Annotated in this window: 44 protein-coding genes (1 of these 44 running past the window's edge); 25 read left to right on the top strand and 19 right to left on the bottom strand. The window is 73.6% G+C overall.

The annotated features are described in order from the left end of the window. Positions 1-246: the 5' end (the start) of a carboxylate--amine ligase gene (locus VKZ81_RS29775; protein ID WP_324245048.1), read on the bottom strand. It extends 942 nt beyond the left edge of the window; 246 of the gene's 1,188 nt are visible here — the first part of the coding sequence; the start codon lies at positions 244-246; the stop codon falls past the left edge of the window. 251 nt (positions 247-497) lie between these two features. Here VKZ81_RS29775 and VKZ81_RS29780 point away from each other — a divergent pair, with 251 nt between their 5' ends. The 5 genes from VKZ81_RS29780 (at position 498) to VKZ81_RS29800 (ending at position 5,230) form a co-directional block, all read left to right on the top strand. After that, positions 498-764, top strand: a complete 267-nt coding sequence (locus VKZ81_RS29780; RefSeq protein WP_324245049.1) for a hypothetical protein — start codon at positions 498-500, stop codon at positions 762-764. Then, positions 757-1,038: an SH3-like domain-containing protein gene (locus VKZ81_RS29785; RefSeq protein WP_324245050.1), complete on the top strand. Its 282-nt coding sequence runs from the start codon at positions 757-759 to the stop codon at positions 1,036-1,038. The genes VKZ81_RS29780 and VKZ81_RS29785 overlap by 8 nt, the downstream gene beginning before the upstream one ends. After that, positions 1,035-1,622 carry a nitrile hydratase subunit alpha gene (locus tag VKZ81_RS29790; RefSeq protein ID WP_324245051.1) on the top strand — a complete coding sequence of 196 codons (588 nt, stop codon included), beginning with the start codon at positions 1,035-1,037 and terminating at the stop codon, positions 1,620-1,622. The genes VKZ81_RS29785 and VKZ81_RS29790 overlap by 4 nt, the downstream gene beginning before the upstream one ends. 105 nt (positions 1,623-1,727) lie before the next feature. Next, complete coding sequence (locus VKZ81_RS29795) at positions 1,728-3,941, top strand: glycoside hydrolase domain-containing protein (protein ID WP_324245096.1); 2,214 nt, start codon at positions 1,728-1,730, stop codon at positions 3,939-3,941. Beyond that, on the top strand, positions 3,938-5,230 hold the full coding sequence (locus tag VKZ81_RS29800; RefSeq protein WP_324245052.1) for a glycosyltransferase: 1,293 nt from the start codon (positions 3,938-3,940) through the stop codon (positions 5,228-5,230). Before VKZ81_RS29795 ends, VKZ81_RS29800 begins: the two co-directional genes overlap by 4 nt. Positions 5,231-5,255: 25 nt before the next feature. Here VKZ81_RS29800 and VKZ81_RS29805 read toward each other — a convergent pair whose 3' ends face one another. Beyond that, positions 5,256-5,753, bottom strand: coding sequence for a MarR family transcriptional regulator (locus VKZ81_RS29805; protein WP_324245053.1), 498 nt, complete (start codon positions 5,751-5,753; stop codon positions 5,256-5,258). Between the two features lie 130 nt (positions 5,754-5,883). On the opposite strand from VKZ81_RS29805, the gene VKZ81_RS29810 reads away from it, so the two are divergent. Together VKZ81_RS29810 and VKZ81_RS29815 are read left to right on the top strand one after the other, a co-directional pair. Beyond that, a complete protein-coding gene (locus VKZ81_RS29810; protein ID WP_324245054.1) occupies positions 5,884-6,822 on the top strand; it encodes an NADP-dependent oxidoreductase in 939 nt (312 codons plus the stop codon). 9 nt (positions 6,823-6,831) lie between these two features. Further along, positions 6,832-7,785: an alpha/beta hydrolase gene (locus VKZ81_RS29815; protein WP_324245055.1), complete on the top strand. Its 954-nt coding sequence runs from the start codon at positions 6,832-6,834 to the stop codon at positions 7,783-7,785. 10 nt (positions 7,786-7,795) lie between these two features. Here VKZ81_RS29815 and VKZ81_RS29820 read toward each other — a convergent pair whose 3' ends face one another. From VKZ81_RS29820 to VKZ81_RS29845, 6 genes are all read right to left on the bottom strand, one after another. Continuing rightward, the gene (locus VKZ81_RS29820) at positions 7,796-8,113 is read right to left on the bottom strand and encodes a hypothetical protein (RefSeq protein ID WP_324245056.1); all 318 of its coding nucleotides are present in this window, start codon (positions 8,111-8,113) and stop codon (positions 7,796-7,798) included. 131 nt (positions 8,114-8,244) lie between these two features. Then, positions 8,245-9,012 (bottom strand): SGNH/GDSL hydrolase family protein, encoded by a 768-nt coding sequence (locus VKZ81_RS29825; protein WP_324245057.1) that lies wholly within the window; start codon positions 9,010-9,012, stop codon positions 8,245-8,247. Between the two features lie 145 nt (positions 9,013-9,157). After that, positions 9,158-10,459 (bottom strand): MFS transporter, encoded by a 1,302-nt coding sequence (locus VKZ81_RS29830; protein WP_324245058.1) that lies wholly within the window; start codon positions 10,457-10,459, stop codon positions 9,158-9,160. A gap of 3 nt (positions 10,460-10,462) precedes the next feature. Beyond that, positions 10,463-11,581: an NDMA-dependent alcohol dehydrogenase gene (locus tag VKZ81_RS29835; RefSeq protein WP_324245059.1), complete on the bottom strand. Its 1,119-nt coding sequence runs from the start codon at positions 11,579-11,581 to the stop codon at positions 10,463-10,465. 160 nt (positions 11,582-11,741) lie between these two features. Next, positions 11,742-11,924: a YegP family protein gene (locus VKZ81_RS29840; RefSeq protein ID WP_324245060.1), complete on the bottom strand. Its 183-nt coding sequence runs from the start codon at positions 11,922-11,924 to the stop codon at positions 11,742-11,744. 99 nt (positions 11,925-12,023) lie between these two features. After that, complete coding sequence (locus tag VKZ81_RS29845; protein WP_324245061.1) at positions 12,024-12,608, bottom strand: TetR/AcrR family transcriptional regulator; 585 nt, start codon at positions 12,606-12,608, stop codon at positions 12,024-12,026. 49 nt (positions 12,609-12,657) lie between these two features. Between VKZ81_RS29845 and VKZ81_RS29850 the strand changes: the two genes are divergently transcribed. Next, entirely contained in the window at positions 12,658-13,464 is an 807-nt protein-coding gene (locus VKZ81_RS29850) for a class I SAM-dependent methyltransferase (RefSeq protein WP_324245062.1), read from the top strand. On the opposite strand, the gene VKZ81_RS29855 is transcribed toward VKZ81_RS29850, so the two are convergent. The 7 genes from VKZ81_RS29855 to VKZ81_RS29885 form a co-directional block, all read right to left on the bottom strand. Further along, positions 13,430-14,242, bottom strand: a complete 813-nt coding sequence (locus VKZ81_RS29855; RefSeq protein ID WP_324245063.1) for an SDR family NAD(P)-dependent oxidoreductase — start codon at positions 14,240-14,242, stop codon at positions 13,430-13,432. The genes VKZ81_RS29850 and VKZ81_RS29855 overlap by 35 nt on opposite strands. An 18-nt stretch (positions 14,243-14,260) precedes the next feature. Next, positions 14,261-15,580 (bottom strand): ferredoxin reductase family protein, encoded by a 1,320-nt coding sequence (locus VKZ81_RS29860; protein ID WP_324245064.1) that lies wholly within the window; start codon positions 15,578-15,580, stop codon positions 14,261-14,263. A 105-nt stretch (positions 15,581-15,685) separates the two neighbouring features. Continuing rightward, positions 15,686-16,630, bottom strand: a complete 945-nt coding sequence (locus VKZ81_RS29865; RefSeq protein ID WP_324245065.1) for a helix-turn-helix transcriptional regulator — start codon at positions 16,628-16,630, stop codon at positions 15,686-15,688. A gap of 55 nt (positions 16,631-16,685) precedes the next feature. Next, a complete protein-coding gene (locus tag VKZ81_RS29870) occupies positions 16,686-18,449 on the bottom strand; it encodes a thiamine pyrophosphate-binding protein (RefSeq protein WP_324245066.1) in 1,764 nt (587 codons plus the stop codon). A gap of 4 nt (positions 18,450-18,453) precedes the next feature. After that, a complete protein-coding gene (locus tag VKZ81_RS29875; RefSeq protein ID WP_324245067.1) occupies positions 18,454-19,950 on the bottom strand; it encodes an aldehyde dehydrogenase family protein in 1,497 nt (498 codons plus the stop codon). Then, the gene (locus VKZ81_RS29880; RefSeq protein ID WP_324245068.1) at positions 19,947-21,680 is read right to left on the bottom strand and encodes a thiamine pyrophosphate-binding protein; all 1,734 of its coding nucleotides are present in this window, start codon (positions 21,678-21,680) and stop codon (positions 19,947-19,949) included. Before VKZ81_RS29880 ends, VKZ81_RS29875 begins: the two co-directional genes overlap by 4 nt. After that, the gene (locus VKZ81_RS29885; protein ID WP_324245069.1) at positions 21,681-22,658 is read right to left on the bottom strand and encodes a cupin domain-containing protein; all 978 of its coding nucleotides are present in this window, start codon (positions 22,656-22,658) and stop codon (positions 21,681-21,683) included. Between the two features lie 83 nt (positions 22,659-22,741). Between VKZ81_RS29885 and VKZ81_RS29890 the strand changes: the two genes are divergently transcribed. Both VKZ81_RS29890 and VKZ81_RS29895 read left to right on the top strand, forming a co-directional pair. Further along, complete coding sequence (locus VKZ81_RS29890; RefSeq protein WP_324245070.1) at positions 22,742-23,866, top strand: cupin domain-containing protein; 1,125 nt, start codon at positions 22,742-22,744, stop codon at positions 23,864-23,866. Then, a complete protein-coding gene (locus VKZ81_RS29895; protein WP_324245071.1) occupies positions 23,863-25,440 on the top strand; it encodes an ethanolamine ammonia-lyase reactivating factor EutA in 1,578 nt (525 codons plus the stop codon). Before VKZ81_RS29890 ends, VKZ81_RS29895 begins: the two co-directional genes overlap by 4 nt. Here VKZ81_RS29895 and VKZ81_RS29900 read toward each other — a convergent pair. Next, positions 25,437-26,201: a FadR/GntR family transcriptional regulator gene (locus tag VKZ81_RS29900; protein ID WP_324245072.1), complete on the bottom strand. Its 765-nt coding sequence runs from the start codon at positions 26,199-26,201 to the stop codon at positions 25,437-25,439. The two genes, VKZ81_RS29895 and VKZ81_RS29900, sit on opposite strands and share 4 nt — an antisense overlap. 134 nt (positions 26,202-26,335) lie before the next feature. Between VKZ81_RS29900 and VKZ81_RS29905 the strand changes: the two genes are divergently transcribed. The 5 genes from VKZ81_RS29905 to VKZ81_RS29925 are packed head-to-tail and all read left to right on the top strand — an operon-like array spanning position 26,336 to position 30,174. After that, complete coding sequence (locus VKZ81_RS29905; protein WP_324245073.1) at positions 26,336-26,659, top strand: 2Fe-2S iron-sulfur cluster-binding protein; 324 nt, start codon at positions 26,336-26,338, stop codon at positions 26,657-26,659. A 54-nt stretch (positions 26,660-26,713) separates the two neighbouring features. After that, entirely contained in the window at positions 26,714-28,000 is a 1,287-nt protein-coding gene (locus VKZ81_RS29910; protein ID WP_324245074.1) for an aromatic ring-hydroxylating dioxygenase subunit alpha, read from the top strand. Positions 28,001-28,004: 4 nt separating this feature from the next. After that, positions 28,005-28,508, top strand: coding sequence for a hypothetical protein (locus VKZ81_RS29915; RefSeq protein ID WP_324245075.1), 504 nt, complete (start codon positions 28,005-28,007; stop codon positions 28,506-28,508). After that, positions 28,505-29,320: a 3-methyl-2-oxobutanoate hydroxymethyltransferase gene (locus VKZ81_RS29920; protein WP_324245076.1), complete on the top strand. Its 816-nt coding sequence runs from the start codon at positions 28,505-28,507 to the stop codon at positions 29,318-29,320. Before VKZ81_RS29915 ends, VKZ81_RS29920 begins: the two co-directional genes overlap by 4 nt. A gap of 5 nt (positions 29,321-29,325) precedes the next feature. Beyond that, positions 29,326-30,174 (top strand): alpha/beta fold hydrolase, encoded by an 849-nt coding sequence (locus VKZ81_RS29925; protein WP_324245077.1) that lies wholly within the window; start codon positions 29,326-29,328, stop codon positions 30,172-30,174. Positions 30,175-30,206: 32 nt separating this feature from the next. Here VKZ81_RS29925 and VKZ81_RS29930 read toward each other — a convergent pair whose 3' ends face one another. Next, entirely contained in the window at positions 30,207-31,187 is a 981-nt protein-coding gene (locus VKZ81_RS29930; RefSeq protein ID WP_324245078.1) for an ABC transporter substrate-binding protein, read from the bottom strand. Between the two features lie 60 nt (positions 31,188-31,247). On the opposite strand from VKZ81_RS29930, the gene VKZ81_RS29935 reads away from it, so the two are divergent. Genes VKZ81_RS29935 through VKZ81_RS29950 form a run of 4 tightly spaced genes read left to right on the top strand, consistent with a single transcriptional unit; the run spans position 31,248 to position 35,039 of the window. Then, positions 31,248-32,354: a zinc-dependent alcohol dehydrogenase gene (locus tag VKZ81_RS29935; protein ID WP_324245079.1), complete on the top strand. Its 1,107-nt coding sequence runs from the start codon at positions 31,248-31,250 to the stop codon at positions 32,352-32,354. Further along, the gene (locus tag VKZ81_RS29940; protein ID WP_324245080.1) at positions 32,351-33,034 is read left to right on the top strand and encodes a 4-carboxy-4-hydroxy-2-oxoadipate aldolase/oxaloacetate decarboxylase; all 684 of its coding nucleotides are present in this window, start codon (positions 32,351-32,353) and stop codon (positions 33,032-33,034) included. Before VKZ81_RS29935 ends, VKZ81_RS29940 begins: the two co-directional genes overlap by 4 nt. Beyond that, complete coding sequence (locus VKZ81_RS29945) at positions 33,031-34,047, top strand: amidohydrolase family protein (protein WP_324245081.1); 1,017 nt, start codon at positions 33,031-33,033, stop codon at positions 34,045-34,047. Before VKZ81_RS29940 ends, VKZ81_RS29945 begins: the two co-directional genes overlap by 4 nt. A 2-nt stretch (positions 34,048-34,049) precedes the next feature. Next, complete coding sequence (locus tag VKZ81_RS29950; protein WP_324245082.1) at positions 34,050-35,039, top strand: ABC transporter substrate-binding protein; 990 nt, start codon at positions 34,050-34,052, stop codon at positions 35,037-35,039. A 17-nt stretch (positions 35,040-35,056) separates the two neighbouring features. Here VKZ81_RS29950 and VKZ81_RS29955 read toward each other — a convergent pair whose 3' ends face one another. Further along, positions 35,057-36,313: an NAD(P)/FAD-dependent oxidoreductase gene (locus VKZ81_RS29955; RefSeq protein ID WP_324245083.1), complete on the bottom strand. Its 1,257-nt coding sequence runs from the start codon at positions 36,311-36,313 to the stop codon at positions 35,057-35,059. A gap of 50 nt (positions 36,314-36,363) precedes the next feature. Next, positions 36,364-37,500, bottom strand: a complete 1,137-nt coding sequence (locus tag VKZ81_RS29960; protein ID WP_324245084.1) for an MFS transporter — start codon at positions 37,498-37,500, stop codon at positions 36,364-36,366. Between the two features lie 95 nt (positions 37,501-37,595). Between VKZ81_RS29960 and VKZ81_RS29965 the strand changes: the two genes are divergently transcribed. The 6 genes from VKZ81_RS29965 to VKZ81_RS29990 form a co-directional block, all read left to right on the top strand. Continuing rightward, positions 37,596-39,101 carry a tripartite tricarboxylate transporter permease gene (locus VKZ81_RS29965; protein ID WP_324245085.1) on the top strand — a complete coding sequence of 502 codons (1,506 nt, stop codon included), beginning with the start codon at positions 37,596-37,598 and terminating at the stop codon, positions 39,099-39,101. Further along, positions 39,098-39,637, top strand: coding sequence for a tripartite tricarboxylate transporter TctB family protein (locus tag VKZ81_RS29970; RefSeq protein ID WP_324245086.1), 540 nt, complete (start codon positions 39,098-39,100; stop codon positions 39,635-39,637). The genes VKZ81_RS29965 and VKZ81_RS29970 overlap by 4 nt, the downstream gene beginning before the upstream one ends. Positions 39,638-39,665: 28 nt before the next feature. Continuing rightward, positions 39,666-40,703: a tripartite tricarboxylate transporter substrate-binding protein gene (locus VKZ81_RS29975; protein WP_324245087.1), complete on the top strand. Its 1,038-nt coding sequence runs from the start codon at positions 39,666-39,668 to the stop codon at positions 40,701-40,703. A gap of 35 nt (positions 40,704-40,738) precedes the next feature. Then, positions 40,739-41,317 carry a cupin domain-containing protein gene (locus VKZ81_RS29980; protein WP_324245088.1) on the top strand — a complete coding sequence of 193 codons (579 nt, stop codon included), beginning with the start codon at positions 40,739-40,741 and terminating at the stop codon, positions 41,315-41,317. Then, the gene (locus tag VKZ81_RS29985) at positions 41,317-41,916 is read left to right on the top strand and encodes a cupin domain-containing protein (protein WP_324245089.1); all 600 of its coding nucleotides are present in this window, start codon (positions 41,317-41,319) and stop codon (positions 41,914-41,916) included. The genes VKZ81_RS29980 and VKZ81_RS29985 overlap by 1 nt, the downstream gene beginning before the upstream one ends. Positions 41,917-42,131: 215 nt before the next feature. Then, a partial coding sequence (locus tag VKZ81_RS29990) for a TCP-1/cpn60 chaperonin family protein (protein WP_324245090.1) occupies positions 42,132-42,355 on the top strand: 224 nt, incomplete at its 3' end.

A 42,355-nucleotide genomic window follows, 5' to 3' on the forward strand; every position in this document is an offset into this window, starting at 1 on the left:
CCACAACAGCACGGGCGGGGTGGCCTGCCGGTGGGCGAAGCGCACGAGCCGGTCGGCCAGCGCCGCGTCGTGCCGCTCGGCGGACAGCATCCAGTCCCACGTCAGCACGGTGCGCGCGCACCGCGACCACCGGGCCGGGTCGCCGGTCGGGGCGACCACGCCGACCGGGACACCGTCCATCGCGAGCGCCCGCACCACCTCGATGACGCGCGCGCCGAGCACCAGCGCGAGCGGCTTCCCGCTCACCCGCCGGGTCCTTCGAAGGCCGCCTCGCCGGTGACGCCGGACGCGCTCGAGGTGCACGGGTTCCACCGGCGCACCTTCTCCGCGGAGGCCGGACCGATCACGCCGACGCGCGGGGCGTGGCGCGTGATCGCCCGATCGGGCCACCCGCGCCGCTGCTCGCTTCAGGAAAGCCACATTCATGAACGTGGGCTTCGTGAATGTGGCTTTGCTGAAGTTCCGCGGCGGCCGCAACCGCCCGTAGGCTGCCCGGCATGGCGCGGGTGCACGACGTCGGCGGGCAGACCGGCTTCGGGCCGGTTCCCCCCGTCGAGGAGGACGAGCCGCCGTTCCACGCCGACTGGGAGGCGCGGGTCTACGCGCTCAACGTCGCGATGCTGCGGCGGGGGGTGTACAACCTCGACCAGTTCCGCGACGCCATCGAGCGGATGCCGCCCGCCGAGTACCTCGCGGCGTCGTACTACGAGCGCTGGCTGCACGCGGTCGAGACGCTCACCGCAGACAAGGCCGGCGATGGGTGAGCCGCGGTTCGCGGTCGGCGACCGCGTGCGCACGAGCACCGTCGACCCGCCCCACCACACGCGGCTGCCCCGCTACGCCAGGGGCCAGGTCGGCGAGGTGGTCGAGGTGCAGGGTTGCTGGCCGCTCGCCGACGACCGGGCGCGGGGGCTGTCCGACCCGCGGGTGGAGCCGGTGTACACCGTCCGCTTCCCGGCCGAGGCCCTGTGGGGGCCGCCGGGCGGGCACTGGGTGCAGGTCGAGCTGTGGGAGTCCTACCTGGAGGGGGCGACGTGAGCGGGCAGCACACCAACTCCGAGATCGCGGTCCGGGTGCGCAGGCTGGAGGAGCGGCTGATCGGTGCCGGGCTGACCAGCGACGACGAGCTCGACGCCATCATCGGGCAGGTCACGTCCGGCTCGCCCGCGAACGGGGCCCGCGTCGTCGCGCGCGCCTGGGTCGACCCGGGCTACCGCGAGCGGCTCCTCGCCGACGGCAACGCCGCGCTCGCCGAGCTCGGCTTCTCGATGAGCACCGGTCCGCAGCCGCAGCGGTTCACCGTCGTGGAGAACACCCCCACCCGGCACAACGTGCTGGTGTGCACCCTGTGCTCGTGCTACCCGATCGCTCTGCTCGGGCCCTCGCCGTCCTGGTACAAGAGCGAGGCCTACCGGGCGCGCGTCGTCCGCGAGCCGCGCGCGGTGCTCGCCGAGTTCGGGCTGGAGCTGCCCGCGGACACCGAGATCGTCGTGCACGACACGAGCGCCGAGAGCAGGCACATGGTGCTGCCCATGCGCCCGGCGGGTACGGAGGGGCTGAGCGAGGAGGAGCTGGCCCGGCTGGTCACCCGGGAAGGCCTGATCGGCACCGCCGCGGTGTGAGCGCGCGGGCCGCCGGCGGAGACCACGACGCGTAACGCCGGCGTAACCGCTCGGGGCAGGTCGCGCCTCTACAGTCTGGCCATTCTCGACATCGTTGACCCGTTCATCGGGACCGCCGCGACCAGCCTCCCACCCGCGAGCGGTCTCGCCGCCACGTGGTGGTGGCCGAAACCGCAGGTGGGCAACACCCACCCCGGGGCGACCTCGCCGCTGGGGATGGTCTCGGCCTGCGCCTACTCCGGCGCCTACCCCACCGGGTACGGCCGCTACGCCAAGAACACCGAGGGCGTGCCGGAGGAGATGTACCCGGCGCTGCAGGCGTCCGGCTTCACGCACTTCCAGCAGTCCGGCACCGGGGCGATCCGCAAGTACTACAACTACGTGCGCGTCACGCCGATGGTGCAGCCCCTCGACGACCTCGGCGAGGCGTGGGCCCTGCACGACGAGGCCGCGTCGCCCGGCTACTACGCCACCACCCTCGACACCGGCATCCACTGCGAGATCACGGTGGGGGAGAAGGTCGCGGTCCACCGCTACACGTTCCCGGAGAGCCGCAGCGCCCGCGTGGTGGTGGACCTGTCCTGCGGCGGCCTGGACATCGAGCTCGGCCGCACGGTCCCGCTGCGGGCCCACGTCGAGAGCACGGGGCGCGGCCGCGCGCAGGGCACCGTGGTGCTCGAGGGCGTGCCGCTGTCGGTGCACGTCGAGGTCCTGGGCCTCGGCTGGCGGCAGATGCTCTGGCACGACCGCCGCCTCATCGAGGGCGGCACCCGGCTCGACTTCGACAGCATCCGCCAGACCACGCTCCGCCCGTTCGGGCTGCTGTTCATGGGCCCGGTCCGCGCGGGCGACGTCGTGGAGGTGCGGCTGGGCTTCTCGCTGCGCGGCTGCGACCAGGCCCGCGAGAACCTCGGACGCGAGTGCGGCGGCCCCGAGCCGGCCTTCGACGTGGTCCGGGCCCGCACCGCGGACCGCTGGGCCGAGCACATCGGCCGGGTCCGGGTGGAGGGCGGGACGCCCGCGCGGCGGCAGGTGCTGGCCACGGCGCTCTACCACTCGCTGATCAAGCCGTGCTTCGCCGACGACGAGAGCCCGTTCTGGCCGGCGCCGGGGCCCTACGTGTTCGACATCTGCACGATGTGGGACCTCTACAAGACCCAGATCCCGCTGCTGATGACGATCGCGCCGGCGCGGGCGACCGACCTCCTGGAGTCGCTGATCCGGGTCTGCGAGGAGGAGGGCAACTTCCCGATCGGCTACCGGATGGCCCGCGGGGCGGACCGCTTCTTCCGGCAGGCCAGCGCGCTCGCCCACACGGCGCTCGCCGACGCGCACACCCTGGGCCTGCCCGGCATCGACTGGAGCTGGGCGCTCGTGCACATGGTCGACGACCTGCGCCGCCTCTACGGGGAGGACTTCTTCGAGCACGGCATCGTGCACCCGATCACGCACACGCTCGACCTCGCCCACGGCCACCACTGCACGGCCGCGGTGGCGCGGGCGCTGGGCGACAAGCGCCTCGCCGACGAGCTCGAGACGCGCAGCCGCTGGTGGATCAACGCCTTCGACCCCTCGACCGGCCTGCTGCGCGACTCGGAGTTCTACGAGGGCGGCAAGTGGAACTACTCGTTCCGGCTCGTGCACGACATGCGGACGCGGATCGCGCTCGCCGGCGGCGACGCCGCGTTCATCGCCATGCTCGACGCCTTCTTCGGCTTCGGCGCCGAGCCCGTGCAGCAGCCCGGCCGGCGCCCCACCACGGAGGAGATGGCCGCCGGGTACGCGCTCAACCGGTTCGAGGGCCTCAACAACGAGCCCGACGTGGAAGCGCCGTGGGCCTACCACTACGCCGGGCGCCCCGACCGCACCGCCGAGGTCGTGCACGCCGCCCTGACCTGGCAGTTCGGCACCGGGCCCGGTGGCCTGCCCGGCAACGACGACTCGGGCGGCCTCAGCTCCTGGTACGTGTGGGCCTCGCTCGGGCTCTTCCCGATCGCGGGGCAGGGCCTGTTCCTGGTCGACGCCCCCGCGTTCGAGCGGGCCGCCGTGCAGGTGAGCGGTGGCGAGTTCGTGATCGAGACCACCGGTCACCGCGAGCAGCCGATCGGCGCCGACGGCATCGAGGAGACCCCACCCGTGCAGTACGTGCGGTCGGCGCGGCTGAACGGGCGGCCCCTCGAGGCCACCCACCTCGCCGCGGCGGACGTGCACGCCGGGGGCGTGCTGCACCTGGAGCTCGGGCCGGAGCCGTCGTCGTGGGGGAGAGCGGCCCGTCCCCCGTCCTCGTCCGACACCCGAGCGGGAGGTGGCCGACCATGACCCAGCGCCGACTCGTCATCGTGGTGCGCGCCGATCCGGTGATCTGCGGGCACTCCGGCGAGGCCCGCAACCTGGCGGAGGCCGCGCTGCACCGCGGCTTCACCGACGTCCGGCTGCTGACGTGGCCGATCCCCGCGCTGCAGGCCGCGGGCCTGCCGCTCAAGCCGCTCGAGCGGCTGCAGCCCTACTCGGCGGGCATCACGGTGGAGCGCCCGGGGCCGGTCGGGGACTACCGCGTACCGGACGGGCGCTACCTCGCCGGCCTCACCGGGCGGCTGGTCGAGCTGCTCGCCGAGCCGGTCCCGACCACCTGCCTGTCGATGTACCTGTCGCCGCACGCGAACGTCGTGGTCGACGCCGTGGCCGCCGCCCGCGCGGCCGGGTTCCCCGCGGACGTGCGCACGATGGCGAAGGCGGTGGGCTCCGACGTCACGAACGTGATCCGCTCCTGCCTGCGGGACGGGCGGTTCGGCGCGGCCGCGGTGGTGCTGACCACCTACCTCGCGCACGACGAGGTGCTCGCGGTGTCGGAGTACACCCGCGACCAGGTCGTCCTCGCCGCGGAGGCGGTCGACGCCCGCTGCGGCACGCGGTTCGCCGCGGCGTGCCGCGACCGCGTCACGATCAGCTACCCGCCGATCGACACCTCCGCCTACCGGGACCTCGACCCGGCGGCGGTGGACGCCGCGCTGGCCCGGCGCGGGCTCGAGCGCGACGGCTACGTGCTGTTCCTGTCCCGTGTGACCCGGGCGAAGGGCATCCACGACCTGGTGGCCGCCTACGCGGCGTCCCGGGCGAGGGAGCGGGTGCGGCTCGTCGTCGCGGGCACCGGACCGGCGCTGCCGGAGATCCGCGCGCTCGCCGCGGGCGACGACCGCGTCGTCTTCCTCGCCGACGTCGACGACGACGAGAAGCCGCTGCTCATGCGCGGCTGCGCCACCTACGCGCTCCCCACCCGGCCCGAGCCCGACTTCGTGGAGACCTTCGGCATCGCGCTCACCGAGAAGCTGCTCACCGGGGGCGGTCCGGTGATCACCACGCTGACCGGCGGTACCGGCGAGGCGGTCGGCGACACCGCCGTGATCGTCGAGGCGGGCGACGTCGAGGGCCTGCGGGCCGCGCTGGACCGGGTGGTGCTGGAGATGCCCGAGCACGAGCGGCGCGGCATGGAGCTGCGCGGGCGCGACCACGCCATGGCCTTCGACCGCTTCCGGGTCTTCGACCACCTCTTTCGCGCCCCCAGGCACGTCACGCTCGTGGACGGGTCCCCCGCCGCGCACGCCGGCTGAACCGGACCCGCGCTGAGCGCGCCGCTCACGACGAGCGGGCGGCCCGCCCCTTGCGCGCGGCGGCGGAGCGGGGCGGCAGCGCCCGCATGTGGTCGCGGACCCGGACCATGATGTCGCCGAGGTGCTCCAGGTCGTCCTCGGAGAGGGGATCGAACAGCATGCTGCGCACGACCTGGACGTGACCGGGGAGGATCCGGAAGAACAGCTCCCGGCCCGCATCGGTGATCTCGACGAGGGTGGCGCGCTCGTCGTCGGGGCTGGGGGAGCGGGTGATCAGCCCGGCCTTCTCCAGCAGGCCGGCCTGGTAGGTGAGCCCGCTGCGGCTGTAGACGACGCCGTCGGCCAGCTGGGTCATCGTCAGGGGGCCGTCCGCGTCGGCGAGGCGGGCCAACAGCTGGAACTGCACGTAGCTGAGCCCGCCCTCGGCCCGCAGGTGCTGCTCGACGTGGTGCTGGAGCAGGCTCGCCGCCTCCGAGAGCGCGAAGTAGGCCCCCAGCTGCCGGGGATCGAGACCCTCGCCCACATCCCCATCATCCACTACGTCCAATTGCTTCGACATCGAAGCACTGTGGCGGGCATCACATTTGCTTCGAACTCGAAGCAGGCTACCGTCGGTTGTGCTTCGAACTCGAAACAACGAGTTAGGGGGAACCATGACCGGAACGATGAAGGCGGTCCGCTACCACTCCTTCGGCGGCAGCGACGTGCTGGTGCACGAGGAGGTGGACCGCCCGGTCCCGGGCCGGGGGCAGGTGGTGCTGCGGGTCGCGGGCACCGGGTTCAACATGCTCGACGTCGCGCTGCGCGCGCGGATCCTCGAGCTCCCGCTGGCCCTCCCGCACGTCCCGAACGTCGACGTCGCGGGTGTCATCACCGAGCTCGGCGACGACGTGACCGGCTGGAGGGTCGGGGACGCGGTGATCGCGTTCCTGCCGCCGACCGAACCCGGGGCGGCCGCCGAGTACGTCGCCGCCCCCGCCGCGCTGCTCGCCGCCGCACCGCGCACCGTCGACCTGGCCGACGCCGCCGCCCTGCCCGTGGCCGGCCTGACCGCCCGGCAGGCGCTGTTCGACGACGCCGGCCTCGAACCGGGGCAGCGGGTCCTGATCAACGGCGCGGGCGGCGGCGTGGGCGGGTACGCCGTCCAGCTCGCCAAGCGCGCGGGCGCCACCGTCACCGCCACCGCGAGCCCGCGCAGCCGCGACCGCGTCCGCTCCTTCGGTGCGGACCACGTCGTCGACCACACGACCACACCGCTCGTCGAAGCGGTGGCCGGGCAGCGGTTCGACGTGGCGCTCCAGCTGGTCCGCAGCAGCCCGGAGGAGACCGCCCGGCTCGCCGACCTCGTCGCCGACGGCGGGGTGCTCGCGAGCGCCACCACCCCCGGCCCGGAGCGGGTCGGGCGCGGTGTGCGGACCGTGCAGGTGATGGTGCGCAGCGATCCCACCCGGCTCACCGAGCTGGTCGACCTCGTCGACGCCGGCGAGCTCGAGATCACCGTCACCCAGCGCCGGCCGCTCGCCGACCTGGCCGCCGTGCACGACGCCGCGGTCGCCGGGCAGCTGTCCGGCAAGACCGTCCTGATCCCCTGAGGAGGACCCGTGCCCCTCACCCTCGATCCCGAGGTGGCCGAGGCGTTCGCCCCGTTCGTTCCGCCGCCGGGCAGCACGCCCCCGCCCGCCGGGGACGTCGCCGCCCGGCGGGCGGTGCTGGAGCCGGTGTTCCGGCACGGCGACACCGCGCAGCCGTTCCCGGACGGCGTCACGGCCGCCGACCACGAGCTCGCCACCGGCGACGGCGCGACCATCCGGGCCCGCTGGTACACCCGCGCGGACGCCCCCGGTGTGCCCGGCCCAGCGGTGGTGTACGCGCACGGCGGCGGCATGATCGCGGGCGACGTCGACCTGTTCCACGGGACGGCGGCCCGCTACGTCGCGGCGAGCGGGACGCCGATCCTGTCGGTCGACTACCGGCTCGCCCCGGAGCACCCGCACCCGACGCCGGTCGAGGACGTTTACACCGCCCTGGTGTGGCTGCACGAGCACGCCGCCGAGCTGGGCGTCGACCCGGCGCGGATCGGGGTGTTCGGCGACAGCGCGGGTGGCGGGCTCGCCGCGGCGGTGGCGATCCTCGCCCGCGACCGCGGCGGGCCCGCGATCGCCCAGCAGATCCTCGTCATGCCGATGCTCGACGACCGCACCGTCACCCCGGACCCGCAGCTCGCCCCGTTCGCGGTCTGGACGTGGGATGACAACCGCACCGGCTGGGGCGCGCTGCTCGGACCCGCTGCGGGCGGCGCGGACGTGCCCGCCCACGCCGCGCCGGCGCGCGTCGCCGACCCGGCCGGGCTCCCGCCCGCCTACATCGAGGTGGGCCAGCTCGACATCTTCCGCGACGAGGACCTCACCTACGCGATGCGCCTCGCGCGGGCCGGGGTGCCGGTGGAGTTCCACCTGCACCCGGGGGTGCCGCACGAGTTCGACTTCATCGCGTTCGGCTCGGCGGCCGCCCGCCGGGCGCTCGCCGACCGGGTCCGGGTCCTCGCCTCGCTGTGACCGTGCGCGGTCAGCGCCGCGCCGACGGCTCCCACACCTCGCGCACGTCGAGGTCGGAGAACTTCGGCGGCTCGTCGCAGAGCTCGCCGAGGCGCGAGGCGAACTCGGCGGTCTCGGGCCGGCTCGAGTTCTCCATCGCCGCCTCGTAGGAGGCGAACTCCACGATGTTGTAGTAGACGCCGGGCCGGTTGCGGTCGGCGGTGATCGTGCTCCGCAGGGGGCTGGACGGGCGGCCGTCGTCGAGGCGGGCGCGGATCTCCTTCCCGAGCGCCTCGACCTCGTCCATGCGGGACGTGTGCATCTCGATGATCTGGATGAACCCGGCCATCGTCGACTCCTCACCCGGCACCGCCGCTATCGGCGGAGGGCGGCCGAACCTACGCCCGGGCCCGGGTGCCGGCCAGCTCCCGAACGGGTGGACTACCGCAGGTCGACCGGTGGTGACTCGGCCCGGTGGGTTCACCCCGATGCCCGCTCGGGGGCGGGCACCGGGATCCACGTCGCGTGCTTCGCGACCCGGCCGTCACCCGACGAGCGGCCCCGCAGCCTGCGGGCGAGCCAGGGCAGCACGTGCTCGCGGTAGTAGCGGGCCTCGGCGAGCAGGCCGCGGGCCGCGGCGGAGTCGTGGCCGGCGGCCCGGGCGGCCGGGCCCTCGCCCAGCGCGGCGAGCACGAGCTGCGCCACGCGCTCGTGCCCCGCCGCGTTCAGGTGCAGCCGGTCCGCCGACCAGTACCCGGGGCGGCGGATCTCGGCGTCGTGGAAGACGTCGACGAAGTCCACCCCGTGCGCGGCGGCCAGCGCGGCGACCCCTTCGGTCAGCCGGGCGGCGCGGCGGTGGATGGTCCGGCCGAACGGGAGCCGGTCCGACGGGTCGGCGCCGCTGATCAGCACGAGCCGCACGCCCGCCTCGGCGCACCGGCGGACCGCCCGCTCGGTGAGGGCGACCAGCCCAGCCACGTCGCACCCGGGGCGGAGCATGTCGTTGCCGCCGCCGTTGAGCGTGATCAGCGTGGGGGCGGGATCCAGCGCCAGGGCCGCCTCGAGCTGCTCGGTGACGATGGGTGCGAGCAGCCGCCCGCGCACGGCGAGGTTGGCGTAGTGCACCTGGCCGCCCCGGCCGGCCGCGAAGCCCGCCGCGACCCGGTCGGCCCACCCGCGGACCGCCCCGTCGGGGAGCTCGTCGCCGACCCCCTCGGTGAAGCTGTCGCCGATCGCCGCGTACCGCACCGCACCTCCTCGCGTCCCGACCGCCTGCCAGTTGACCACGGCGGGCGGCGGGGCTCGACCGCGGGCCCCGCCGATCGGGTCGGCGCCATCACGTCGGCGCCGTCGGGTCGGCGCCATCAAAGTCGGCGCCATCGGGTCGGCACCGTCAGGTGAGCGCCTCTCGGTGCGTCTCCCGGGCCGCGAGCACCGCGGTGAGCGAGACCGCCGAGATCGCCGCGTAGTAGCCGACGACCGCCCACACCGAGCCCGCCGCCGCGGACACCGTCGCGGCGATCAGCGGGAAGAGCCCGCCGATCACCCCGCCGACCTGGCGGCTCACGGCGAGCCCCGAGAACCGGCGGGCGGCGCCGCGGAACAGCTCGGCGAAGAAGCTGGCCTCCGTCGCGAAGATCATCGTCTGGATCACCGCGGGCGGGATCGCCATGGCCGTCACGATGAGCGCCGCGTTGCCGCTCGCGAGCATCGGGAAGAAGGCGAACGCGGTGTAGAGCGCGCCGACGACCAGCGACGCGGAGATCAGCAGGCGGCGGCCGACGACGTCGGACAGGCGCCCGAAGAGCGGGTTCATCGCGATGCCGACGATGTTGCCGATGAGCACCCCGTTCAGCATCACCGAGGTCGGGATCCCCAGCTCGCCAGAGCCGTGGACCAGCGCGTAGACGGTGAAGAGCTGCAGCATGCTCGTCTCGGTGATCACGCACAGGAACACCGTGAGGCACGCCTTGGGCTCCTCGCGCAGCGCCACGAGCAGCGGCGCCTTCGGCGGCGCCTCGGCGACGGCCCTGGTGAACACCGGCGACTCGTCGATCCGGGTGCGCACGTACACCCCGACCAGGACGAGCACGGCGCTGAGCAGGAACGGCACCCGCCAGCCCCAGGCCAGCGCCTGCTCGGTGGGCATGCTCGCCACCAGGGCGGCCGCGAGCGAGGCCAGCACCGATCCCAGCGCGCCGCCGATCTGGATCGTGCCCGCGTAGCCGCCGCGCTTGCCGTGTGGCGCGCTCTCGGCCGCCATGATCGTCGCGCCGACCGTCTCGCCGCCGAGCGCGAAGCCCTGGACGCACCGCAGCAGCGTGAGCAGGATCGGCGCGGCCACCCCGATCACCGCGTACGTGGGCAGCAGGCCGATCCCGGTGGTGGCGGCGCCCATCAGCACCAGCGTGACGAACATGATCGGCTTGCGGCCGATGCGGTCGCCGAAGTGGCCGAACACGAACCCGCCGAGCGGGCGCGCGACGTAGCCGACGGCGAACGTCGCGAGCACGGCGATCGTGCCCACCACCGGGTCGGCGTCCGGGTAGAACAGCTGGTTGAACACCACGGGGGCGATGAGCCCGAACAGCAGGAAGTCGAAGTACTCGATCGTGGTGCCGATGGTCCCCGAGAGCAGGACCCGGCGCCGCTGGACGCGGACCCGCGCGTCGTCGGCGGTGGTGCGGACGGGCACGGCTCAGTCCTCGTGCACGACGATCCCGCGGATGAGCTTGCCGTCGTCGAGGTCCTGGTAGCCCTGGTTGATCTCGTCGAGGGAGTACCTGCGCGTGATCAGCCCGTCGAGGTCGAGCCTGCCCTCGCGGTACAGGTCGAGCAGGCGCGGGATGTCGAGCAGCGGGTTGCACATGCCGAAGACGTGGCCCTGCACACGCCGCTGGTAGCCGACGAGCAGCCCGTTGGCCGCGAGCTGCACCTGCGTGTCGCTGCTGCGGCCGACCGAGGTGATCGTGACCTGGCCGCCCTTGCCGACGATCGCGGCCGCCTGCGAGACAACGTCCGAGGTCAGCACGCCGACGGTGCAGATGGCGTGGTCGGCGAGCTGGCCGCGGGTGGCCTGCACGACGAACTCGTGCGCCTCGGCCGCGTCGGCGAAGGCGTGGGTGGCGCCGAACTCGAGGGCCTTCTCGCGCTTGAACGCGACCGGGTCCACGGCGACGACGTGCCTCGCGCCCGCGAAGCGCGCGCCCTGCACGGCGTTCGACCCCACGCCGCCGATCCCGAAGATCACGACGGTGTCGCCCGCCCGCACGCCCGCCGCGTAGACCGCCGACCCCCAGCCGGTCGGCACCCCGCAGCCGGTGAGCGCGGCGACCTCGAACGGGATGTCGTGGTCGATCGGCACGCAGGACGCCTGTGAGACCACGGCGCGCTGCGAGAACGTGCCGAGCATGCAGAACCCGCCGAGGTCGGCGCCCCGGTCGTCGTGGAACCGGAACGTGCCGTCGGCGAGCATCCCGGTGACCATCTGGGCGCCCTGGTCGCAGAGGTTCTGCCGCCCGGAGGAGCAGTAGCGGCACGTGCCGCAGGCGGGGATGAACGAGCACACGACGTGATCGCCGGGCTTCACCCGCGTCACGTTCGGCCCGACCGCCTCGACGACGCCCGCGCCTTCGTGCCCGCCGACGATGGGCAGCCGGCACGGGGAGTCGCCGGTGCGCAGGTGCTCGTCGGAGTGGCACATGCCGGACACCGCGAACTTGATCCGCACCTCGCCCTCGCGCGGATCGTCGAGTTCGAGGTCGACCAGCTCCCAGGGTTTCCCGGTCTCCCGGATGACCGCTGCCTTCGTGCGCATGGCGCTCCCGTCGTCGTCGACCGGACGAGGTCACCGGGAACGCTAGGGATCACGCACGGTGCTGGGCGATCGACGCATGGCGGCGCGGCGGTACGTCATGCGTCGCAGGAAGGGCCGGGCGGGACCCGTTCCCGCCCGGCCCACCGTCACGACGAGCGGGTCAGGAGTCGACCTCGACGATCTGCGCGCCCTCGGCGGCGCGCTGCACCGACTCGCAGCCCTTGAGCGCCGACGCCTTCGTCTCGTACGCCTCACCGGTGGCGACGACCTGGCCGTTGGACGCCTTCAGTCGGAACCGGTACTTGCCCGCCCGGTCCTTGTACACCTCGAACTTGCCCGCCATGCCTGGTCCCCTTCACTTTCCGTGACGCTGGCGACGCGGAAGGTAGTAGAGGCGGCGGCGGGTCCCCGGCGACGCGCCGCACCCGGACGGGGGATGGGTCTAAGCCTGCGGCGTGACGCCTGCGAGGGCGGTCGCGACGACCCGGTGCACCTCCTGCTCCGCGGGCGGGTGGTCGGCGCCCGCGAACAGCATGTGCGCGCTGCCGACCAGGGTCAGCGCGAGCGCGTCGACGTCGGCGCCCGCCGCGAGGCGGCCGAGCTCGCGCTCCGCCGCGAGGTAGCCGGCGATCATGCTCGTGGCCTGCGCGAGCAGCGGGATGCCGGTCAGCCCGGCCGCGCGCAGCCGGGCGCGCAGGCCGTCGCGGGCGGTGACGAGCCCGACGATCCCGACGGCGACCGGCCCGAACACGCGGGTCAGCGCGGCGGTGACGTTGCCGGTGACGGTGCCGGTGCCCGCCGAGGCGGGCAGGGGGTCGGCGTCGAGCCTGCGGATGCGGTCGATCACCAGCTCGGTGAGGAAGGCGTCGAAGTCGGCGAAGTGCCGGTGCAGCACCCCCTTGGCGACCCCGGCCTCGTCGGTGACCGCCCGGCTGGTCAGCGCGTTCGGCCCGGCGCGCAGCAGGATGCGCTCCGCGGCCGCGAACAGCTGCTCGCGCGGGTCGCGCAGGGCAACCCCGGTCGGCATTCGACCTCCTGTCGTCCACGAGTGGGCGCGTGCCCACTAGTGTGGGCGCATGCCCACTGTTCATGAGGACCCCCACCGCGCCCGCGACGTCGCGGAGTCGTTCGGCGTGGACCCCGAACGTTACGACCGGGCCCGCCCGCGCTACCCGGACGCCCTGGTCGAACGGGTCGTCGCCGCGAGCCCGGGCGGGCTCGTCCTCGACGTCGGCTGCGGCACCGGCATCGCCGCCCGGCGGTTCCAGGCCGCGGGCTGCACGGTGCTGGGCGTCGACCCGGACCCGCGGATGGCGGACCGGGCGCGCGGGCAGGGCCTCGCCGTGGACGTCGCGACGTTCGAGGAGTGGGACCCGGCCGGGCGCACGTTCGACGCGGTGGTGTCCGGGATGACGTGGCACTGGGTGGAACCGGTCGCCGGCGCGCGCAAGGCCGCGCAGGTGCTGCGGCCCGGGGGGCGGATCGCGCTGTTCTGGTACGTGCTGCAGCCGCCGCCCGACCTGGCCGAGGCGTTCACTGCCGTGTACCGACGCCTGTTGCCGGGCACGCCGCTCGCGAACGGGCCGTTCCCCGGCGTCGACGCCTATTCGGCGAACCTCACCAGGGCAGCCGACGGGATGGCCGAGGCGGGCGGCTTCGGCGAGCCGGAGCGGTGGCGGTTCGACTGGGACCGGGCCTACGACCGCGACGGCTGGCTGGAGTTCGTGCCCACGGCGGGCGGGTTCCACCTGATCCCCGCGGACACCCGGGAGGAGCTGCTCGCCGGGCTCGGCGCCGCCGTCGACGCGGCGGGCGGTGGCTTCACGATGCACCTCACCGCGATCGCGGTCAGCGCGGTGCGCGCCCCAGCGCCTCCGCGATGAGCCGGTCCGACAGCTCGCGCAGCCGCCTGCGCGCGTCGGGGTCGCCGGCCTGGGGATGCGGGTCGGCCGGATCGGGGCGGTTGCTGTCGAAGTAGCGGCCCGTGGTGGTGGCGAGGCCCTCGTCGAGGATGAGGCGCAGCGTCGCCCTGCCGCCTTCCTCCAGCGTGCTGAGCGGGGCGCCGAAGCCCTCCCGCACCATCGTCGTCGGCATGAGCGTGGCCGGGTGCAGCGCGTTGACGGTGACGCCGGTGCCGCGCAGCTCCTCGGCCAGGTCGATGGCGGCCATGATCTGCGCGAGCTTGCTCTGCCGGTAGGCGCGCATGCCGGAGTAGGACCGCTCGAGCAGCGGGTCGGAGAAGTCGATCGGCTCCTGCCCGATCGAGGCGACGTTGACCACGCGCGCGGGCGCCGACGCGACGAGCTTCGGCACCAGCCGCTGCGCCAGGTGGTAGCCGGCCAGGTGGTTCACGGCGAACCGCAGCTCGATGCCGTCGGCGCTCACCTCCCGCCGGCGCGGGTCGGCGCCCGCGCCCACGCCCGCGTTGTTGACCAGCACGGCGAGCCGGTCGACCCGCTCGAGCACCTCGTCGGCGAGCCGGTCCACCTGCCGCAGCTCCGCGAGGTCCGCCTGCACGGTGTCGACACCCAGCTCGTCGCGCAGGGCGCGCAGCCGCTCCGGGTTGCGTCCGTGGGCGAGCACCCGGTGCCCGGCCTTCGCGAGCTCGGTGGTCACGTACCGGCCGAGCCCGTCGGTCGCGCCGGTCACGAGGATCGTCATGGCAGAAGAGATTAGTGATCAGGCGAGGCTGAACCGTTCGGCGTGCACCTGGCGGCGGGGGACGCCGAGCGCGCGGAGGCTGTCGAGCACCGCGTCGGTCATCGCGGGCGGGCCGCAGACGTAGACGTCCCGGTCGGCGATGTCCGGCACGAGCGCCCGCAGGTTCTCGGGCGCGAACGGGCGGAACGGCGGATCGCCCGCCCCCGTCCGCCCGGCCAGCAGGTGCAGCTGCGCGCCGCGCTCGTCCGCGAGCTTCGAAAGCTCACCCAGCAGCACGGCGTCGTCGGTGTCGCGCACCCGGTAGAGGACGACGGTGGGCCCGCTCGCCTCCTCCAGCATCGCGCGGATCGGGGTGATGCCCACGCCGCCCGCGATGTGGACCGCGGCCGGCCGCGTGCGCTGCACCGCGGTGAACGCGCCGTAGGGGCCCTCGAGGAATGCGGGCGTGCCGACCGGCAGCCGCCGCAACCCGGCGCTGGTCGTGCCGACGGCCTTCGCGGTGAGCCGCAGCGTGCGCCCGTCGGGCGCGGCGGACAGCGAGAACGGGTTGGCCTGCCACCAGCCGTTGTGGGCGGGGAAGCGCCAGATGAAGAACTGCCCGGCCCGCGCGCCGAGCCGGTCGAGGTCGCGCCCGGTGACGTGCACGGACACCACGTCGTCCGATTCCGGGACGACCGCGGCCACCCGGAACCGGTGCCGGGCGTTGCGCCAGATCGGCAGCGCGATCCGGCCGCCGACGAACGCGAGCAGCACCAGCGCCCACACCGTCCACCAGTAGGCGCGGGCGGCGGGCGAGGAGGCGAACGTGGTGCCCTCCAGCCCCTGGTGGACCAGCGCGAGCAGCACGGCGAGGTAGAGGCCGACGTGGAGGGCGTGCCAGGTCTCGTAGCTCATGCGCCTGCGCAGCCGCCGCAGCGAGGTCGCGGAGATCACGAGGATGATCGCGGCGGCGCACATCCCGAGCAGCGACGCGACCACCCCGGCGAGGCTCGCGAACGTCGCGAGCACGGGCATCGAGTAGAGCGTCGCGTAGCCGAGCACCACCAGCACCCCGTGGGTGAGCACGGTCCAGGCGAGCGTGAAGCCGATGACGCGGTGCCAGCGGGTGAGCCGGTCCATGCCGATCCGCCGGTCGAGGAACGGCAGCCGGGCCACCAGCACCAGCTGCAGCATCATGAGCGACGCCGCGTGCAGCGCGAAGAACTTCGCGGCGGTCAGCACGGCGTTCTTGCCCTCGCCCGCGGTGGCGAACAGCGCCTCGACGACCGCGAGGTGGACCAGGAACCCGCCGGCGAGCACGGCCTGCGCCACCACCGCGGGCGGGAGAGCCGTCTGCACGCCCGGGCTCCGAACCGCCACGGCACACCCCCATACCCTCGAACAACGAAGACCGTATTCCCCGGGCCGATGTCGCGCGGCGGCGGTCGGGCGTTCCAGCCCGCGCTAGCCCTGCCCGGCGAGCCAGCGGCCGACCTGCTGGAGGTGGGCCAGCACCTCCGGCGGGCCCTCGAGCTCGGCCCCCGGCCCGAGCGCCACGACGTCGCGCGCGAGGTGGTGCAGCGAGTCGGCCCCGAGCACGACGGTGCAGGACGCCGCGTCGACCGGCTGGATCCGGGCGAGGATCGACATCGGCAGCCGGGCCCGCACCTCTTCGGCGGGCGCCGGGACCCTGGCGCGCACCGAGTAGCGGTAGGGCGCGGAGGCGATCGCCTCCCGCACCTGCTCGACCGGGTCGCCCGCGGGCAACTCGCGGGGCGTGAACGGCAGGCGCACCGACTCGGGGCGGTCGATGCGGTCGACCCGGAACGTCCGCCAGTCCCCGGCCCGGGTGTCGAACGCGATCAGGTACCACAGGCCGTACGTCGTCACCACGCGGTGCGGCTCCACCCGCCGTTCGGTGACCGACCCGTCGCGGCGGCGGTAGTCGAACCGGACGATCTCCCGGTCCCGCACGGCCCCCGCCAGCACGGCGAGCACCCCCGGGTCGATCCGGGCGGCCCGGTGGTCGGGCACCGACACCACCGACGCGTCGACGGCCGCGACCCGCCTGCGCAGCCGCGCCGGCATCACCTGGGTGAGCTTCGCCAGCGCGCGGCCGGCCGTCTCGCCGTCGGCGACGGTGCCGAGCAGGCTCGTCGCGATCGCGACCGCCTCGTCGTCGTCCAGCAACAGCGGCGGCAGGTCCTCACCGGAGGTGAGCCGGTAGCCGCCCGCGGTGCCCGTGGTGCTCTCGACCGGGTAGCCGAGCTCGCGCAGCCGGCCCACGTCGCGCCGCACCGTCCGGTCGGTGACCCCGAGCCGTTCGGCGAGCTCCGTGCCCGCCCACTCCCGCCTGTTCTGCAGCAGGCTGAGCAGGCGCAGCAGGCGGGCCGGGGTGGACAGGGTCACGCCGGATCTCTACGGCACCGCCGCCCGGGCGGCAACCCGGGCGGCGGGCTCGCGGCTACTTCGGCTGGCAGACCACGTCCACCAGCGCGGGGGAGCCCGTCTCCAGCACGTGCGCCGCGGCCCGCCGCACCGCCTCCTCCACCGCCCCCGGGTCGGTGATCGGCCCCTCGGCGTGCCAGCCGAACCCGGTCGCCACGGCCGCGAAGTCGGGGGCCGGGTCGTCGATGGCCATGCCGATGTGGGCGCGCTCGGCGGGGGTGCCGCGCTGTGCGGCGAGCTTCTCCTGGTGCTCCCAGTCGTTGTAGTAGGCCCGGTTGTTGAACATCACCACCAGCAGGGGCAGCCGATAGCGGCTCGCCACCCACAGGGCGCCGACGTCGAACATCAGGTCGCCGTCGGGCTGCAGGTCCACGACGAGCCGCCCCGTCCCCTTGTGGGCGAGCGCGACCCCCAGCGAGATGCCGATCTGCGTGGCGGTGCCCAGCTGCTTCCCGGGGTGGCGGTGCGGGGCGTCGAAGTCCCACAGCCGCAGCGCCCACTCCGCGGCGGTGCCCGCGGTGAGCACCCAGTCGTGGTCGCGCACGACGTTCCAGACCGCCGCCGCGAGCTGCGCGGTGGCCACGGGCGTCTCCCCGGCGACGGCGGCGGCGTGCTGCGCCCAGCCCGCCCACACCTCGTCGTGCACCTCGGTGAGCCTGCGGGTCCAGGCCGCGCGCTCGGCGGCGCGCTCCGGGGTGTCGTGTGCCAGCAGGGTGCGGCACTCCTCGACGAGCAGCGGCAGCGCCACCGCGGTGTCGGCGACGACCGCGTGGGCGGCCGGGATCTGCTGGGCGTAGTCCTCGCTCCACGACGAGGTGCCGATGTCGCCGAAGCCGATCGAGAGCACCCGGCAGCCCGGCGCCAGCCGGGAGACGTTGCGCCGCGCCAGCCGGTCGGTGCGGTGGGTCGGCTTCACCATGTCCTTGACGTCGACGAACAACACGCAATCGGCCTCGTCGATCGCGTCGGTGTCGCTCACGCACAACGGGTGGCGGGTCGGGAAGTTGAGCCGCCAGTGCGTGTCGATCGCCCCGATGCCGACCAGCTCGGCGAGGTCGACGAGGTGCCCGAACGACGCGGGGTCGCGCCCCGGGTAGGCCAGCACCATCACCGGGCGCTTCGCCGCGCACAGCTCCCGGGCCAGCGCGCGCAGCGCGGCCGGGTCCGGCGCGACCGGGGCAGGCGCCGCGGCCAGCGCGGCGACCTCGTCCACCGGCACCGGCTCGTCGACCGGGTCCTCCTGCAGGCCCGCGTCGAGCGCGACGTAGGTCGGGCCTGCGGGCGGGGTGGTCGCGATCCGGTAGGCGCGGGCGAGCACGCCGGGCACCGCCTCGATCGAGCGCGGCTCGTGGTCCCACTTCGTGTACTCGCGCACCGCCTGGCCCTGCACGTTGGCCGAGTGGATCCAGTCGATGTAGGGCCTGCGCCGCTCGTGGTCGGCCGGGCCGGACCCGCCGAGGACGAGCACGGGGGTGCGGTCGGCGTAGGCGTAGTAGACGCCCATCGTGCCCTGCAGCAGCCCGACGAGGTCGTGCAGGACCACGCCCATCGCGCGCCCGGACGCCTTCGCGTAGCCGTGGGCCAGCGCGACGGCGATCTTCTCGTGCGGGCACTCGATGATCTGCATCTCGTCGCCCGCGTAGTTGACGAGCGAGTCGTGCAGGCCGCGGTAGGACGAGCCCGGGTTGAGCGCGATGTAGGGCAGGTCGAGCCGGCGCAGCGCGTCGACCATGACGTCGGAGCCCCAGACGGGTTTGTCGTAGGGAGCGTGGTTGGGCATGGCGTCAGCTCCAGTCGGGGTCGGCGGCCGGCAGCGTGATGGTGATCGTCTTCTCGCGCGTGTAGGACAGGAGCTCCTGGTGCGAGTTCTCCTTGCCCAGGCCGCTGTGCTTCCAGCCGCCGAAGGGGGAGCCGGGCGGGCGGCGCCCGGTGCCGTTGACGTACACGTAGCCGGCCTGCAGCTCGCCCGCGAGCCGGTGCGCCACCCGCAGGTCGCGGGTGTAGACGTTGGCGGTGAGCCCGTAGTCGGTGTCGTTGGCCCGCCGCACGGCGTCGTCGAGGTCGGTGAACCCCATGACGGCCATGACCGGCCCGAACACCTCCTCGCGGGCGATCGGCATGTCGTCGGTGACGTCGGTGAACACCGTGGGCTCGACGAAGTAGCCGCGCTCGGGCCCCGGCGGGCGGGACCCGCCGACGGCGACCGTCGCCCCGGAGGCCTTCGCGCGCTCGATGTGGTCGAGCACGCGCGCGTGGTGCTCGGCGAACGCGACCGGGCCGACGTCGTTGGCCTCGTCGCACGGGTCGCCGACGCGCAGCGCCCGCACCCGCTCCAGCAGCGCCTCGGTGAACTCCGCCCTGATCCGCTCGTGCACGTACAGCCGCGAGGTCGACCCGCAGGACTGCCCGTTGCTGCGGGCGATGTTCATGCTGGCGACGGCGTCGCGGGCGGCGGTGCGCGGGTCCACGTCGGGGCAGACGATCAGCGGGTTCTTGCCGCCGAGCTCGAGGGTGACGTGGGCGAGGTTGCGCGCCGCGGTGGTGAGGATCCGCCTGCCGGTCGGCACCGAGCCGGTGAACGCCACCCGTTGCACGCCGGGGTGCCCGACGAGCGCCTCGCCCAGCTCGGTCCCGGTGCCGGTCAGGACGGTCAGCACGCCCGGCGGGAGCACGGCCTCGGCGATCTCGGCGAGCGCGATCGCCGACAGCGACGTCTGCTCGCCGGGCTTCACGATCACCGCGTTGCCGGCGGCGAGCGCGGCGGCCGCCTTGCCGCAGGCGAACTTGAACGGGTGGTTGAACGGCACGATCCGCACGACCACCCCGTAGGGCTCACGCCGGGTGAACGAGACGGTCTCGGCACCGGTGGGGGTGCTCTCGCCGTGCGTCTGGCCGGCGAGGCCGGCGTAGTAGTGCAGCTCGCGGACCGTCGAGTCGATGTCGCCGCGCATGCCCGCGATCGGGTTGCCGCTGTCGAGGGTGTCCAGCACGGCGAGCCGGTCGGCGACCTCGGCGACGGCGGCGGCGAGGTCGCGCAGCAGCGCCGCCCGCTTCGTCCAGCCCAGCGCCCGCCACGGCCCCGAGGCCTCCTGCGCGGTCCGCACGGCGAGGTCGGCGTCGGCGGCCCCGGCGGCGGGCACGGTGCCGAGCAGCTCCTCGGTGGTCGGGTCGATGCAGTCCATCCGGGCGCCGGACGTGGCCTCGCGCCACCGCCCGCCGATCGACATCAGCGCGTGCACCGGTGGGGCGCCGCGCGCCACACGGCCCAGCACCCGGCTCATGCCGGCTCCGTCCGCACGTGGACCACGGCGAGCCGGCCCTCCTGCGCCGCGGCGAGCGCCTTGGTGAACGCGCCCGCGAGCTCGTCGGGCTCGGTGACGGTGCCCGCCGTCCAGCAGCCGTAGGAGGCGGCGAGGGCGTCGATGTCGACGGCGGGGTCGGCGATCCGCATGCCGATCCAGCTGTTGTCGACCGGCCGCCCGCGCTCGCGGGCCACGGCCGCCTGGTGCGGCTCGTCGTTGTAGAACGAGCCGTTGTCGTTGACGACGAGCAGCCCGGGGATCCGGTGGTGCACGGCCGTCCAGAGCGCACCGGCGGCCATCAGCAGGTCTCCGTCGCCGATGATCCCGACGCCGAGCAGGCCCCGGTCGCGGGCGGCGAGCGCCCCGCCGACGAAGGCGCCCGGTCCGTAGCCGACGCCACCGCCCCCGGAGTGCCCGAGGTAGCTGCCCGCGCCGGGCAGCTCCCACACGCCCTCCGGCCAGCTGCGGGTGTTGCGCAGGCACAGCAGGTGACCGGTGTCGCGCACGGCCGACCAGAGCTCGGCCACCAGCCGCGCGGGGCTGATCGGCCGGGCGTCGAGGCGTCGGGTCCGCGTGGCCGCGGCCCGCTGCGCGCGGACCCGCTCCACCACCCGCTCGCGCCGCTCCGCGGCGTCCGGTGCCCGCTCCCGCAGCGCGGCGAGCAGCTGGCGCGCCCCGGTCAGCGGGTCGGCGAGCAGCTGCGCCGCCCGCGGGAACGGGGTGGCGAACGCGTTGCTCCACGACCGCTGTCCCAGGTGCCCGGTGGAGACGTCCACGATGGACGGAAACGCCGTCGGCGCGCTCGCCCGCTCCCGGCCGCGGCGGCGCAGCCGGCCCGGTACGTCCGGGACCCCGATCGCGAGGACGACGTCGGCGTCGGCGAGCCAGCTCGCGTCGCCGGTGCCGTTCTGCGGGTGGGTGGTGGGGAAGGAGACCGAGTTGCGGTCCTCGACGTAGGCCGCCCCGAGCAGCTCCACCAGCTCGACCAGCACCGGCGTGGCGGCGGGGTCGTGGTCCATCGCCCCGGCGGTGACGACGGGGCGCTGCGCGGCGAGCAGCACCTCGACGGCCCGATCGACGCAGGCCTCGTCGGCCGCCGGGGGAGGGGCCGGCGCGAAGCCGGCCAGATCGGGGAGCGGCACGGGTGCGGTGAGCGCGGCCTCCTGCACGCCCGCGTCCAGCGAGACGTAGGCGGGCCCGCGCGGGACGCTGGCGGCCCGCTGGTGGGCGGTCAGCACGTCCGCGACGGCGGCGGCGGGGGTGGCGGGCTCGGCGTCCCACACGACGAAGTCGCGCACGAGCTCGGCCTGGGTGGTGGCCGAGTGCACCCAGTCGATCGGGCGGCGCAGCGCCGGGTCGGCCGGGCCGCTGCCGCCGAGGACGAGCAGCGGGACGCGGTCGCAGAACGCGTCGTAGACGGCCATCGAGGCGTGCATGAGCCCGACGAGGTCGTGCACGAGCGCGACGCCCACCTGGCCGGAGCCCTTGGCGTAACCGTGGGCGAGGGAGACCGCGATCTCCTCGTGCAGGCACAGCAGCAGCTGCGGGTCGTGGTTGCCGCCGTGGTTGACCAGCGAGTCGTGCAGCCCGCGGAACGACGAGCCGGGGTTGAGCGGCACGTACCGGGTGCCGAGCGCCCGCAGCAGGTCCACGACGAGGTCGCTGCCGTAACGGGCGGGGCCTGCCACGACCCCGGACGGGCGCTCCATTCAGAACACCTTGACGTTGTCGTAGCCCAGGTGCTTGAAGAGGCGGTTCTGGAAGCTCAACAGGTGCAGCGGCGTGCCGTCCGCGGCGAAGTGCTGGGCCACCGTGTTCGGCGGGACGTAGAGGATGTCGCCCTGGCCGAACTCGTGGCGGCTCGGCTCGAGCGCGATGTGGGCGTAGTACCGGTCGGCGATCTCGGCCTGCACCTCCCAGTGCAGCGAGTAGCCGTCGCCGGAGAGCGCGTAGAGGACCTCGTCGGCCATCTTCCAGTAGCGCGGCGTGGACCCGCCCGCCTCGATCGCCCACTCGAAGGCGTCCACGCTGAACAGCCGCGCGTGATCGGTGCGAGGGCTCGTCATCACCCGGACCCGGCCCAGCTCGGTGTCCTCCCACACCGTGTCCTCGACGCTGATCACCTTGCGGCGTTCCAGCACGCCGGGGGTCCAGATCTGCGACCAGTCCTCGCGCGGGCCGAACTCGTCGGGCCGGTCGATGTCGCCGCCCCGCCCCTGCTGCAGCAGCCCGAGGAACATCCAGCTGCTCTTGGCCTTGACGACGAGGGCGAGCGCCTTCTCGTCGTAGGGGTTGAAGTGCTGGTGCACCGAGTCGGTGTGGACGAAGACGAAGTCGCCGACCTTCCAGTCGTAGCGGTGGCCGTCGTGGATCTCGTAGCCGGCGCCCTCGAGGATGTAGAAGGCGGCCTCGTTCTGGTGGCCGTGGCCCCGGTTGCTGCCGTGCCCGTCGATCTCGACGAAGTGCACCTGCAGCGACTGGGTGAGGAACTCCTCGTCGCCCGGCCCGATCCGCCACCACGTGCGGGACTTCTTGGTCGTGCTGTTGTGCGCCACGGCGTCGCCGTGGTCGGTGACGAACGTGGCGTCCCTGACCCGGGGGTGGGACAGCTGACGGCGGCGGAACGCCTCGAGCTCGTACTTGTCGGACTCCAGACCGCGCACGAACACGCGACCGTCTTCACCCACGGTGACCTCCTCGGCGCCGCTGCGACGGCCTTAAGGTCTAGTGGTTAGACCAATAGCTGTCAAGCTTGCTACTGTGCCGGGCCATGGCCAAGGACGCGCTCGTCAACGAGGACTTCGCCGCGAAGTTCGCCACCGAGAAGGACTCCCCGTACACGCGGTGGGTGGCGGCCGAGGGGCTCGACATCATCGCCGCCCACCACATCCCGGACCTGCGCACCGTCGAGCTCAAGCCGTGGGCGCGCCGCGGCGGGCGCGGCGTGTTCATCAACCACGAGGCGACCCGCACCTCGAACGACTGCTACGTGTGCGAGATCCCCCCGGGCGGGGAGCTGGCGCCCCAGCGGCAGCTCTACGAGGAGATGATCCTCGTCCTCGACGGGCACGGGTCCACGCGCGTGTGGAACGACGCGGGCGCCGAGGTCACCTTCGAGTGGGGCCCCGGCTCGCTGTTCGCGATCCCGCTCAACACCCACCACCAGCACTTCAACGGCTCCGGGCAGCGGCCGGCCCGCTACGTCGCCTCCACGAACCTCCCGCCCGTGCTCAACCTCTACGACGACGTCGACTTCGTCTTCGGCACGGCGCACGACTTCCCGAAGCGGTTCGCGGGCGAGCCCGACTACTTCGCGCCCAAGGGCGAGCAGAAGGGCCTGCTGCTCGACACCAACTTCGTCGCCGACGCGGTCAACCTGCCGCTCGTCGAGGCCGAGGAACGCGGCGCGGGCGGCGGGCACATCCGCTTCGCCATGGCCAGGGGGTCGATGAACAGCCACATCTCGCAGTTCCCGACCGCCACCTACAAGAAGGCGCACCGGCACGGCCCGGGCGCCCACGTGATCGTCCTGTCCGGCCGGGGCTACAGCCTGATGTGGCCGGAGGGGGAGGAGCCGCGCCGTTACGACTGGGGCCCCGGCACGCTGATCGTTCCGCCGAACATGTGGTTCCACCAGCACTTCAACAGCGGCACCGAGCCCGCCCGCTACCTCGCCTTCAAACACGAGGTGGTGTCCGTGCGCAACGCGCAGGGCGTGCCGAAGGCCTGGATCAGCAGGCGCATCGGCGGCGACCAGATCGACTACGCCGACGAGTCGCCGGAGGTCCGCGAGATGTTCCGCAAGGCCCTCGCCGAGCACGGCATGGAGCCGCAGATGGACGCCTTCTACGAGGCCGAGCTCGCCACCCTGCCGCCGAAGGCCGCCTCGGTGTGAGCGACCACCACCATCACCACGGGCACGGGCACCACGGCCACGGGCACCACCACCTCAACGACGACCACCACCACGACGGCCACCACCACGACGAGCCCCTCGGTCCGATCGAGGACAACCCGATCTGGCAGCAGGACAACGTCACGCTGGCGAGCGTCGGGATGGACATCGGCTCCTCGGGCACCCAGGTGGTGTTCTCCCGGCTGCACCTGCGCCGGATCGGCGAGGAGCTGACCAGCCGCTACGTGGTGGTCCGGCGGGAGACCACCTACCGGTCCCCGGTGGTGCTCACGCCGTACGCGGCCGCCGACCCGGGGCTGATCGACGCCGAGGCGCTCGGCACCATCATCGACACCGCCTACGCCGAGGCCCGCGTCCACCCCGACGACGTCGACACCGGCGTCGTGATCCTCACCGGCGAGGCCCTGCGGCGGCGCAACGCCGAGGCGATCGCCGCGGTGCTGGCCGACCGGGGTGGCTCGCTGGTCACGGCGACCGCGGGCCACCACATGGAGGCGATGCTCGCCGGCTACGGCTCCGGGGCGGCGCAGGCGTCCCACGACGCGGGCAGCCGCATCCTCCTGGTCGACGTCGGCGGCGGGACCACCAAGCTCGCCCTGCTGGACGCCGGGCGCGTCGCCGCCACCGCCGCCGTGCACGTCGGCGGCCGGCTGCAGGTCGTCGACGACGCCGGCACGATCGTGCGGCTCGACCCGGCGGGCCGCGCGCACGCCGCCCGCGCCGGCTACCGCTTCGAGGTCGGCGACCGCGTCGCGCCCGCCGACCTGGAGCGGGTTGCCCAGGGCATGGCCGACGTGGTCGTCGCGGCCGTCACCGGAGGCGCCGAGGCGGAGCCGTTCCTGCTGACCGAGCCGCTGGGCGAGCTCGGCCGCATCGACGGCGTCATGTTCTCCGGTGGCGTGGCCGAGTACGTCTACGGCCGCGAGCAGCGGCGCTTCGGCGACCTCGGCCAGCCGCTCGGTGCGGCGCTGCGCCGGCGGGTCGACGCGGGGGCGCTGCCGGGCGGGCTGCTGCCCCCGGGCGAGTGCATCCGCGCGACGGCGCTCGGGGCGAGCGAGCACAGCGTCCAGCTCAGCGGCAACACCTGCTGGATCTCCGACGCGGACGCGCTGCTGCCGCGGCGCAACCTGCAGGTGGCGCGCCCGGCCTACGAGCTGGGGGAGGCCGTGGACGACGCCGCGATCGCCGCGGCCGTCCGCCGCCACCTCGCCAAGCTCGGCGCCGACGGCACGGACGCAACCGACGACGGCGCCGACGTCGCACTGGCGATGTCCTGGTCGGGGCCGCCGCGCTACCAGCGCGTCCTCGCCTTCGCCCGCGGCATCCGCGACGGCCTCGCCGACCGGATCGCCCGCGGGAGGCCCGTCTACGTCGTGCTCGACGGCGACGTGGCCATGACGCTCGGCAGGCTGCTGTGCGAGGAGCTGGAGGTGACCGCGGACATCCTCGTCGTCGACGGGCTGGCGCTGCGCGACTTCGACTACGTCGACATCGGCCGGGTCCGGCATCCGTCGAACACGGTGCCGGTGACGATCAAGTCGCTGCTGTTCTAGCCCTCGTGGCTCGCGACCCGCTCGGCCGTGCGGGTGAGGTGGACGCGCATGAGCTCGGTGGCGCGATCCACGTCGCGCGCCGCGACCGCGTCGACGAGCGCGCGGTGCTCCTCCACGCCGAGCTCTCCGTGGCTCGGCGCGGTGGAGCGGGCCTCCTGCAGCGAGCGGATCATCGGGTCGTGCAGCGACTCGGCGAGCAGCGCGATCGCGCGGTTGTGGGTGCTGCGGGCGAACCTCGAGTGCCACTCCGCCGACAGCGCCAGCGGGTAGTCGCCTGCCTCGGCGGCCGCGGTGGCGCGGTCGCAGATCTCGTAGAGCGCCGCGATGTCGTCGGCGGTGGCGCGCTCGCACACCAGCGGCACGAGGCCGAGCTCGAAGATCATCCGCGCCTCGGTGACCTCCACGGCCGACAGGCTCGACAGCGAGATGAGGTCGGCGATGCCCTCGCCGACCATGCGGCTGCTCGGCGCGGTGACGAACGCGCCGCCGCGGGCGCCGACGCGGATGTCGACGAGACCGGTGGCCTCCAGCACCCGGAGGGCCTCACGCACGGTGACGCGGCTGACGCCGAACCGCTCGCACAGCTCCCGCTCGCTCGGGAGTCGATCACCCGCTGTGAGCTGTCCGGAGCGGATCAGCAGGCGGATCTGGTCGACGATGACCTCGGAGATGCGGCCGACGCTGACCTTGCTGAGCAGGTCACCCTTGTTCGGCGCGGCGCCGCCATCCGTCGCTGGGGCAGTGGTTCCGGGCCTCGTCACTCACGCATTGTATGCCCTCACCGATCGTCTCCTGCGGCGGTGCCGCCCGTGCCGTGATCACGAATCGTGGTGCTGGCCCTCCTCACCTCGCCATGGTCTAATGGACAGACCAAGCGCGAGAGGAAGTCGCAACGGTGCCGAAGGTGATCTACGTCGGCGACGACGGGGCGGAGTACGCCGTCGACGCCGTCGTCGGCGAGTCCGTGATGGCGGCCGCGGTCAAGAACGGGGTGCCCGGGATCGTCGGCGAGTGCGGGGGCAACGCGTCCTGCGCCACCTGCCACGTCTGGGTGCGCGAGGAGTTCGGGCCCGCCGTCGGGTCGCCGGGCGACATGGAGGAGGACCTCCTCGACCTCGCGGTCTCCGAGCGGCGCGACGGGAGCCGGCTGTCCTGCCAGATCCCCGTCTCGCCCGAGCTCGATGGGCTGACGGTCGACGTGCCGCCTGTTCAACCCTGACGGTATGGGGTAGGTATAACGGTTAGTCCACGCTTCCGAAGGGGGAGTCGTTCCGTGCTTCGCCAGGACATCAACGAGCTTCTGACCCGCACCGGCCCGGGCACGCCGATGGGGGAGCTGTTCCGGCAGTACTGGATACCGGCCTGCCTCGCCGAGGAGCTCCCGGAGGACGACTGCCCCCCGATCCGGCTCAAGCTGCTGTCGGAGCGGCTCATCGCGTTCCGCGACAGCTACGGCCGCTACGGCCTGATCGACGAGTTCTGCGCCCACCGCGGCGCCTCGCTGTGGTTCGGCCGCAACGAGGAGGGCGGCCTGCGCTGCCCCTACCACGGCTGGAAGTACGACGTCACCGGCCAGTGCGTCGAGGTCCCCTCGGAGGCGGACAACTCGAGCTTCTGCCAGAACGTCAAGCTCACCGCGTACCCGCTGGTCAAGATCGGCGACATCCTCTGGACCTACATGGGGGATCCGGCCGGCAAGCCGCCGCTGCCGGAGTTCGAGTTCGCGCTGGTGCCCCCGGAGCAGACCTACACCTCCAAGCGCCTGCAGCAGTGCAACTGGCTGCAGGCCTTCGAGGGCGGCATCGACTCCAGCCACGTCACGTTCCTGCACTCCGGCGGGCTGAAGAACGACCCGCTGTTCAAGGGCGCGAAGGGCAACGAGTACAACCAGAAGGACACCAAGCCGTTCTTCGAGGTCGTCGACTCCGACGGCGGGCTCTACGTCGGGGCCCGGCGCAACGCCGAGGACGGCAAGTACTACTGGCGGATCACGCCGTGGGTGATGCCGTCGTTCACGATGGTGCCCCCGCGTGGCGACCACCCGATCCACGGGCACTTCTGGATCCCGATCGACGACGAGAACTGCTGGGTCTACAGCTTCGACTACCACCCGGTCCGCGCGCTCACCGCGGCCGAGCGGCAGGCGATGATCGAGGGCAACGGCGTGCACAGCGAGAACATCCCGGGCACGTACCGACCGGTCGCCAACCGCGACAACGACTACCTGATGGACCGGGAGAAGCAACGCACCGGCGAGTACTACTCGGGCGTGAAGGGCATCGCGATCCAGGACGCGTCGCTGCAGGAGAGCATGGGCCCGATCGCCGACCGCACGAAGGAGCGGCTCGTGCCCGCCGACGCGGGCATCATCAAGGCCCGGCAGAAGCTGCGCAAGGCCGCGATCGCGCTGCGCGACCACGGCACCACGCCACCCGGCGTGGACCCGGCGCACCACCGCGTGCGGTCGGCGGCCGTCGTCCTGCCCCACGCCGAGGCGTTCCTCGAGGCCGTGAAGGACGACGTGCGCGTCAAGCCCGGCGAGCCGATCGCGTCGGTGTAGGCGGATGGCTCCCCGGACCTTCGTCGACCCCAGCCTGCCGAGCAGCTGCGCCCGCGCCGCGACGGCCGCCGAGGCCCGCTACCGCATCCAGCGCCCGGTGGCGCCCGCGCGGGCCCCGCGGGTCGTCGGCCTCGACGACGGCGCGGTCGGGATCGTGCGCCGCGTCGCCGGGCTGGACTGGGCCAACGCCCGCTTCTACGCCTGGCGGGACGCGGGCCTGCTGCAGGGCGTGGACGGCGGGTCGGCCACCCTCGACGACGAGCTCGCCTCGGCCGACGTCGTCGTCATGATCGCGACCAGCGACGGCGGCGCGGACGCCGCTCACACGATCGGCGAGGCCTGCTTCCAGCGCGGCATCATGACCGCCGGGCTGGTCGTCGCGGGCGACGGCGGCGCCGGTGACGGCGCGGACCGGGCGGTCGCCGCGCTGCGCCCGCACGCCCGTGTGCTGCTGCCGGGCGCCGACGAGAGCGACGTCGTCGAGCTGCTGCGGGCCCTGCGGGCATGAGCAGCCGGACGACGCTGCGCGACCTGCAGCGCATGAAGGACGAGGGCCGCAAGATCGTCGGGGTCGTGGCGTGGGACCACCAGATGGCCAAGGTCGCCGACCGGGCGGGCGTGGAGATCGTGTCGGTCGGCGACACGGTCGGGGTGAACCTCTGGGGCCACGCCAACCCGTTCGAGATCACGATGGACGAGATGCTCGTCGTGGCCAGGGCGGTGCGCCGCGGGGTGTCGCGGGCGCTGGTGAGCGCCGACCTCCCGTTCGGCCCGGTCCAGGAGGGCCCGGCCGAGGCGGTGCGCGCGGCCATCCGGTTCGTCAAGCAGGCCGGGGTCGACATGGTCAAGGTCGACGGCGCCGCCGACCACCTGGAGGCGGTCACGGCGATCACCAAGGCCGGCATCCCGGTGTTCGCGCAGTTCGGCATCACGCCGCAGACCGCGCTGCGCTACGGCGTGGAGTACTCGGCCACCCCGTCCGCGTCCGACCAGGTGCCGCCGGAGCTGACCGACGAGATGGTCGACACCGCGCGGCGGCTCGAGGCGGCGGGCGCGGTGCTGCTCAACTTCACCAACTCCGGGCCGGTCGCGGGCGCCGCGGTCGCCAAGGCCGCGGCGGTGCCGGTGCTCGGCGGGTTCGGCGGCGGGCCGTGGCTCGACGGGCGGATGCGCATGGCGCACGCCGCCATCGGCTACGCGGCCTCGGCGATCGACGACCCGCCCGACACCTACGCCAACGTCGCCTGGATCGCCTTCGACGCGCTCACGCGCTACGCCGACGACGTCCGCGGCGGCAGGCAGCTGCCCGGTGGGAGGTGACCGGGGTGCCCACCGCGATCGCCGACGGCATCCCCACCCGCTACGAGGTGGTCGGGTCCGGCCCGCCGCTGCTGATGTTCTCCCCGGGCGGGTTCGACTCGACGTTGGAGAGCTGGCGGACCGTCGGGATCTACCGCCGCCTCGACCTGCTCGAGCAGCTGGCGGCCCGCTACACGTGCATCACGTTCGACCGCCGCGAGTCCGGCCGCTCCGGCGGCCGGGTCGAGCGGCTCACCTGGGCCCGCTACGTCGCGCAGGCGGTCGGGCTCCTCGACCACCTCGGCGTCGAGCGCGCCCACCTCATGGGCGGCTGCGTCGGCTGCTCGACGGCCGCCGCGATGGCGGTGGCCCACCCCGAGCGCGTGCGCTCGATGGTGCTGTACTCCCCGGCGGGCGGGGTGAAGTACCGGATGAAGCAGCTGGACCGCTTCGCCCGGCACCTCGCGTTCGTGCAGGCCGAGGGCCTGGCCGGGGTGGTCGCGCTCGCGCGGGCGACCGAGGCGGGGTTCGCGGCCGACCCGCGGGTGGGGCCCTGGAACAGCGTGATCCGCGCCGACCCGGCCTTCGCCGAGGCCTACGCGGCCCGCGACCCCGACCGTTACGCGCTCGTCGTGAACGGCACGGCCCGGCTGATGTTCGACCGCGACACCGTGCCGGGCGTGGAACCGGAGGACCTGCTCTGCCTCGACACCCCCGCGCTGATCGTCCCGGGAGAGGACGACTCGCACGCGCCGTCCGCGGCCCGCTACCTGCAGGAGTGCCTGCCCGCGGCCGAGTACTGGGACGCCCCGGTGGCCGAACAGACGCGGGAGACCGCGCCCGCCCGGATCCTGGAGTTCCTCGACGGGCGCTGACGCGTGGGCCCCGGCCTGCTCCGCCCGGTCCGCTACCCGACGAGGTCGAGCGTGTCCCCGGCGAACACGTCCTCCAGCTCCACCGGGCGGGAGAGGATCTTCTGGTCGACCGCGGTGCGGACCAGCCGCTCGAGCACCTCCCGGTTCGGCTCGATCCCGTAGGGGAGCGGGTCGGCGCCCGTCAGCTCGTGCACCTGCTGGTGGAGCCGGTCGACGGCCGTCGGCGACGCGATGCCCCCGTTGGTCAGCCGGTCGAGGTAGACCTGCTTCGCGCGCACGAAGGCGTCGAAGAGGTCGCGGGCGAGGTCGGGGTGGGCGCGCAGCACGTCGTCGCGGACGACCACGAGGTGGTTGATCGGGTAGAGGCCGCGCTCCCGCAGCGCGGTGAGGGCGGTGCCGGTCGGGTCCGGGATCAGCGGCGTGACGTCCGGCGCCTGGATGGGCGCGCCGAGCACGGCGGCGAGCTTCCCGCTGCGCAGCAGCTCCTCGAGGCTGCGCGGCGGCTTGACCGGCACCACGTTGGCCGGGGGCCGGTACTGCGCGACGTGCTCGTCGCCGGAGAGCACCCACGTGACCCGGTCGAGGTCGACGCCGTACTCCTCCTGCAGGATCGCCCGCGCCCACACCCCGGTGGTGACCGTGTAGCCGCGGTCGACGCCGACCCGGCGGCCCTCGAGGTCCTTCGGATGGCGGATGCCGCCCGCGGCGGCCACCTGGATCACGCCGTGGTGCAGCCCGCGCGCGATGAAGATCGGCAGCGCGGTGAACTCGACGCCGTGCTCCTTCGCGACCAGGTAGGTGGTCAGGGCCATCTCGCTGACGTCGTAGGCCAGCTCGCGCACCATCCGGCGGAAGGCCGAGACGAGGACCGGCACCTCTTCGAACTCGAGCCGGAACCCGCGCGGGGTCACCTCACCGCTCTTCAACGCCTCGTTGGCTCCCTGCGTACGGGTGACGGTCCGCAGCACGGGCCGCCCGGGCTCCTGCATCCTCGTTCCCCCCTGGTCGCTCACCGACGCCTATGGTATTACCAATAGACCTTAGATGGGGAGGCGGGGTCGATGGTCGATCACGTGCTCGCAGCGGTCCGGACCGGCCCGGGCGTCACCGAGCTCCGCGAGTTCCCGATGCCCGACATCGACGAGGACAGCGCTCTCCTCGAGGTCGAGGTGGCGGGGATCTGCGGCACCGACGTGAAAATGTACGCGAAGCCACCGACGCCCGCCCCTGTGATCATGGGGCACGAGAACGTCGGTGTCATCTCGAAGGCGGGGCGCCGGTTCGCCGAGCGCAAGGGCGTCGGCGAGGGTGACCGGGTCTTCGTCGAGCACTACGTGGGGTGCTTCCACTGCGAGTGGTGCCACGCGGGGGAGTACCGCCACTGCGAGCTCACCGACTGGCGCACCAACCCCGACGCGCGCCGCTACGGCTACACCTCGTCGGACCACCCGGGCCGGCTGTGGGGCGGCTTCTCGCAGTACATGTACCTGCCGTGGAACGCGGTGGTCCACAAGGTCCCCGACGGGGTGTCGGCCGAGCTCGCGGGGCTGGTGACGCCGCTGTCGAACGGCATCGAGTGGGCGCTGAACGCCGGGAGGGTGGGCTACGCGTCGACCGTGCTCATCCAGGGGCCGGGGCAACAGGGGCTCTCCCAGGTGGTCGCGTCCAAGCAGGCCGGCGCGTCGCTGATCATCGTGACGGGGACGACACGGGATGCGGCCCGGCTCGACCTCGCCAAGGGGCTAGGTGCGGACGCCGTGATCGACGTCGAGCGCGAGGACCCGCTGGAGCGGGTGGTGGAGCTGACCGGCGGGCGGGGCGTCGACACGGTGCTCGACTGCACCGCGGGGGCGGGGACGGCCCCGGTGCTGCTCGGCATCGACGCCCTCAAGCGCCGCGAGGGGATCATGGTGACCCAGGGCGAGCTCGCGGCGTTCCCGGACTTCCCGCTCAAGAAGCTGACCGAGAAGTCGATCACGCTCGCCAGCGCGCGCGGGCACGGCTACCGCGCGGTCGAGCTGGCGCTCGAGCAGCTCGCGTCCGGCCGCTTCCCCCTCGAGCGGCTCGCCACCCACAGCTTCGGCCTCCACCAGGTCGACCACGCGATCCGCGCGCTGGCCGGCGAGACGGGGGAGGATGCGATCCACATCTCACTGCTGCCGTGGAAGGGAACCGCGTGAGCGTCGTCGTCCGCAACCCGCCCCGCACCGAACGCGAGCTGGTCGAGCAGCTCGGCCGGTTCGGGGTGTCCACGATCCACGAGGCGCAGGGCCGCACCCACCTGCTCGACCCGGCGCTGCGCCCGATCTGGGCCGGTGCCCGCGCCGCCGGTACCGCCGTGACCGTGAGCGTCCCGCCAGGGGACAACTGGATGATCCACGTCGCCGTCGAGCAGTGCGCCGAGGGCGACCTGCTGGTCGTCGCCCCGACGACGCCGTCGTCGGCCGGGTACTTCGGCGAGCTGCTCGCCACCGCGCTGGCCTACCGCGGGGTGCGCGGCCTGGTGATCGACGCGGGCTGCCGCGACGTCGCCGAGCTGCGGGAGATGGGCTTCCCCGTGTGGTCCCGGCACGTGTCGGCGTTCGGCACGGTCAAGGAGACGCTCGGTGACGTCAACGTCGGGCTGGTGTGCGCGGGGCAGTGGATCGAGCCGGGCGACGTGGTCGTCGCCGACGACGACGGGGTGGTGGTCGTGCCCCGGGCGGAGGCCGCCGCCGTCGTCGAGGCGTGCCGGGCCCGGGAGGAGAAGGAGGCCCGCGCGCGGGAGCGCTACGCCAAGGGCGAGCTCAGCCTGGATGTGAACGCGATGCGCGACGCCCTCGCCGCCAAGGGCCTCACCTACGTGGACGCCGACCGATGATCATCGACTGCCACGGCCACTACACGACCGTCCCCGCCGCCCAGCAGGAGTTCCGCAACGCCCAGCTCGCCGCGCTGGACGATCCGTCGCTGCCCGCGCCCGCCCCGGCGAAGATCAGCGACGACGAGATCCGCGAGAGCGTCGAGGGCAACCAGCTGCGGATCCTGCGCGAGCGCGGCGGCGACCTCATGCTGTTCTCGCCGCGCGCCTCGTCGATGGCCCACCACGTGCCCGACCCGGCCACCGCGCGGGCGTGGGCGGCCACGAGCAACGACCTCGTCGCGCGGGTGGTGGACCTCTACCCGGACCACTTCGCGCCCGTCTGCCAGCTGCCCCAGACCCCGGGCGGTTCGCTCGACGACTCCGTGGCCGAGCTGCGCCGCTGCGTCGGGGCCGGCTTCGTCGGTTGCAACCTCAACCCCGACCCGTCCGGCGGGTACTGGACGTCCCCGCCGCTCACCGACGAGTACTGGTTCCCGCTGTACGAGGCGATGGTGGAGCTCGACGTGCCCGCGATGGTGCACGTGTCGGCCTCCTGCAACCCCAACTTCCACGCGCTCGGCGCGCACTACCTCAACGCCGACACCTCGACGTTCATGCAGTTCCTCGAGGGCGACCTGTTCACGCGGTTCCCGACGCTGCGCTTCGTCATCCCGCACGGCGGCGGGGCGGTCCCGTACCACTGGGGCCGCTACCGCGGGCTCGCGATCCGGATGGGGCGGCCCGACCCGGCCACGCTGCTCGAGAACGTCTTCTTCGACACCTGCGTGTACCACCAGCCCGGCATCGACCTGCTCACGAGCGTGATCCCGACGCAGAACATCCTGTTCGCCTCGGAGATGCTCGGCGCGGTGCGCGGCGCCGACCCCGAGACCGGCGTCGCGTGGGACGACACGAAGCACTACCTCGACCGCGCCGACCTCACCGACGAGCAGCGGCACGCGATCTTCGAGGGCAACGCGCGGCGGGTCTACCCCCGCCTCGACGCGCGCCTGCGGGCGGCGGGGCGGTAGCGGTGGGGCGGCTGAGGCTGGCGTTCGCCTGCGGCGACTACGACCGCACGCGGGCGCTCTACGAGGGCACGATCCAGCCCGACGGGATCGAGCTGACCTACCTGCGGCTCCCGGTCGAGGAGACGTTCTTCCGGATGATGCGCCACCGCGAGTTCGAGGTGGCGGAGCTGTCGCTGTCGTCGTACGTGAAGTCGCTCGACCTCGACCCGCGCCCGTTCGTCGCGCTGCCGGTCTACCCGTCGCGGATGTTCCGCCACGGCGGGATCTTCGTGAACGCGGCGTCGGGCATCGAGAAACCGCAGGACCTGCGCGGGAAGGTGGTCGGCACGCCCGAGTGGCAGCTCACGGCCGGCGTGTGGATCCGCGGCATCCTCGCCGACCACCACGACGTGCCGGTCGAGTCCGTCACCTACCGCACCGGCGGGCAGGAGGCGCCGGGACGGATCGAGAAGGCCCCCGTCGACCTCGGCGGGCGCGTCCGGGTCGAGCCGATCCCGCCCGACGCGACCCTGTCGCAGATGCTCGCCGACGGCGAGATCGACGCCCTCTACAGCCCGCGGGTGCCTTCGTCGTTCCGCCCGGGCGGGCCGGTGCGGCGGCTGTTCGCCGACCCGGTCGCGGCGGAGAAGGAGTACTACGCGGCCACCGGCATCTTCCCGATCATGCACGTGGTCGTCGTCCGCCGCGACGTCTACGAGCGGCACCCGTGGGTGGCGCAGTCGCTGGCCAAGGCGTTGAACCTGGCCAAGGCCGAGGCGATGGCCAACCTCTACGACACCTCCGCGCTGCGGTTCACCCTGCCCTGGCTCGTGCCGGGGGTGGAGGAGGCGCGGTCGCTGCTGGGGGAGGACTACTGGTCCTACGGGCTCGCGGCCAACGAGCACACGCTCGCCACGTTCCTGCGCTACCACCACGAGCAGGGGCTGTCGCGGCGGCGGTACGCGCCGGCCGAGCTGTTCGCACCCGAGTCGATCGAGTCCTTCGTGATCTAGGGCCCCGAACGGGGGGCTCAGCCGGCCAGCAGGTTCTTCAGCGGCGTGCTCGCGTCGACCGCCTTGTCCGCGGGCAGCGTGCGGCCCGTGGCCAGCGCCTTGCGCACCACCAGGTAGTCGGCCGGGGCGTTCACGGCGTCGACGGCGATGAGCGCGCCGTCGCGGTAGTAGAGCGCCGTGAGGCTCTCCCCACCCGGCTCGCCGCGCACCGCGACGCTGTCGTACCCGGTGGACAGCCCGGCGATCTGCAGCCGCAGGTCGCCCTGGTTGGACCAGAACCACGGCACGGCGCGCGGCCCGGGCGCGCGGCCGAGCAGCGTGGCCGCGGCGGTGCCCGCCTGCGCGACCGCGCCGGGCACCGACTCCAGCCGCACGCGGCCCTCGCCGGTGACGGGGTGGGGGAGCGCGGTGCAGTCGCCCGCCGCGACGACGGCCCGGTGGCTCGTGCGGGCGGCGTCGTCGGTGACGATGCCGCCGATCTCGTCGTCGCACTCCAGGCCGATCGCCTCGGCCAGCTCGGTGCGGGGCACCACGCCGACCCCGACCAGGACGAGGTGCGCCGCGAGCTCCCGCCCGTCGGCCAGCCGGACGGCCTCGACGCGGCCCGCCCCGCCGAAGCCCACGACCTCGGCGCCGAGCAGGACGGTGGTGCCCCGGCGCTCGTGGGCGCACCGGAGGAACTCCGACACGACCGGCGCCACCGCTCGCGGGGCGAGCCGGTCGGTGGCCTCGACGACCGTCACCTGCTTGCCGAGGGCGCGCGCCGCGGCGGCGGCCTCGAGCCCGATGAAGCCGCCGCCGACGACCACGACCCGCGCGGCCGCGTCGAGGTTCTCGCGCAGCCGGACGGCGTCGTCGAGGTCGCGCAGGTAGTGCACGCCGTCGAGCCCCGCCCCGGGGACGTCGAGCCGCCGCGGCCGGGCGCCGACGGTGAGGGCGAGCCGGGCGAAGCGCAGCGTCCGGCCGCCCGCCGTGCGCGCGGTCCCGGGGCGGCCGCGCTCGGGGAGGGCCACCTCGACCACCCGGTCGCCGCGCACCAGCGCGATCCGCTGCTGGACGTACCAGGCGGGCGCGCGGAAGGCGAGCGAGTCGGCCGCGACCGAGCCGGTGAGGAAGTCCTTCGACAGCGGCGGCCGCTGGTAGGGCGGGTGCGGCTCCGCGCCGACGAGCGTGATCGGGCTCCGGTCGCCGAGCTGCCGCAGCGAGCCTGCCAGCTGGACGCCCGCCTGACCGGCCCCGACGACCAGGGTGCCGGCGGGCGTGGGCTGCGGCATGGGACCACCTCCGACTAATGGACTTACCATTATGCCAAAGAGGGGGTGGCCTAGGAAGTGCCCCGGCGCCGCAGCGCGAACGCCGGGAGCGTCATCCCGGCGCCGACCACGGCGATCGCGGGCGCGAGCGGCACGACGACCACCAGCCCCGCGACGGCCGCGGGCGCGGCCAGCAGGGCCGCGGCCCGGAACGTGCCGGTGACGGCGATCGCGTCACCGCGCTCCTCCGGGTGCACGGCCTCGGCGGCGAGCGCGGGGCCGAGGACCTGGACCGCGCCGGCGGCCACGCCGCTCACCGCGAGCACCGCGGCGGCGAGCGGGGCGCTGGCGGCCGTCGCCGCGGTGAGCGCGGTCGCCCCGCCGGTCGCCACGATCGCGGCCAGCAGCGCGCGGACCGAGCCGCGGGACGGGACCCGCCCGGCCATCCCGGTGCCGAGCAGCTGCGCGCCGTTGGCGATCGCGATCAGGATGCCGACCGCGGTGGCCGTCTGGCCCGCCGCGTCGAGCGCGACCGGGACGTAGGAGGTGAGCAGGGCGCGCCAGGCGCCCGCGCTCACCCCTGCCCAGCAGCCGACGTCGACCCCGGGCCTGCGCCAGATCCGCCCGGGCTGCCGGTCGGGCGGGGGCGCGAACGGCGGCAGCCGGTCCAAGAGGGCCGCGGGGACGACGCCGAGCAGGGCGATGGCGGCGGAGACGGCCAGCGCCAGCGCGGGGCCGTGCTCGGAGAGGGCGCCCGCGAGCACGGGCCCGGCGAGTTGCCCGACCGAGCCCGCGAGGTTCATCTGCGCCAGCGCGCCCGCCGCGCGCCCCTCCCCGCGCACCACGTGGGTCTGGCTGCCGGTCCAGAAGCACGCCCGGGAGGCGCCCTGCAGCAGCTGGGCGGCCAGGAACGGCACCAGCGCGTCCGACACCGTCACGATCGCGCAGCTGGCCGCGAGGCTGATCCCGGCCCCGGCGATGAGCGTCCAGTCGGGCCAGCGGCGCATCGCCCGGCCCAACGCGAGCCGGACGAGCATCTGCGCGACGGCGGAGGCGGCGGTCAGCGCCCCGATCGCGAAGGCCGAGTAGCCGGCCTGCAGGGCGAGCAGCGGCAGGGCCACGCTCGCCGCCCCCAGTGAGAGGGAGTAGATGCCGGCACCCGCGGTCGACGCGATGGAGTCGCGCGAGAGATGATCACGCGACGGCACTCGCTGTGCTCCGATCGGCTGCAGCAAAGGTCTGATTGTTGTGCCAAACTACCAGCCGTGCCGTGGATCACCGCGTCGTCGCGTGGAGGCGATAGATGCTGACCGACGCGCTCAACGGTCTCACGCAGGTGTTCCAGCCGGTACCCCTCGCGCTGATGCTGCTCGGGGTGGCCATCGGCTTCGCGGTCGGCATCCTGCCCGGTCTCGGCGGCGCCGTGACCCTCGCGCTGATGCTGCCGTTCACCTTCGACATGCAGCCGGTCGAGGCGTTCGCCTTCCTGCTGGGCATGTGGGTCGTCACGTCGACGGCCGGTGACATCACCTCGGTGCTGTTCGGGGTGCCCGGCGAGGCGACGTCGGCGGCCACGGTGCTCGACGGCCACCCCATGACCAAACGGGGGGAGGGGGCGAGGGCGCTGGGCGCGGTGCTGCTGTCGTCGGCGCTCGGCGCGGTGTTCGGCGCGTTCGTGCTCGCGCTCTCCATCCCGGTCCTGCGCCCCGTGGTGCTCGCCTTCGGCCCGCCCGAGTTCTTCGCCCTGACCGTGCTCGGCCTGACGTTCGTCGTCGCGCTCTCGGGCAAGCGGCTGCTCAAGGGCTTCGCGATGGCCGGTCTCGGCCTGTTCGTCGCGCTGGTCGGGCTCGACCCGCAGGAGGGCGTGCAGCGCTACACCTTCGACCTGCTCTACCTGTGGGACGGCATCGGCATCGTCCCGCTCGTCGTCGGGCTGTTCGGCGGGGCCGAGGTGCTGCAGATCATGCTCAGCAAGCGCAGCATCGCCCGCGCCGACACCGCCGGGACCTCCCTCGCGGGCGTCGGGCAGGGCATCCGCGACGTCGTCCGCCACTGGGCCCTCGTCATCCGCTCCAGCGCCATCGGCACCGGCATCGGCATCGTGCCCGGGCTCGGTGGCACCGTCGCCCAGTTCCTCGCCTACGGTGCCGCGCAGCAGAGCTCGAAGACACCCGAGATGTTCGGCAAGGGCTCGGTCGAGGGCGTCATCGCGGCGGGCGCGGTCAACAACGCCAAGGACAGCGGATCGCTCATCCCGACGATCGGGTTCGGCATCCCCGGCGGCGCCGGCAGCGCCGTGCTGCTGTCGGCGTTCCTCATCGTGGGGCTCAACCCCGGTCAGGAGATGCTCACGACCCAGCTGGACGTCACCTTCTCCATGATCTGGATCACGGTGCTCGCCAACGCGATCGCCGTGGCGGCCGCGTTCGTGTTCCTCAAGCCGCTCACGCGGCTCACGTTCGTGTCCGGACCGCTGCTGGTGCCGTTCCTGCTGCTCCTGCTCACCCTCGGCGCCTACACGTCGAGCAACTCCGCGGGCGACATCGTCGTGATGCTCGGGGCCGCCGCGCTCGGCGTCGCGTGCATCCGGTACGACTGGCCGCGTGTTCCGTTCCTGCTCGCGGTGGTGCTCGGATCGCTGGCCGAGCGGTACCTCTTCCTGTCCCACTCGCTGTACGGGTGGTCGTGGCTGAGCCGGCCGATCGTCGTCGTGATCGGGCTGGCGATGGCGACGACGATCCTGGTGCCCGCGATCCGGCGCCGGAGGGCGCGGCGGGCGGCCCGGGCGACGACGGGGGAGGCGGTATGACCGCGCAGGCCCCGGTCGAGCCGGACACCGCGGGCGGGCGTCGGGCGCCCGACGCCGTCGCCGACGTCGTCATCGCCGCGCTGCTGGTCGCGCTGTTCGCCTGGGGGTTCACCGAGGCGGGGGAGTGGTCGGCGCGCGCGGCGCTGTTCCCGCGCCTGGTCACGGGCGCGGGCTTCCTGCTCGGCCTGCTGCTGCTCGGGCAGGCCGTGCTGCGGCTGCGCCGGCCGGCCCCGGCGCCGGACGGGGACGCAGGGCCCGATGACGCCGACCCCGACGACGTCGAGCACGTGTTCCGCAGCGCGGGGGCCGCGCGGTGGGCGAGGGCGCTCGGCTGGGTCGCCGGGTTCTACGCCCTGCTCTACGTCTGCGGCCTCTACCTCGCCGCGGCGGTCTTCTCGCTGCTGTACCTGAGGTTCGCAGGCAGACGGAGTTGGATCTTCAGCGCGATCTACGCCATTGTGATCGCGTGCGTGCTCTACGCGGTCTTCCGGTTGGTGCTCGGGGTCCCGGTGCCGGCGGGTCTGCTCGTGGAGTGATCGGAACTCGTCCCCCGCAGGAGGAGTGGTGGCTGACCGTCGGCGTGGCCTCGCGGCCGTCGTGGCGCTGGGCGTCGGGGCGGTGGTGCTGGCGGGGTGTTCGAGCGGCACCGCCGCGGCGGGTGGGGAGACGCTGCCGGCCTGCTCGTCGCTCGAGGGGGAGACCGTCTCCCTCGTCGTGCCCTACGAACCCGGCGGCGGCTACGACTCGTACGCGCGGCTGCTCGCCCCGTACCTGGAGCAGAACACGGGCGCGACCATCGCCGTGCAGAACCGACCGGGGGCGGGCGGCCTGCTCGCCCTGAACAACCTGCTCACCGAACGCCCCGACGGCACCACCATCGCGATCATGAACGGGGTCGGCGCCGGTGGCTCGTCGCTCGCGGGGGCCGAGGGCGCCCAGTTCTCCCTCGACGACTTCACCTACATCGGCCGTGTGGTGAGCGAGCCGCCGCTGATCGTCACCAGCGCGAACGGGCCGTACCAGACGTTCGACGCGGTGCGGCAGGCCCAGGGCTTCCGCTGGGGCTCCACCGGGCCCGGCGCCGAGGACTACGTCACCGCCTCGCTGCTGTCGCGGGTGTTCGAGATCGACGCCGAGGTCGTGACCGGGTTTCCGGGGTCGGGGGAGACCGAGCTCGCGATCCTGCAGGGCGCCCTCGACGGCATGTCCGGCAACCCGGGCAGCCGCCGCCAGGCGATCGAGGAGGGCACGCAGACGCCGGTGCTGCGCATGGGGGAGCAGCCGCCGTCGTGGCTGCAGGCCGACGTCCCGTGGGTGCGCGACGTCCCGATGAGCGACGAGCAGCGGGCCCTGATCGACGCGCACCTGGCGCTGATCGAGATCGGCCGCCCGCTGGTGGGCCCGCCGGGCATGGACGAGGCCGCCACCACCTGCTGGCGGGAGGCGATGGCCGCCGCGATGGCGAACCCGGACCTGCTCGCCGCGGCCCAGCAGCAGGAACGCGAGCTCGCGTTCCTGCCCGGCGCCGAGCTCGACACGCTCGTCCAGCGGATCCTGAGCGCTCCGCCGCACTACCGTGAGCTGCTGGCCAGTATGTACTAAGGTAAAACGGTCAGTCCAATAGGGAGGAGGTCGGCATGTCGCCGCCCGAGGACGCGTCCCGGCAGCTCTACCACAGCCAGAAGAACCGCACGTTCGTCCGGGCCGTCCAGGGGGACTACGGCCTCAACGCCGAGCTGGAGCGGCTGCGGTCCATGCCGCGGGTGCGCAAGGCGAGCGAGATCAAGTTCGTCGACGGGCCGCAGGCCTACAGCAGGCACTACGTCGAGCCGAAGGACGGCATCACCCAGACCTTCCACCTCCACCTCGAGGAGTACGGCCCCGGCGGCAAGTCCCAGAAGCACGGGCACGTCAACGAGGCCGCCTTCTACATCCTCGACGGCCGCGGCTACGAGATCCACGACGGCGAGCGCTACGACTGGGAGGCGGGCGACGTCGTGATCGTGCACAACAACTGCGTGCACCAGCACTTCAACGCCGACCCGCACCGCCCGGCCCGCGCCCTGGTCATCAAGACCAAGCCGATGTACATGTTCATGAACATGCTCTTCCAGAAGCAGGTGGAGCCGCGCCCGAGCGCGCCGACCCCCGAGGGCATCGGGTTCGAGGCCCGCGAGGAGGAAGAGGACTACAACCACCCGCGGGAGGGCTACTGATGGCCTGGTCCGAGACCGGGGCGTGGGTCGCGGGCACCGAGAACGCCCCCCTCTACGCCAACCTCCTGCGGGACGCGGAGGAGGCGCCCGCGCGCAACGCGGGCCGGCGCAAGGTGCTCAAGCCGGCGGACCTGCCGTGGGAGATGTCGCGGCAGGGGCTGCTCAAGCACCTCATCAACGAGGACCTCAACACCCGCATGGAGACGGTCGACGCCTACATGCAGATCATCCCGGCGGGCAGCCGCTCCGGGAAGCACCGGCACCTGGCCGAGGAGTGCCTCTACGTCCTCGAGGGCCGGGGCTACGACCTGCACCAGGACTGCGACGTCGAGATCACCGACACCTACCACTGGAAGCCGCGCGAGGAGGTCAAGCGCTTCGAGTGGGAGGCGGGTGACGTCATCTACGTGCCGCCGAACACGATCCACCAGCACTTCAACGCCGACCCGCACCGTCCCGCGCGGCTGATCTCCGCGATCAACCGGATCTACAAGCAGTGCGGCCTCAACGACCTGGAGCAGATCGAGGACGCCCCCGAGTACGACCCGTCGGTCGTCCTCGACGCGGAGAAGATCCGCGAGTACCTGCGCACGAAGTAGGTCGGGCGAGGGCCACGGGCCCGTCGCTTGCACGTGCCCCGCCTCCGGTGCTAAGAGGGAGCTGGCACTCCCATGTCCTGAGTGCTAACCGGGCGCGGTCGCCCGGAGCCGGTCGGGTCGATGAACCTGCTCGGCGCGTTCGAGCAGGTCCGTCGCGGGTATCGGCCCGGCCGTGACGTGCAAGGTTCGTCGTGATTGCGTGGAAGGACGACGCAATGGCGAAGATGATCGCGTTCGACGAGGAGGCGCGCCGCGGGCTCGAGCGCGGCATGAACACCCTCGCCGACGCCGTCAAGGGGACGCTCGGCCCCAAGGGCCGCAACGTGGTGCTGGAGAAGAAGTGGGGCGCGCCCACCATCACCAACGATGGTGTGTCGATCGCCAAGGAGATCGAGCTCGAGGACCCGTGGGAGAAGATCGGGGCCGAGCTGGTCAAGGA

Source organism: Pseudonocardia sp. (assembly GCF_035305885.1).
Taxonomy (GTDB): domain Bacteria; phylum Actinomycetota; class Actinomycetes; order Mycobacteriales; family Pseudonocardiaceae; genus Pseudonocardia.

Coding starts and splice junctions, on each gene's coding strand:
- VKZ81_RS29780 (WP_324245049.1), top strand. CDS start 498: ATGGCGCGGGTGCACGACGTCGGCGGGCAGACCGGCTTCGGGCCGGTT.
- VKZ81_RS29785 (WP_324245050.1), top strand. CDS start 757: ATGGGTGAGCCGCGGTTCGCGGTCGGCGACCGCGTGCGCACGAGCACC.
- VKZ81_RS29800 (WP_324245052.1), top strand. CDS start 3,938: ATGACCCAGCGCCGACTCGTCATCGTGGTGCGCGCCGATCCGGTGATC.
- VKZ81_RS29810 (WP_324245054.1), top strand. CDS start 5,884: ATGACCGGAACGATGAAGGCGGTCCGCTACCACTCCTTCGGCGGCAGC.
- VKZ81_RS29820 (WP_324245056.1), bottom strand. CDS start 8,113: ATGGCCGGGTTCATCCAGATCATCGAGATGCACACGTCCCGCATGGAC.
- VKZ81_RS29835 (WP_324245059.1), bottom strand. CDS start 11,581: ATGCGCACGAAGGCAGCGGTCATCCGGGAGACCGGGAAACCCTGGGAG.
- VKZ81_RS29840 (WP_324245060.1), bottom strand. CDS start 11,924: ATGGCGGGCAAGTTCGAGGTGTACAAGGACCGGGCGGGCAAGTACCGG.
- VKZ81_RS29845 (WP_324245061.1), bottom strand. CDS start 12,608: ATGCCGACCGGGGTTGCCCTGCGCGACCCGCGCGAGCAGCTGTTCGCG.
- VKZ81_RS29850 (WP_324245062.1), top strand. CDS start 12,658: ATGCCCACTGTTCATGAGGACCCCCACCGCGCCCGCGACGTCGCGGAG.
- VKZ81_RS29855 (WP_324245063.1), bottom strand. CDS start 14,242: ATGACGATCCTCGTGACCGGCGCGACCGACGGGCTCGGCCGGTACGTG.
- VKZ81_RS29870 (WP_324245066.1), bottom strand. CDS start 18,449: ATGCCCAACCACGCTCCCTACGACAAACCCGTCTGGGGCTCCGACGTC.
- VKZ81_RS29875 (WP_324245067.1), bottom strand. CDS start 19,950: ATGAGCCGGGTGCTGGGCCGTGTGGCGCGCGGCGCCCCACCGGTGCAC.
- VKZ81_RS29880 (WP_324245068.1), bottom strand. CDS start 21,680: ATGGAGCGCCCGTCCGGGGTCGTGGCAGGCCCCGCCCGTTACGGCAGC.
- VKZ81_RS29890 (WP_324245070.1), top strand. CDS start 22,742: ATGGCCAAGGACGCGCTCGTCAACGAGGACTTCGCCGCGAAGTTCGCC.
- VKZ81_RS29915 (WP_324245075.1), top strand. CDS start 28,005: ATGGCTCCCCGGACCTTCGTCGACCCCAGCCTGCCGAGCAGCTGCGCC.
- VKZ81_RS29920 (WP_324245076.1), top strand. CDS start 28,505: ATGAGCAGCCGGACGACGCTGCGCGACCTGCAGCGCATGAAGGACGAG.
- VKZ81_RS29945 (WP_324245081.1), top strand. CDS start 33,031: ATGATCATCGACTGCCACGGCCACTACACGACCGTCCCCGCCGCCCAG.
- VKZ81_RS29955 (WP_324245083.1), bottom strand. CDS start 36,313: ATGCCGCAGCCCACGCCCGCCGGCACCCTGGTCGTCGGGGCCGGTCAG.
- VKZ81_RS29965 (WP_324245085.1), top strand. CDS start 37,596: ATGCTGACCGACGCGCTCAACGGTCTCACGCAGGTGTTCCAGCCGGTA.
- VKZ81_RS29970 (WP_324245086.1), top strand. CDS start 39,098: ATGACCGCGCAGGCCCCGGTCGAGCCGGACACCGCGGGCGGGCGTCGG.
- VKZ81_RS29980 (WP_324245088.1), top strand. CDS start 40,739: ATGTCGCCGCCCGAGGACGCGTCCCGGCAGCTCTACCACAGCCAGAAG.
- VKZ81_RS29985 (WP_324245089.1), top strand. CDS start 41,317: ATGGCCTGGTCCGAGACCGGGGCGTGGGTCGCGGGCACCGAGAACGCC.